The sequence below is a fragment of the Nocardioides sp. NPDC023903 genome (assembly GCF_040639295.1).
In the GTDB taxonomy this organism is placed as follows: domain Bacteria; phylum Actinomycetota; class Actinomycetes; order Propionibacteriales; family Nocardioidaceae; genus Nocardioides.
The window spans coordinates 1-56737 of record NZ_JBEZZS010000010.1; the positions used below are offsets into that span (position 1 = coordinate 1).

Annotated in this window: 56 protein-coding genes and 1 tRNA gene (1 of these 57 cut by a window edge); 14 read left to right on the plus strand and 43 right to left on the minus strand. The window is 68.7% G+C overall.

Features of this window, described 5'->3' with window-relative positions; all coding sequences use genetic code 11:
* Positions 1–159: 159 nt before the first annotated feature.
* The gene (gene polA / locus AB0F44_RS12800) at positions 160–2847 is read right to left on the minus strand and encodes a DNA polymerase I (RefSeq protein WP_357355902.1); all 2688 of its coding nucleotides are present in this window, start codon (positions 2845–2847) and stop codon (positions 160–162) included.
* A gap of 102 nt (positions 2848–2949) precedes the next feature.
* Here polA and AB0F44_RS12805 point away from each other — a divergent pair, with 102 nt between their 5' ends.
* Positions 2950–3420, plus strand: a complete 471-nt coding sequence (locus tag AB0F44_RS12805; RefSeq protein WP_350661312.1) for a hotdog fold thioesterase — start codon at positions 2950–2952, stop codon at positions 3418–3420.
* Positions 3421–3583: 163 nt separating this feature from the next.
* On the opposite strand, the gene AB0F44_RS12810 is transcribed toward AB0F44_RS12805, so the two are convergent.
* The gene (locus tag AB0F44_RS12810) at positions 3584–4828 is read right to left on the minus strand and encodes an ABC transporter substrate-binding protein (RefSeq protein ID WP_357355904.1); all 1245 of its coding nucleotides are present in this window, start codon (positions 4826–4828) and stop codon (positions 3584–3586) included.
* 309 nt (positions 4829–5137) lie between these two features.
* Between AB0F44_RS12810 and AB0F44_RS12815 the strand changes: the two genes are divergently transcribed.
* Positions 5138–5728 carry a GNAT family N-acetyltransferase gene (locus tag AB0F44_RS12815; RefSeq protein ID WP_350661316.1) on the plus strand — a complete coding sequence of 197 codons (591 nt, stop codon included), beginning with the start codon at positions 5138–5140 and terminating at the stop codon, positions 5726–5728.
* Between the two features lie 144 nt (positions 5729–5872).
* On the opposite strand, the gene AB0F44_RS12820 is transcribed toward AB0F44_RS12815, so the two are convergent.
* The 5 genes from AB0F44_RS12820 to AB0F44_RS12840 all read right to left on the minus strand — a co-directional run bounded on the left by AB0F44_RS12820 (position 5873) and on the right by AB0F44_RS12840 (position 10739).
* Positions 5873–6652, minus strand: coding sequence for an ABC transporter ATP-binding protein (locus AB0F44_RS12820; protein WP_357355906.1), 780 nt, complete (start codon positions 6650–6652; stop codon positions 5873–5875).
* A complete protein-coding gene (locus tag AB0F44_RS12825; protein WP_357355908.1) occupies positions 6649–7599 on the minus strand; it encodes an ABC transporter ATP-binding protein in 951 nt (316 codons plus the stop codon). The genes AB0F44_RS12820 and AB0F44_RS12825 overlap by 4 nt, the downstream gene beginning before the upstream one ends.
* Position 7600: 1 nt before the next feature.
* Entirely contained in the window at positions 7601–8593 is a 993-nt protein-coding gene (locus AB0F44_RS12830) for a branched-chain amino acid ABC transporter permease (protein WP_357355910.1), read from the minus strand.
* Positions 8594–8601: 8 nt separating this feature from the next.
* Positions 8602–9942 carry a hypothetical protein gene (locus tag AB0F44_RS12835; protein ID WP_357355912.1) on the minus strand — a complete coding sequence of 447 codons (1341 nt, stop codon included), beginning with the start codon at positions 9940–9942 and terminating at the stop codon, positions 8602–8604.
* Positions 9943–10109: 167 nt separating this feature from the next.
* Positions 10110–10739, minus strand: coding sequence for a response regulator (locus tag AB0F44_RS12840; RefSeq protein WP_160024278.1), 630 nt, complete (start codon positions 10737–10739; stop codon positions 10110–10112).
* Between the two features lie 93 nt (positions 10740–10832).
* On the opposite strand from AB0F44_RS12840, the gene AB0F44_RS12845 reads away from it, so the two are divergent.
* Positions 10833–10908, plus strand: a tRNA-Leu gene (locus AB0F44_RS12845).
* Between the two features lie 52 nt (positions 10909–10960).
* Positions 10961–11704 carry a helix-turn-helix domain-containing protein gene (locus AB0F44_RS12850; RefSeq protein WP_357355914.1) on the plus strand — a complete coding sequence of 248 codons (744 nt, stop codon included), beginning with the start codon at positions 10961–10963 and terminating at the stop codon, positions 11702–11704.
* On the opposite strand, the gene pyk is transcribed toward AB0F44_RS12850, so the two are convergent.
* From pyk to trpC, 8 genes are all read right to left on the minus strand, one after another.
* Positions 11701–13170, minus strand: coding sequence for a pyruvate kinase (pyk, locus tag AB0F44_RS12855; protein WP_357355916.1), 1470 nt, complete (start codon positions 13168–13170; stop codon positions 11701–11703). The genes AB0F44_RS12850 and pyk overlap by 4 nt on opposite strands.
* A gap of 271 nt (positions 13171–13441) precedes the next feature.
* Positions 13442–14908: a glutamate synthase subunit beta gene (locus AB0F44_RS12860; protein WP_357355918.1), complete on the minus strand. Its 1467-nt coding sequence runs from the start codon at positions 14906–14908 to the stop codon at positions 13442–13444.
* Positions 14901–19457: a glutamate synthase large subunit gene (gltB, locus tag AB0F44_RS12865; protein WP_357355920.1), complete on the minus strand. Its 4557-nt coding sequence runs from the start codon at positions 19455–19457 to the stop codon at positions 14901–14903. Before gltB ends, AB0F44_RS12860 begins: the two co-directional genes overlap by 8 nt.
* A gap of 277 nt (positions 19458–19734) precedes the next feature.
* Entirely contained in the window at positions 19735–20685 is a 951-nt protein-coding gene (gene lgt, locus AB0F44_RS12870; RefSeq protein ID WP_357355922.1) for a prolipoprotein diacylglyceryl transferase, read from the minus strand.
* Between the two features lie 28 nt (positions 20686–20713).
* Positions 20714–21322 (minus strand): SCO family protein, encoded by a 609-nt coding sequence (locus AB0F44_RS12875; RefSeq protein WP_357355924.1) that lies wholly within the window; start codon positions 21320–21322, stop codon positions 20714–20716.
* The gene (gene trpA / locus AB0F44_RS12880; protein WP_357355926.1) at positions 21319–22116 is read right to left on the minus strand and encodes a tryptophan synthase subunit alpha; all 798 of its coding nucleotides are present in this window, start codon (positions 22114–22116) and stop codon (positions 21319–21321) included. The genes AB0F44_RS12875 and trpA overlap by 4 nt, the downstream gene beginning before the upstream one ends.
* On the minus strand, positions 22113–23357 hold the full coding sequence (trpB, locus tag AB0F44_RS12885) for a tryptophan synthase subunit beta (RefSeq protein ID WP_357355927.1): 1245 nt from the start codon (positions 23355–23357) through the stop codon (positions 22113–22115). The genes trpA and trpB overlap by 4 nt, the downstream gene beginning before the upstream one ends.
* Positions 23358–23365: 8 nt before the next feature.
* Complete coding sequence (gene trpC, locus AB0F44_RS12890; RefSeq protein ID WP_357355929.1) at positions 23366–24148, minus strand: indole-3-glycerol phosphate synthase TrpC; 783 nt, start codon at positions 24146–24148, stop codon at positions 23366–23368.
* A 149-nt stretch (positions 24149–24297) separates the two neighbouring features.
* Between trpC and AB0F44_RS12895 the strand changes: the two genes are divergently transcribed.
* Positions 24298–24633, plus strand: a complete 336-nt coding sequence (locus AB0F44_RS12895) for a DUF4190 domain-containing protein (RefSeq protein WP_350661340.1) — start codon at positions 24298–24300, stop codon at positions 24631–24633.
* A 79-nt stretch (positions 24634–24712) separates the two neighbouring features.
* Here the strand turns inward: AB0F44_RS12895 and AB0F44_RS12900 are convergent, their stop codons facing one another.
* From AB0F44_RS12900 to hisI, 3 genes are read right to left on the minus strand one after another with little or no spacing between them, the layout of a single operon-like run.
* The gene (locus AB0F44_RS12900) at positions 24713–24913 is read right to left on the minus strand and encodes an HGxxPAAW family protein (RefSeq protein ID WP_350661342.1); all 201 of its coding nucleotides are present in this window, start codon (positions 24911–24913) and stop codon (positions 24713–24715) included.
* 43 nt (positions 24914–24956) lie between these two features.
* Positions 24957–25508 (minus strand): Trp biosynthesis-associated membrane protein, encoded by a 552-nt coding sequence (locus tag AB0F44_RS12905; RefSeq protein WP_357355932.1) that lies wholly within the window; start codon positions 25506–25508, stop codon positions 24957–24959.
* Positions 25505–25861, minus strand: coding sequence for a phosphoribosyl-AMP cyclohydrolase (hisI, locus tag AB0F44_RS12910; RefSeq protein WP_357355934.1), 357 nt, complete (start codon positions 25859–25861; stop codon positions 25505–25507). The genes AB0F44_RS12905 and hisI overlap by 4 nt, the downstream gene beginning before the upstream one ends.
* A 173-nt stretch (positions 25862–26034) precedes the next feature.
* On the opposite strand from hisI, the gene AB0F44_RS12915 reads away from it, so the two are divergent.
* On the plus strand, positions 26035–26292 hold the full coding sequence (locus tag AB0F44_RS12915; protein WP_350661348.1) for a CD225/dispanin family protein: 258 nt from the start codon (positions 26035–26037) through the stop codon (positions 26290–26292).
* Positions 26289–26705: a DUF2752 domain-containing protein gene (locus AB0F44_RS12920; protein ID WP_357355936.1), complete on the plus strand. Its 417-nt coding sequence runs from the start codon at positions 26289–26291 to the stop codon at positions 26703–26705. The genes AB0F44_RS12915 and AB0F44_RS12920 overlap by 4 nt, the downstream gene beginning before the upstream one ends.
* On the opposite strand, the gene AB0F44_RS12925 is transcribed toward AB0F44_RS12920, so the two are convergent.
* Positions 26706–28523, minus strand: coding sequence for an ABC transporter ATP-binding protein (locus AB0F44_RS12925; protein ID WP_357355938.1), 1818 nt, complete (start codon positions 28521–28523; stop codon positions 26706–26708).
* The gene (locus tag AB0F44_RS12930) at positions 28520–30304 is read right to left on the minus strand and encodes an ABC transporter ATP-binding protein (RefSeq protein ID WP_357355940.1); all 1785 of its coding nucleotides are present in this window, start codon (positions 30302–30304) and stop codon (positions 28520–28522) included. The genes AB0F44_RS12925 and AB0F44_RS12930 overlap by 4 nt, the downstream gene beginning before the upstream one ends.
* An 88-nt stretch (positions 30305–30392) precedes the next feature.
* On the opposite strand from AB0F44_RS12930, the gene AB0F44_RS12935 reads away from it, so the two are divergent.
* Together AB0F44_RS12935 and AB0F44_RS12940 are read left to right on the plus strand one after the other, a co-directional pair.
* Positions 30393–31016 (plus strand): TIGR03085 family metal-binding protein, encoded by a 624-nt coding sequence (locus AB0F44_RS12935; RefSeq protein ID WP_357355942.1) that lies wholly within the window; start codon positions 30393–30395, stop codon positions 31014–31016.
* A 559-nt stretch (positions 31017–31575) separates the two neighbouring features.
* Positions 31576–33003: a serine/threonine protein kinase gene (locus AB0F44_RS12940; protein ID WP_357355944.1), complete on the plus strand. Its 1428-nt coding sequence runs from the start codon at positions 31576–31578 to the stop codon at positions 33001–33003.
* Positions 33004–33232: 229 nt separating this feature from the next.
* Here AB0F44_RS12940 and hisF read toward each other — a convergent pair whose 3' ends face one another.
* The 12 genes from hisF to hisD form a co-directional block, all read right to left on the minus strand.
* On the minus strand, positions 33233–33994 hold the full coding sequence (gene hisF / locus AB0F44_RS12945) for an imidazole glycerol phosphate synthase subunit HisF (protein ID WP_357355946.1): 762 nt from the start codon (positions 33992–33994) through the stop codon (positions 33233–33235).
* Positions 33991–34770, minus strand: coding sequence for a bifunctional 1-(5-phosphoribosyl)-5-((5-phosphoribosylamino)methylideneamino)imidazole-4-carboxamide isomerase/phosphoribosylanthranilate isomerase PriA (gene priA, locus AB0F44_RS12950; protein ID WP_357355948.1), 780 nt, complete (start codon positions 34768–34770; stop codon positions 33991–33993). Before priA ends, hisF begins: the two co-directional genes overlap by 4 nt.
* A 68-nt stretch (positions 34771–34838) precedes the next feature.
* Positions 34839–35558, minus strand: coding sequence for a VOC family protein (locus AB0F44_RS12955; RefSeq protein WP_357355950.1), 720 nt, complete (start codon positions 35556–35558; stop codon positions 34839–34841).
* A gap of 63 nt (positions 35559–35621) precedes the next feature.
* Positions 35622–36092, minus strand: coding sequence for an SRPBCC family protein (locus AB0F44_RS12960; protein WP_357355952.1), 471 nt, complete (start codon positions 36090–36092; stop codon positions 35622–35624).
* The gene (locus AB0F44_RS12965; protein ID WP_357355954.1) at positions 36089–36772 is read right to left on the minus strand and encodes an isochorismatase family cysteine hydrolase; all 684 of its coding nucleotides are present in this window, start codon (positions 36770–36772) and stop codon (positions 36089–36091) included. Before AB0F44_RS12965 ends, AB0F44_RS12960 begins: the two co-directional genes overlap by 4 nt.
* Positions 36773–37273: a DinB family protein gene (locus AB0F44_RS12970; RefSeq protein ID WP_357355956.1), complete on the minus strand. Its 501-nt coding sequence runs from the start codon at positions 37271–37273 to the stop codon at positions 36773–36775.
* A gap of 5 nt (positions 37274–37278) precedes the next feature.
* Complete coding sequence (locus AB0F44_RS12975; RefSeq protein WP_357355958.1) at positions 37279–37710, minus strand: DUF1801 domain-containing protein; 432 nt, start codon at positions 37708–37710, stop codon at positions 37279–37281.
* 9 nt (positions 37711–37719) lie between these two features.
* Positions 37720–38052 carry a hypothetical protein gene (locus AB0F44_RS12980; RefSeq protein WP_357355960.1) on the minus strand — a complete coding sequence of 111 codons (333 nt, stop codon included), beginning with the start codon at positions 38050–38052 and terminating at the stop codon, positions 37720–37722.
* Positions 38053–38697, minus strand: coding sequence for an imidazole glycerol phosphate synthase subunit HisH (gene hisH / locus AB0F44_RS12985; protein ID WP_350661379.1), 645 nt, complete (start codon positions 38695–38697; stop codon positions 38053–38055).
* Between the two features lie 79 nt (positions 38698–38776).
* The gene (gene hisB, locus AB0F44_RS12990) at positions 38777–39385 is read right to left on the minus strand and encodes an imidazoleglycerol-phosphate dehydratase HisB (RefSeq protein ID WP_350661381.1); all 609 of its coding nucleotides are present in this window, start codon (positions 39383–39385) and stop codon (positions 38777–38779) included.
* A complete protein-coding gene (locus AB0F44_RS12995; RefSeq protein ID WP_357355963.1) occupies positions 39382–40476 on the minus strand; it encodes a histidinol-phosphate transaminase in 1095 nt (364 codons plus the stop codon). The genes hisB and AB0F44_RS12995 overlap by 4 nt, the downstream gene beginning before the upstream one ends.
* Positions 40473–41783, minus strand: coding sequence for a histidinol dehydrogenase (gene hisD, locus AB0F44_RS13000; RefSeq protein WP_357355965.1), 1311 nt, complete (start codon positions 41781–41783; stop codon positions 40473–40475). The genes AB0F44_RS12995 and hisD overlap by 4 nt, the downstream gene beginning before the upstream one ends.
* A 138-nt stretch (positions 41784–41921) precedes the next feature.
* On the opposite strand from hisD, the gene AB0F44_RS13005 reads away from it, so the two are divergent.
* The 3 genes from AB0F44_RS13005 (at position 41922) to ybaK (ending at position 43921) form a co-directional block, all read left to right on the plus strand.
* The gene (locus AB0F44_RS13005; protein ID WP_357355967.1) at positions 41922–42677 is read left to right on the plus strand and encodes a hypothetical protein; all 756 of its coding nucleotides are present in this window, start codon (positions 41922–41924) and stop codon (positions 42675–42677) included.
* Between the two features lie 75 nt (positions 42678–42752).
* Entirely contained in the window at positions 42753–43421 is a 669-nt protein-coding gene (locus tag AB0F44_RS13010; protein WP_357355969.1) for an LON peptidase substrate-binding domain-containing protein, read from the plus strand.
* Entirely contained in the window at positions 43421–43921 is a 501-nt protein-coding gene (gene ybaK / locus AB0F44_RS13015) for a Cys-tRNA(Pro) deacylase (protein ID WP_357355971.1), read from the plus strand. The genes AB0F44_RS13010 and ybaK overlap by 1 nt, the downstream gene beginning before the upstream one ends.
* A gap of 107 nt (positions 43922–44028) precedes the next feature.
* Here the strand turns inward: ybaK and AB0F44_RS13020 are convergent, their stop codons facing one another.
* The 3 genes from AB0F44_RS13020 to dnaE all read right to left on the minus strand — a co-directional run bounded on the left by AB0F44_RS13020 (position 44029) and on the right by dnaE (position 49840).
* Complete coding sequence (locus AB0F44_RS13020) at positions 44029–45549, minus strand: hypothetical protein (protein ID WP_357355973.1); 1521 nt, start codon at positions 45547–45549, stop codon at positions 44029–44031.
* 89 nt (positions 45550–45638) lie between these two features.
* The gene (locus AB0F44_RS13025) at positions 45639–46271 is read right to left on the minus strand and encodes a hypothetical protein (protein ID WP_357355975.1); all 633 of its coding nucleotides are present in this window, start codon (positions 46269–46271) and stop codon (positions 45639–45641) included.
* Positions 46256–49840, minus strand: coding sequence for a DNA polymerase III subunit alpha (dnaE, locus tag AB0F44_RS13030; RefSeq protein ID WP_357355977.1), 3585 nt, complete (start codon positions 49838–49840; stop codon positions 46256–46258). Before dnaE ends, AB0F44_RS13025 begins: the two co-directional genes overlap by 16 nt.
* 162 nt (positions 49841–50002) lie before the next feature.
* Here dnaE and mmuM point away from each other — a divergent pair, with 162 nt between their 5' ends.
* Positions 50003–50887 carry a homocysteine S-methyltransferase gene (gene mmuM / locus AB0F44_RS13035; RefSeq protein WP_357355978.1) on the plus strand — a complete coding sequence of 295 codons (885 nt, stop codon included), beginning with the start codon at positions 50003–50005 and terminating at the stop codon, positions 50885–50887.
* An 85-nt stretch (positions 50888–50972) separates the two neighbouring features.
* Positions 50973–51386 (plus strand): hypothetical protein, encoded by a 414-nt coding sequence (locus AB0F44_RS13040; RefSeq protein WP_357355980.1) that lies wholly within the window; start codon positions 50973–50975, stop codon positions 51384–51386.
* A gap of 55 nt (positions 51387–51441) precedes the next feature.
* Here AB0F44_RS13040 and AB0F44_RS13045 read toward each other — a convergent pair whose 3' ends face one another.
* The 8 genes from AB0F44_RS13045 to pgeF all read right to left on the minus strand — a co-directional run.
* Positions 51442–51909 (minus strand): GNAT family N-acetyltransferase, encoded by a 468-nt coding sequence (locus AB0F44_RS13045; RefSeq protein ID WP_357355982.1) that lies wholly within the window; start codon positions 51907–51909, stop codon positions 51442–51444.
* Positions 51887–52828, minus strand: a complete 942-nt coding sequence (locus AB0F44_RS13050) for an RluA family pseudouridine synthase (protein WP_350661396.1) — start codon at positions 52826–52828, stop codon at positions 51887–51889. Before AB0F44_RS13050 ends, AB0F44_RS13045 begins: the two co-directional genes overlap by 23 nt.
* Positions 52825–53367, minus strand: a complete 543-nt coding sequence (gene lspA, locus AB0F44_RS13055; RefSeq protein WP_357355984.1) for a signal peptidase II — start codon at positions 53365–53367, stop codon at positions 52825–52827. Before lspA ends, AB0F44_RS13050 begins: the two co-directional genes overlap by 4 nt.
* 29 nt (positions 53368–53396) lie before the next feature.
* The gene (locus AB0F44_RS13060) at positions 53397–53825 is read right to left on the minus strand and encodes a TraR/DksA family transcriptional regulator (RefSeq protein ID WP_160024321.1); all 429 of its coding nucleotides are present in this window, start codon (positions 53823–53825) and stop codon (positions 53397–53399) included.
* A gap of 468 nt (positions 53826–54293) precedes the next feature.
* Positions 54294–55061, minus strand: a complete 768-nt coding sequence (locus tag AB0F44_RS13065) for a DivIVA domain-containing protein (RefSeq protein ID WP_229788310.1) — start codon at positions 55059–55061, stop codon at positions 54294–54296.
* A 152-nt stretch (positions 55062–55213) separates the two neighbouring features.
* Positions 55214–55699, minus strand: coding sequence for a cell division protein SepF (gene sepF, locus AB0F44_RS13070; protein WP_141803932.1), 486 nt, complete (start codon positions 55697–55699; stop codon positions 55214–55216).
* A gap of 36 nt (positions 55700–55735) precedes the next feature.
* Positions 55736–56440, minus strand: coding sequence for a YggS family pyridoxal phosphate-dependent enzyme (locus tag AB0F44_RS13075; RefSeq protein WP_350661400.1), 705 nt, complete (start codon positions 56438–56440; stop codon positions 55736–55738).
* A protein-coding gene (gene pgeF / locus AB0F44_RS13080; protein WP_357355987.1) for a peptidoglycan editing factor PgeF crosses the window boundary here: on the minus strand, positions 56440–56737 show its 3' end. Its footprint extends 413 nt past the window's final position; the window shows 298 of its 711 coding nt (coding positions 414–711); the start codon falls outside the window, past its right edge; its stop codon occupies positions 56440–56442. The genes AB0F44_RS13075 and pgeF overlap by 1 nt, the downstream gene beginning before the upstream one ends.

Sequence of the window (56737 nt, forward strand, 5' to 3'; positions counted from 1 at the left end):
GCCTGGATCGCGCGGTGCAGTCCCTGGGTGAGGTACATGGTCATCTCCTGCTGAAGTGGTGGGTCTCGAGGTGGTGCAGCCCGGCCGAGATCCGGCCCACAACTGCCGACTCGACCTACCTAACTGACGTCTCGGCCGACGTACGTGACGCCTCGGCGATCAGTGGGCGGCTTCGTGCCAGGAAAGGCCGGTGCCGACGGAGACGTCGAGGGGGACGTTGAGGTCGGCGGCGGAGCCCATCTGCTCGCGTACGAGCGCCTCCAACGCCTCCCGCTCCCCCGAGGCGACCTCGAAGACGAGCTCGTCGTGGACCTGGAGGAGCATCCTGGAGGTGAGGCCGGCCTCGTCGATGGCGGCCTGGACCCGCAGCATGGCGACCTTGATCAGGTCGGCGGCCGAGCCCTGGATGGGGGCGTTGAGCGCCATCCGCTCGGCGGTCTCGCGCCGCTGACGGTTGTCCGAGAGCAGGTCGGGCAGGTAGCGGCGGCGGCCCATGATGGTCTCGGTGTAGCCCGTGCGCCGCGCCTCCTCGACCAGGCTGCGCAGGTAGTCGCGGATGCCACCGAAGGTCTCGAAGTATTCCTCCATCAGCCCACGCGCCTCGCTCGGCTCGATCCCGAGCTGCTGGGAGAGGCCGAAGGCGGACAGGCCGTAGGCGAGGCCGTAGTTCATCGCCTTGATCTTGGCCCGCTGTTCGCTGGAGACCGCGTCGGGGTCGACGCCGAAGACCCGCGCGGCGGTGATCGAGTGGAAGTCGCGTCCGGAGCGGAACGCCTCGATGAGCAGCGCGTCCTCGGACAGATGCGCCATGATCCGCATCTCGATCTGGCTGTAGTCGGCGGTCATCAACGACTCGAAGCCGCCGCCCACGATGAAGCCCTTGCGGATCCCGCGACCCTCCTCGGTGCGCACCGGGATGTTCTGCAGGTTGGGCTCGGTCGACGAGAGCCGCCCGGTGGCGGCGATGGTCTGGTTGAAGGTGGTGTGGATCCGGCCGTCGTCCTGCACCGTCTTCAACAGGCCCTCGATGGTGACCCGTAGCCGGGTGACGTCGCGGTGGCGCAGCAGGGCGAGGAGGAACGGGTGCTCGGTCTTCACGTAGAGCTGCTGCAGCGCGTCGGCGTCGGTGGTCCAGCCGGTCTTGGTGCGCTTCGTCTTCGGCATGTCGAGCTCGTCGAAGAGCACCACCTGCAGCTGCTTGGGCGAGCCGAGGTTGATCTCCTTGCCGATCACGCCGTAGGCATCGTCGGCCGCCTGCTTCATCTGGCCGGCGAAGTGTCGCTCCAAGGCGTCGAGGTGCTCGGTGTCGACCGCGATGCCGGTCTTCTCCATCCGCGCCAGCAGGTGCAGCAACGGCAGCTCCACTTCGGAGAGGAGCCGGTGTCCGCCGGCGGCCTCGACCGCGGAGTCGAGCTCGACGGCGAGGTCGATCACGGCCCGGGCGTAGAGCATCGAGGTCCGCGCCACCCCGTCGCCACCGACCTCGTCGTCGCCGAAGAGCGACTCCTGGCCGCCGTCGTCCTCCTGCTTGAGCTCACGCTTGAGGTAGCGCAGCGTCAGGTCGGCGAGGTCGTAGGAGCGCTGGTCGGGCGCCACGATGTAGGCCGACAGCGCCGTGTCGGTCACCAGCCCGGCCAGCGACCAGCCGTGGGCGTCGATCGCCAGCTCGGGTCCCTTGGCGTCGTGCATGATCTTGGGCTTCGAGGCGTCCGCGAGCCAGCCTGCCAGCGCGGCCTCGTCCTCGGGGGTGAGCTCCTCCACCCCGACGTACGCAGCCCGCTCCAGCGTCGCGAAGCCGAACCCGTCCACTCGGCCGGTGCCGGAACCCCAGGTCCCGCGCACATGCACCCCGACCGGAGTCGCCCCGAGCTCCTCGAGGAAGGTCGCGACGGCACCAGGAGCCAGCGCCTCGCCCTCCAGCGCGAACCCGCTCTCGTCGACCGGTACGTCGTCCTCGGGAGCGAGCACGTCGGTGATCCGGGTGCGGATCTCGCCGCGGAACTCGAGCTCGTCGAGGAGCTCCAGCGCGGCTGCCCGGTCCCACTCGACCCGCCCGAAGTCAGCCGGGCCGACGTCCAGGGTCAGGTCTCGCACCAGGGCGTTGAGCCGCCGGTTGCGCATCACGTCGCCGAGGTGGGCGCGCAGGTTGTCGCCGGCCTTGCCCTTGATCTGGTCGGCGTGGGTGATGACGTTGTCGAGGCCGTCGTAGGTGTTGATCCACTTCGCGGCGGTCTTCGGGCCGACGCCGGGGATGCCGGGCAGGTTGTCGGAGTCCTCCCCCACCAGCGCGGCGATCTCGGGATAGCGGTGCGGCGGGACCCCGTACTTCGCCTCGACGGCCTCCGGCGTCATCCGCGCCAGGTCGGAGACTCCACGCATCGGGTAGAGCACGGTGGAGGACTCGGTGACCAGCTGCAGCGAGTCGCGGTCGCCGGTCAGGATCAGCACCTCCATCCCGGCCTCGAGCCCCTGGGTCACCAGGGTCGCGATGATGTCGTCGGCCTCATAGCCCGCGAGGGACAGGTGGCGGATGTGCAGCGCATCGAGCAGTCGCTGGATCAACGGCAGCTGGGACTTGAACTCGTCGGGGGTCTTGTTGCGCTTGGCCTTGTATTCGGAGTATTCCTCCAGCCGGAACGTCTGGCGCGACAGGTCGAAGGCGACCGCGACGTGGGTCGGGGTCTCGTCGCGCAACACGTTGACCAGCATCGAGGTGAAGCCGTAGACGGCATTGGTGTTCTGCCCCGTGACGGTCGAGAAGTTCTCCACCGGCAGGGCGAAGAAGGCCCGGTAGGCCAGCGAGTGCCCATCGAGAAGGAGCAGTCGGTCACGCGTCACGTCAGCCACGGTCCGACTCTATCCACGACCACCGACAACGGCGCGACCGCGGGTCGAGACCCGCGCGTCCCTCGTGCCCCGACCCCTCACAGCACATGCGACGATGCATCCATGACCGATGCATCGACCACCGACCAGTCCGTCTCGCCGACCGACAAGACCGTCGGCGAGACCTTCTTCGCCTCGCTCCCCCACGGCATGGGCGGCCTCAACGACAAGATGGGCGTCAAGATCCTGGAGATCTCCGCCGAGAAGGTCGTCGGCACCATGCCGGTCGAGGGCAACACCCAGCCGTACGGGCTGCTGCACGGCGGCGCCTCGGTCGCGCTCGCCGAGACCCTCGGGTCCACCGGCTCCGGCATGCACGCCGCGTCCCTGGGCAAGATCGCCGTCGGCGTCGACATCAACGCCACCCACCACCGGTCGGCGACCTCCGGCATCGTCACCGGCACCGCGACGGCCATCCACCTCGGCCGCAGCTCGGCAGCCTACGAGGTCGTGATCACCGACGAGCGCGGCAAGCGGGTCTGCACCTCGCGGATCACCTGCTCGCTCATCGACGCCGACCGGATCTCGATGTAGGGACCCACGAAGGGCCCCGGAGCGTGTTGCTCCGGGGCCCTTCGTTATCGGTTTCGCTCAGCGACTGGATCTCGACCCGCTTCGCGGGTTCGCAAGCTCACCCGCTGCGCTCGCTCGATCTCTTCGCGTTGTGACCCTGCGACTTCGTCGCAGGGTCACAGGCTCAGACCTCGCCAGCGATGTACTTGACGGGGGCGTAGGTCGCCTTGTCGTTGTACTGGTAGATACCGATGGACGCGGCCGTCGGGCTACCGGTCTCGCCGAGCTCGATCGGACCGGACTTGCCGTCGTAGTCGACGTCCTTGCCGTCCTCGATGAGCTTGACGCAGTCGGCGTACGTCTCGCACTTCTCACCACCGGTGGTGATGTCGACGATCTCCTCGGCGATGGCCTCACCGGCGTCGCTGTCGGCCTTGATCGCAGCCAGCGCGGAGACGATGGTGGCGTCGTAGGACTCGGCGGCGTAGGAGTAGTCGGCCAGCTTCGGGTCGACCTTCAGCAGCTGCTCCTTGAAGTCACCAGTGGTCTCGGCGCCCGGGAGGGTGCCCTTGACACCCTTGAGCTCACCCTTGGTGAAGTCCTTGGAGTAGTCCGACAGGTTGCCGTCGACGAAGTACGTCGGCAGCTTGGCCGGACCGGCACCCGCGGCGATGAGCTGCGGGATGAGCTTCTTGGTCTCCTCGAAGGCGACCACGACGACCGCGTCGGCACCCGAGCCGGCGACCTCGTTGATCTGGGCGTCGAACGAGGTGGCGTCCTCGGAGTAGAACGCCGTGGTGGAGACCTTGGAGCCGGCACCCTCGAGGTTGGCCTTGATCTCCTCGGCAAGCGTCTCGCCGTAGGCGTCCTGGCGGGCCAGGATCGCCACGTTGGTGCGCTTGTCCTCGAGCAGCAGGTTGGCCATGACGGCGCCCTGCAGGATGTCGGACGGAGCCGTGCGGAAGTAGAGGTCCGGCTTCGAGAAGTCGCCCTCGTCGAACTCGGTCGAGGTGTTCGCCGGGGAGAACATCACGGTGCCCGACGACATGATCTTGTCGATCACGGTCATCGACACGCCCGAGGACGCGGTGCCGACGATGACGTCGGACTTGGCGTCGATGAGCTTGTCAGCCTCGGTGGGGGCGATCGCGGAGGTGGTGTCACCGGAGTCTGCTACGACGGACACGACGTCCTTGCCGAGCACACCACCGGCGGCGTTGATGTCCTGGATCGCCAGGTCGGAACCGGCGAACTCGGGCGGGCCGAGGAACGCGAGGCTGCCGGTCTGCGGGAGAAGCTGCCCGATGGTGAGAGTGCCGTCGCCCTTGGCGGCGGCCTTCTTCTCCGGCTCCTCGGAAGCGGTCTCGCCGCCGCAGGCGGCGAGGGTGAAGCTGAGCGCCAAGGCGCCGGCGCCTGCGGTCAGCTTCATCCAGGTAGAGGATGATGAGTTCACTGCTTAGTCCCTCTTTCGTATGGGCTGGCCCGGCTCACGCCGGACCTTGCGGAGACACATTAGAGACGCACGGAGGGCGAATCACCCGAGGGACCTTTCTTTTCACCAATCCGTTACATCTCCCCCATGGCATGATTGCCCGGGTTGCCGCCATGATCGGCTCCGTATTATCGGCGCCGTGGTGACCCATAATCACTCGGGAAACCCGATTCCGCCCAGGAACAGCCACGATCGTGGAGGAATTGTGATCATCTGTACGCACGGCACTCTCGGAGGACGGACTCGATGAGGGTGCCGGTGACGATGCGAGAGGCACGAGCCGATGACGCGCTCTTCCTTCTCGGCATCTGGCAGGACTCGTTGCGGATGGCGGACGCCCAGGAGCAGCTGGGCGACCTTGAGACGATCATCCGTGCCGCCGACGCCTCCCCCGACCAGCGCCTCCTGGTCGCCGAGTGCGGCAGTGAGCCCGTGGGAGCGGTCTACGTACGCGCGACCACCTTCGGTCCGCTCAACCTGGAGCCGACGGTGCAGATCTTCGCGCCGCACGTCGTGCCGAGCTTCCGCCGCCGCGGCGTGGGCCGGATGCTGATGGAGTCGGCCGTCGCCTTCGCCGAGGAGCGCGGGGTCAGGACGATCGCGGCCGCCGCCGCGGCCGGTGGCCGTGACGGCAACCGGTTCCTCGCCCGGATCGGCCTCGGTGCCCAGGCCGTCATGCGCGTGGCCCCGACCGCGGTCGTACGCTCCCGGCTCAACGTCCTGGGCCGGGCCCTGCCCCACCACGCCCGCCTGCAGCGCAGCCCGAAGCAGTCCAGCGCCGTCGGCGAGCTCCTCGCCGCTCGGCGCTCCCAGCGACGCTCACACACCGTCGCCTGAGCACGAACGGCCAGGGCCCCGGAGCATGTTGCTCCGGGGCCCTGGCCGTTTCGGGACGTACGCTCTCAGTCCGGCCGCCTTCGGCGGCGGATCTTCCTCGCTCGGCGCGAACGGACGAGCAAGCTCGCCGTTCGGCCTCGCTCGTCAGTCCTCCTTGGCACCCAGGGTGCCGAGGTAGAGCTCGATCACCTTCGGGTCATCGGCGAGCTCGCGTCCGGCACCCGTGTAGGCGTTGCGGCCCTGGTCGAGCACGTAGCCACGGTCGCAGATCTGCAGGCAGCGGCGGGCATTCTGCTCGACCATCACGACCGAGACACCCGCCTGGTTGATCTTGCGGGTCTGCACGAAGACCTCGTCCTGCATGACCGGCGAGAGCCCCGCGGAGGGCTCGTCGAGCAGCAGGACCGACGGCTCCATCATCAGCGCCCGGCCCATCGCGACCATCTGGCGCTCACCTCCGGAGAGGCCGCCGGCACGCTGCTTGCGGCGCTCACCGAGGGCCGGGAAGATCCCGGTGACGAACTCGAACCGCTCCGCGAACTTCTTCGGAGCCTGGTAGCAACCCATCTCGAGGTTCTCCTCGATGGTCAGGCTCGGGAAGACGTTGTTGTTCTGCGGGACGAACCCGATCCCACGCGAGACCAGCTCGTCGGCACGCTTGCCGGTGATGTCCTCGCCCTCCAGCTTGACCGTGCCCTCGTGGATCTTCACCAGGCCGAACAGCGCCTTGAGCAGGGTCGACTTGCCGGCACCGTTGGGGCCGATGATGCCGACCAGCTCGCCGGGCTGGCAGTAGAGGTCGGTGTCGTTGAGGATGTTGACCCCGGGAAGGTAGCCGGCGATGAGCCCGTCGGCGCGGAGCACCGCACCCTCGGCCTCGCTCAGGTGGTTCTCGCGGAACTTCTCCGCATCGGTGGAAGTCACTTCGAGTCCTCCTCTTGGACGATCTCGGCCCCGAGCTCTGCCTCGACCTCGGCCTCGAGGACCTCTTCGTCGAGCTCGCTCAGGTCGGTGTCGTGGTGGGCCCCGAGATAGGCGTCGATGACACGCTGGTCGGCCATGACCGAGTCAGGAGTTCCCTCGGCGACGATCTTGCCCTGGGCCATCACGATGACCCAGTCGGAGATGTCGCGGACCATGTCCATGTCGTGCTCGACGAAGAGGACCGTACGTCCCTCGTCGCGCAGCGACTTCACATGACCGAGCAGCGACTGCTTCAGGGCCGGGTTCACACCCGCCATCGGCTCGTCGAGCATGACCACCTCAGGGTCGACCATGAGCGCACGGGCCATCTCGAGCAGCTTGCGCTGACCGCCGGAGAGCGACCCGGCGAAGTCCTCGCGCTTCTTGTCCAGCAGGAACCGGGCCAGCAGGTCGTCGGCCTTCTTGGTGACCTCGTCCTCCTGCTGACCCCACAGGAACTTGAACGGCGCGGCCCAGATCCGCTCACCCTTCTGTCCCGTGGCGCCCAGGCGCATGTTCTCGATCACGGACAGCTTGGCCAGCACCTTGGTGAGCTGGAAGGTGCGCACCATCCCGAGGCGGGCGACCTTGTAGGGGGCGACGCCCTTGAGCGACTTGCCCTCCAGGCTCCACGAGCCGGTGTTGGGCTGGTCGAAGCCGGTCAGCAGGTTGAAGAACGTCGTCTTCCCGGCTCCGTTGGGGCCGATCAGCGCGGTGATCGCACCACGCTGGATCTCGACGTGGTCGACGTCGACGGCGGTGAGTCCTCCGAACGTACGCGTGATGTTGTCGGCGACGATGATCGGGTCGGACTTCTTGCTGCCCGGCTCCGTGCTCACCCCGACCAGGCCCGCAGGCCCGGTCTTGCTCGCAACGTCGTTCGTCTCGGTGCTCGTCTGGTCAGTCATGTCAGCGTCCATCGATCGCGATCTCCCTACGGTCGCCGATGATCCCCTGGGGACGGAAGATCATCAGCAGCATGATGGCCAGCCCCAGCATGATGTAGCGGATCACACTGGCCTGGGTGTCGGTCATGATCACCGTCGGGATCCATCCGCCCTTACCGGCAGACTGGCTGAAGAACGAGCCTAGCCCCGCGATCAGGAACCAGAACAGGACCGAGCCGATGACCGGGCCCATCACTCGGCCCGCGCCACCGAGGAGCAGCGCGGCGAAGGCGTAGAAGGTCAGCAGCGTGGAGTAGTCGCTCGGGACGACCGAGGCCTGCTTGAGCGCGAGGAACATGCCGCCCAGACCACCGATGACACCACCGAGGGCGAGGGCCTGCATCTTGTACGCGAACACGTTCTTGCCCAGCGAGCGAACCGCGTCCTCGTCCTCACGGATGGAGCGGAGCACACGGCCCCACGGGCTGCGCATCAGCGCCCACACCAGCAGGCAGCACAGCGCGACCAGGATCCAGCCGACGGTCAGCGACCACAGGTCGCCGCGGCCGAAGGAGATGAACCCCAGGTCGAGGCCGCTGTTGTAGGGGTTGGCCTCCTGGAACGGCCTGGCGTAGCCGTTGAGCCCGTTGGAGCCACCGAAGGTGTCCTTCATCTCCACCGAGCCGAAGACGAACCGCAGCACCTCGGCCGCGGCGATGGTGACGATCGCCAGATAGTCGGCGCGCAGACGCAGAGTCGGCACACCCAGGACCACGGCGAGCAGCAGCGGGGCCACGATCGCCATGACGATACCGAGCCAGAACGGCGCCCCGTAGGTGACCACGGAGACGGCCAGACCATAGGCGCCCACCGCGACGAACCCGGCCTGGCCGAAGTTGAGCAGCCCGGTGTAGCCGAAGTGGATGTTGAGGCCGATGGCGGCCAGGGCGAAGACGATTGCCTGCGGGCCGAGTGCCTGCTGCAACGCTGCCCGGAGAATGTCGAGAATATCCATTGTCTCTCCTACCCGAGCCGCTCTTTACGGCCCAGGATGCCCTGGGGCCGCACCAGCAGGATCACGATCATGATCAGCAGCGGGCCGATCTCCTTGATCGAGGCGGGCACGCCGAACAGCGGTCCGAGCTCGTAGACGAGCCCGATCACCAGCGAGCCGACGAGAGCGCCCCAGATCGTGCCGAGACCACCGAGGGTGACCGCGGCGAGGATGACCAGCAGGATCCGCATGCCCATGAAGCTGTTGACCTGCAGCTGCATCGCGTAGAGCACACCGGACAGCGCGGTCAGCGCGCCACCGATGACCCACGCGTTGGTGATGACCCCGTCGACGCGCAGGCCGGAGGACGCGGCCAGTGCCGGGTTGTCCGAGACCGCACGCATCGCCTTGCCCATCCGGCTTCGGGCCAGCCACAGGCAGACCGCGGTGATCGTGATGATCGCGACGAGCACGATGACCACCTCGCGGTCGGCGAGCGAGAGACCGAAGTAGTACCAGTGCTGCTCACGCTGCTGGCCGTTGTACTGCGACAGCGACCGGGTCGAGGAGCCGTAGAAGTACTGGAACAGGTAGCGCAGGAAGATCGCCAGACCGATCGAGACGATCATCATCGCGATCAGGCCGGTGCCGCGCCGGCGCAGCGGGCCCCACAGCACCTTGTCCTGCACGTAGCCACCCAGGCCACCGAGGATGACCGCGATGATGCCGGCGACGAGCACCGAGACCGAGGCCAGGGCGCCGGTCTTGAAGATCTGGTCGAAGCTCCAGGCCATCAGCGCACCGAAGGTGAGCATCTCACCGTGGGCGAAGTTGGACAGGCCGGTCGTGCCGAAGATCAGCGAGAACCCGAGGGCTGCCAGGCACAGGACCAGGGCGAACACGATGCCCGCGCGCAGGTTCTGGGCGAGGTCCTTGCCGAAGTTCGACTCCTCACCGGCGGTGACGCCGATCGGGAAGATCGCCCGGTTGTTGGGCCCCTGGAAACGTACCTGGACGGTGGCTTCACCCTTGGTGTTCTCGTCGAGGACCGTCCCTTCCGGGAGGGTCTTCTCGTCGAGGGTGACGGTGTACTTCCCGAGCTCCTCGACGACGATGATCGCGACGCCCTTGTCGTCGGTGACGCCCTCGCCGGCCTTCTCGCCGTCCTTGCTGACCTCGAGGGTCACTCCCGGGATCGGTTTCGGATTGCCTTGGGCATCCTTGTTGGCCTCGTCCTGAAGCGTCACCTGGATCGCGGTGGCGTCCGGCGGTGGGGTCTCGGTTGCCTGTGCGGCACCCGGGCTCCCAACCAACAGCACCATCAGCGCACCGATGAGCGCGACGAGGACTCTGTAGAGCCGCTTGCGCACGTGGGTACTCCTGCCTGTGTGTCCTAAAGACGGACCCTGACACCAGCTGAATTCGCTGGTCGGCCGGGTCCGCGCGGGCAGTCTAGGCCGAGATCACCCACGAACAAGCCACAGGTTGACCCTCATCTGAGACCGCAACCGATCTGTGACGTGCCGTTTACACGGATTCAGGTACGTGGCCCGCTGACGCCGTGCTCGATGACGCCCTCGGCGACCTGGCGCATCGACAGCCGCAGGTCCATCGCGGTCTTCTGGATCCACCGGAAAGCGTCCGGCTCGCTCAGCGTCAGACCCTCCTGCAGGATCCCCTTGGCCCGGTCGACCGCCTTGCGGGTCTCCAGCCGGTCGGTCAGACCGGCGACCTCCCGCTCGAGCTGGGCGAGCTCCTGGAAACGGCTCACCGCCAGCTCGATCGCAGGCACCAGGTCAGTGATGTTGAACGGCTTGACGAGGTACGCCATCGCACCCGCGTCGCGGGCTCGCTCCACCAGGTCACGCTGGGAGAACGCGGTCAGCATGACCACCGGGGCGATCCGGTCGCGCGCGATCGCCTCCGCCGCCGCGATCCCGTCGAGCACCGGCATCTTCACATCGAGGATGACCAGGTCGGGTCTGTGCTCGGTGGCGAGCTCGATGGCGGCCTTGCCGTCGCCCGCCTCACCGACGACGTCGTACCCCTCCTCGGTGAGCATCTCCTTGAGGTCCATCCTGATCAGGACCTCGTCCTCCGCGATGACGACCGTACGCCGCGCCTGGCTCTCCGGGGTGCTGCTGGGGTTGCTCTGCGTCACGAGCACAGACTAGGCCATCGGAGGCACCTCCCGGTGCAGTGATTCCGCCCACGGTCCGGTAAGTTGTGCTCTCGCGGTGGCACGTCGCGCCCCGCAAGAGCCCCGGTAGCCCAACGGCAGAGGCCATGTGCTCAAACCACATCCAGTGTCGGTTCGAATCCGACCCGGGGCACCAAATCGCTCGTATGTTCCGCCGAACTGTCGGTGCTTGAGCGCAGACTTTGAGCATGTACGCAGCCAAGGTCCGCGCCGATGCGCTCGCCCTCCTCCGGCGGGGTGACTCGCTGTCGGCCGCAGCGCGTGCGACAGGAGTGGCAAGGTCGACCATCCGCGAGTGGCGGGACCGCGAGCCGCTCGATAGGCCGGGCTCCTGTCCGCGATGCGACGAACTGCCGATCGACCAGGCGGCGTACGCTGCGCTTCTCGGCTTCTACCTGGGTGATGGCCATATCGCGAAGGCCGCCCGCTACTACTTCCTCCGAATCACCTGCGACGTGGCCCACCCACGGATCATCAATGACGTGGTCGATCTGCTCGGTCGGATCCGGCGCGGAGGCAAGGTGTTCATCGTCAAGAAGATCGGCTGCCTCGACATTCAGCTGAACTGGCAGCACTGGCCGTGTCTCTTCCCGCAGCACGGCCCTGGTCGCAAGCACGATCGCGAGATCGTCCTCGCGCCGTGGCAGCAGGAGATCGTGTCAGCCCACCCCGGCCCGTTCCTCCGCGGGCTGTTCCACTCGGACGGATGTCGGGTGAACAACTGGGCGACCCGAGTCGTCGCGGGAGAGAAGAAGCGCTACGAGTACGGCCGATGGCAGTTCGTGAATCATTCCGACGACATCCGCGACCTCTGCACCTGGGCGCTCGATCTGGTCGACATCCCGTGGCGCCAGTCCTCCTGGAAGACCATCAGCGTCTCGCGCCGCGAAGCGGTCGCGGCGCTCGACGCATTGATCGGCCCGAAGAACTAGCCCTTGCGCTCGTAGGCCGGCGCGACCTCGTTGATCGCGTCGCCGATGCGGTGGATGCGCAGGGCGTTGGTGGAGCCGGGGATGCCGGGGGGCGAGCCGGCGATGATGACGACGAGCTCGCCCTCCTCGACACGGCCGAGCTTGAGCAGGTTCTCGTCGACCTGGCGGACCATCTCGTCGGTGTGCTCGACCTCGTCGGTGCGGAAGGTCTCGGTGCCCCAGCTGAGCGCGAGCTGGCTGCGTACGGCATCGGAGGGGGTGAAGGCGAGCAGCGGGATCACACCGCGCAGCCTCGAGAGGCGGCGGGCCGAGTCACCGGAGGTGGTGAAGGCGACCAGGTATTTCGCACCGACCCGGTCGGCGACCTCGGCGGCGGCTTTGGCGATGACACCGGAGCGGGTGTGCGGGTCCCAGTCGATGGGGCTCAGCTCGGCGGCGCGGCTGCCTTCGGAGGAGAACGCGTGGCGCTCGGTGGCGGCGATGATGCGCGCCATGGTCTCGACGGTGTGGATCGGATAGTCCCCCACGCTCGTCTCGGCGGAGAGCATGACCGCGTCGGCACCGTCGAGGACGGCGTTGGCGACGTCGTTGGCCTCGGCGCGGGTGGGCGCCGGGTTGGAGATCATCGAGTCGAGCATCTGGGTGGCGACGATGACCGGCTTGGCGTTGAGGCGGGCGAGCTCGATGATCCGCTTCTGCAGGAACGGGACCTCCTCGAGCGGGCACTCCACGCCAAGGTCACCGCGGGCCACCATGAACATGTCGAACGCGGCGATGACCTCGTCGAGGTTGTCGATCGCCTGCGGCTTCTCGATCTTGGCGATGACCGGGACGACGCGTCCCTCCTCGTCCATGATCTTGCGGACGTCCTCGTAGTCCCGCGCGTTGCGTACGAAGCTGAGCGCGACCATGTCGACGCCGAGCTTGAGCGCGAACCGGAGGTCCTCCTCGTCCTTCTCGGACAGGGCCGGCACGGAGACGGCGACGCCGGGCAGGTTGATGCCCTTGTTGTTCGAGACCGGCCCGCCGACCAGCACCTCGGTGTGGACGTCGGTGTCGTCGACCGCGGTGACCCGCAGGCGCAGCTTGCCGTCGTCGATCAGGATCGGGTCGCCGACCTTCACGTCACCGGGAAGGCCCTTGTACGTCGTCCCGCAGATCTCGTCGTCACCCTGCACGTCGCGGGTGGTGATCGTCCAGGCCTGGCCGCGACGCAACGTCGCGGAGCCTTCCTTGAACCGCTCCAGCCGGATCTTGGGCCCCTGCAGGTCGGCGAAGATGCCAACACTGTGCCCGCTCACGGCGGCCGCCTCCCGCACCAGCGCGTAGTTGCTGGAGTGGTCGTCGTGGGACCCGTGGCTCATGTTCATCCGGGCGACGTCCATGCCTGCGTAGACGAGCTCGCGGATGCGACGCTCCGTCCCGACGGCGGGCCCCAGGGTGCAGACGATCTTCGCTCTTCTCACGGGAGCCCAGACTACCCCTCTGGATCGTTCAAACCAGCACTCGGACCACGTCCTGATCAGGCCGTTCGTTCAATGTTTACGCCTGCGCCGGCGGCTAGCCCCTCCTTGCGGGCCCGGGCAATGGATGGGTGCCACAAACTCCTCGCCACAAGTGTGTACGAACTCCGTCGGATCCTCCGATCCGATGGTTGAGACCCGACTGGCCCGACACCCCCGAAGTGGGGATGCCGGGCCAGTGGTCGGCACGCCGTTGTGCCTCGGGGTCTCAGCCTCAGACCATCAGCTGCCGGTCCGTCGGGCGGATCGGCGCGGGCAGGTTGGTCGAGCCGGTGAGGTAGGTGTCGACGGCGGCCGCGGCGGCGCGGCCCTCGGCGATCGCCCACACGATCAGCGACTGTCCGCGACCCGCGTCGCCGGCGACGTACACGCCGGGGACGGAGGTGGCGAAGGAGTCGTCACGGGCGACGTTGCCCCGAGCGTCGTACTCCACACCCAGCTGGCTGAGGAGGCCGTCCTTCTCCGGGCCGGTGAAGCCCATCGCCAGCAGCACCAGGTCGGCGGGGATCTCCTTCTCGGTCCCCTCCTTCTCGGTCAGCTTGCCGTCGATGAACTCGACCTCGACCAGCTTCAGAGCGCGTACGCGACCGTCCTCGGTGCCGAGGAACTCCTTGGTGGAGACCGCGTAGACCCGCTCGCCACCCTCCTCGTGCGCGGAGGCGACCCGGTAGGTCATCGGGTACGTCGGCCACGGCTGAGCGTCGGGGCGCTCCTCCGGCGGACGCGGCATGATCTCCAGCTGGGTGATCGACTCCGCGCCCTGGCGGATCGCGGTGCCGAGGCAGTCGGCGCCGGTGTCACCGCCACCGATGATGACCACGTGCTTGCCCTCGGCCAGGATCTGGTCGGGGACCGCCTCGCCGAGCGAGGCCCGGTTGGACTGCGGCAGGTAGTCCATCGCCTGGTGGATCCCGTCGAGCTCACGCCCGGGGACCGGCAGGTCGCGGCCGACAGTCGAGCCGTTGGCCAGCACGATGGCGTCGTAGCGGTCCCGGAGCTGCGCACCGGTGATGTCGGTGCCGACGTCGACGCCGGGACGGAAGACCGTGCCCTCGCGGCGCATCTGCGCCAGGCGCTGGTCGACCTGCGACTTCTCCATCTTGAACTCAGGGATGCCGTAGCGCAGCAGCCCGCCGATCTTGTCGGCCCGCTCGTAGACGGCCACGGTGTGGCCCGACCGGGTGAGCTGCTGGGCGGCGGCCAGGCCCGCGGGGCCGGAGCCGATGACGGCGACCGCCTTGCCGGAGAGCCACTCGGGCGGCTGCGGCTTGACGTGGCCCGCGTCCCAGGCCTTGTCGATGATCGCGACCTCGATGTTCTTGATGGTCACCGCGGGCTGGTTGATGCCCAGCACGCAGGCGGCCTCGCACGGAGCCGGGCAGAGGCGACCGGTGAACTCGGGGAAGTTGTTGGTCGCGTGCAGACGCTCCGAGGCGCCCTCCCAGTCGTTGCGCCAGACCAGGTCGTTCCACTCGGGGATGATGTTGCCGAGCGGGCAGCCCTGGTGGCAGAACGGGATGCCGCAGTCCATGCAGCGCGAGGCCTGGGTGTTGATGATCGGCAGCAGGGTCTTGCCGATCTTGCCCGGGTAGACCTCGTGCCAGTCCTTGACCCGCTCGTCGACGGGACGACGGGTCGCGACCTCGCGACCGTTCTTCAGAAAACCCTTCGGGTCAGCCATGGAGGACCTCCATAATCCGCTGCGCTGCCTCGTCCTCGTCGAGACCCTCCTCGAGGGCCTCCTCCTGGGCTTCGAGCACGCGCTTGTAGTCACTGGGCATGACCTGCGTGAAGCGGGTCAGAGAATTGGGCCAGTCGGCCAGGAGCGCCTCGGCGACGGCCGAGCCGGTCTCCTCGAGGTGGTCGCGGACCAGCTGCTCGAGCTCGGCTGCGTACTTCTCGTCCACCGGGGTGGCATCGTCCAGCTCGCTGTTGAGGCGCTGCTCCTCGAAGTCGAGGACCCAGGCGACGCCACCGGACATACCGGCGGCGAAGTTGCGGCCGGTCGGACCGAGCACGACGACACGACCACCGGTCATGTATTCGCAGCCGTGGTCGCCGACACCCTCGGTGACGATGCTGGCACCCGAGTTGCGGACCGCGGCCCGCTCCCCCACGCCACCGCGGATGTGGATCCGCCCGCTGGTGGCGCCGTAGGCCAGCGTGTTGCCGGCGATGATGTGCTCCTCGGCCCGGAACCCAGCCGTACGCTCCGGGCGGATGACCACCCGGCCACCGGAGAGGCCCTTGCCGACGTAGTCGTTGGCGTCGCCCTCCAGGCGCAGCGTCAGGCCGCTCGGGATGAACGCCCCGAAGGACTGGCCGGCCGACCCGGTGAAGGTGATGTCGATCGTGCCTTCGGGCAGGCCCGCGCCGCGGTAGCGCTTGGTGATCTCGTGACCGAGGATCGTGCCGACGGTGCGGTTGACGTTGCGGATCGGCAGCTGGGCGCGTACGGGCTCGCCGCGCTCGAGCGCCGGCGCCGCGAGCGGCAGCAGCTCGTTGACGTCGAGCGACTTCTCCAGACCGTGGTCCTGGCCCTTGGTGTTGTAGAGGGCCTGGTCGGAGAACTGCTGCGGCGACTCCACGCGGGTGAAGATCGGCGACAGGTCGAGCCCGGAGGCCTTCCAGTGGTCGATCGCGTCGCGGGCGTCGAGCGCCTCGGCGTGGCCGACGGCCTCGTCGATGCTCCGGAAGCCGAGCTCGGCGAGGAGCTCGCGGACCTCCTCGGCGATGTAGCGCATGAAGTTGACGACGTACTCCGCCTTGCCGGTGAACCGCTCCCGAAGGACCGGGTTCTGGGTGGCGACGCCGACGGGGCAGGTGTCGAGGTGGCAGACCCGCATCATCACGCAGCCGGAGACGACCAGCGGCGCGGTGGCGAAGCCGAACTCCTCGGCGCCGAGCAGCGCGGCGATGACCACGTCGCGACCGGTCTTGAGCTGACCGTCGGTCTGCACCACGATTCGGTCGCGCAGCCCGTTGAGGAGCAGCGTCTGCTGCGCCTCGGCGAGGCCGAGCTCCCAGGGACCGCCGGCGTGCTTGAGCGAGGTCAGCGGGGAGGCACCGGTGCCGCCGTCGTGACCGGAGATCAGGACCACGTCGGCGTGGGCCTTGGAGACACCCGCGGCGACGGTGCCGACGCCGACCTCGGCCACGAGCTTCACGTGGACGCGAGCGCTCGGGTTGGCGTTCTTGAGGTCGTGGATCAGCTGAGCCAGGTCCTCGATGGAGTAGATGTCGTGGTGCGGAGGCGGCGAGATGAGACCCACGCCCGGCGTCGAGTGACGCGTCTTGGCCACCCACGGGTAGACCTTGTGGCCGGGAAGCTGGCCGCCCTCACCGGGCTTGGCGCCCTGGGCCATCTTGATCTGGATGTCGTCGGCGTTGGTCAGGTATTCGCTGGTGACGCCGAAGCGTCCCGAGGCCACCTGCTTGATCGACGAGCGACGCTTCGGGTCGTAGAGACGATCCGGGTCCTCGCCGCCCTCGCCGGTGTTGGACTTGCCGCCGAGGATGTTCATCGCGACGGCGAGCGTCTCGTGAGCCTCCTTGGAGATCGAGCCGTACGACATCGCGCCGGTCGAGAAGCGCTTGACGATCGCCTCGACGGACTCGACCTCGTCGATCGAGATCTTCTGGCGACCGAGCTCCTCGGCGCTCTTGAGCTTGAAGAGCCCGCGCAGCGTCATCAGTCGCTCGGACTGCTCGTTGACGCGGTCGGTGTACTGCTTGAAGACGTCGTAGCGGCCGCTGCGGGTGGCGTGCTGGAGCCGGAAGACGGTCTCCGGGTCGAACAGGTGCGGCTCACCCTCGCGGCGCCATTGGTACTCGCCGCCGATGGGCAGCGCGCGGTGGGCGTTGGCGACGCCGTCGCGCGGGTAGGCGGTGGCGTGCCGCTTCGCGACCTCCTCGGCGATCACGTCGAGGCCGATGCCGCCGAGCTTGGAGGTGGTGCCGGTGAAGTAGCGGTCCACGACCTCCTTCGACAGGCCGACGGCCTCGAAGATCTGGGCGCCGGTGTAGGAGGCGACCGTGGAGACGCCGATCTTCGACATCACCTTGAGGACACCCTTGCCGAGCGCCTTGATCGTGTTGGCCATCGCCTTCTCGGCGTCCGCCTTCACGTAGTAGCCCTCGTAGGCGAGGTCCTCGACGGACTCGACCGCCAGGTAGGGGTTGACCGCGGCGGCGCCGTAGCCGATCAGCAGGGCGACGTGGTGGACCTCGCGTACGTCTCCGGCCTCGATCAGCAGGCCGACCTGCGAGCGGGTGCGCTCGCGGACCAGGTGATGGTGGACGGCGCCGGTCAGGAGCAGCGACGGGATCGGCGCCATCTCCTGGGTGGAGTGGCGGTCGGAGAGGACGATGATGCGGGCACCGTCCTCGATCGCCTGGGAGACCTCGGCGGCGATCTCGTCCAGGCGCGCCTGCAGGGCCTCGGCCCCGCCGTCGACCTCGTAGAGGCCGCGGACGATGTGGACCTGGAAGCCCGGCATGTCGCCGTCACGGTTGATGTGACGGATCTTGGCCAGGTCGTCGTTGGAGATGACCGGGAACGGCAGCACGATCTGACGACACGAGGCCGGACCCGGGTTGAGCAGGTTGGACTCGGCGCCGATGGTGCCGTTGAGGCTGGTGACGAGCTCCTCGCGGATCGCGTCCAGCGGCGGGTTGGTGACCTGCGCGAAGAGCTGGGCGAAGTAGTCGAACAGCATCCGCGGCTTGTCGCTCAGCGCCGCGATCGGGCTGTCGGTGCCCATCGAGCCGATCGACTCGGCGCCGGTGTTGGCCATCGGCGCGAGCAGGATCCGAAGCTCCTCCTCGGTGTAGCCGAAGACCTGCTGGCGGCGGGTCACGCTCGCGTGGGTGTGGACGATGTGCTCGCGCTCGGGGATGTCGTCGAGGCGTACGAGACCGGCGTGGAGCCACTCGTCGTAGGGGTGCTCGGCGGCGAGCTCGGACTTGATCTCGTCGTCCTCGATGATGCGGTGCTCCGCGGTGTCGACGAGGAACATCTTGCCCGGCTGGACGCGGCCCTTGCGGACCACGGTGGCGGGGTCGATGTCGTCGAGCACACCGGCCTCGGAGCCGAGCACGACCAGGCCGTCCTCGGTGACCCAGTAACGGGAGGGACGCAGGCCGTTGCGGTCGAGGACCGCGCCGATCTGGGTGCCGTCGGTGAAGACGACCGACGCGGGACCGTCCCAGGGCTCCATCAGCGAGGAGTGGAACTCGTAGAACGCCTTGCGGGCGGGGTCCATCTCCTCGTGCTTCTCCCACGCCTCCGGGATCATCATCAGCATGGCGTGCGGCAGGCTGCGGCCGGCCAGGTGGAGGAGCTCGAGGACCTCGTCGAAGGAGGCCGAGTCGGAGGCGCCCTCGGTGCAGATCGGGAAGAGCCGCTCGAGGTCGCCGGGGATGAGCTCGGAGGCGAGCAGCGACTCGCGAGCCTTCATCCAGTTGCGGTTGCCCATGACGGTGTTGATCTCGCCGTTGTGGGCGATGAACCGGAACGGGTGGCTCAGCGGCCAGCTCGGGAAGGTGTTGGTCGAGAACCGGCTGTGGACGACGGCGATCGCGGAGGCGACCCGCTCGTCGACCAGGTCGGGGAAGACCTCGGCCAGCTGGGGCGTGGTGAGCATGCCCTTGTAGACGATGGTGCGGCTCGACAGCGACGGGAAGTAGACGTCGGTCTCCCTCTCCGCGCGCTTGCGCAGGCAGAAGGAGAGCCGCTCCAGGGCCAGGCCAGTGACGCGCTGCTTGGCGCCGGCGACGAAGAGCTGACGGAAGGTCGGCATGACCGCCTTCGCGGTGGCGCCGAGGGAGTCGGGGTTGACCGGTACGTCACGCCATCCGAGGACCTCGAGGCCCTCCTCGGTCGCGATCTCCTCGACCATCTTCACGGTGCGCTCGACCTGGTCGGCCTCGCCGGGGATGAAGGCGGTGCCGACGGCGTAGGCACGCTCGGCCGGAAGGTCGAAGTCGACGACCTCACGCAGGAAGGCGTCGGGGACCTGGAGCAGGATCCCGGCGCCGTCGCCAGAGTTGGTCTCGGCGCCGGCGGCGCCGCGGTGGTCGAGATTCACCAGGGCACGGATGCCCTGCTTCACGATGTCGTGGCTGGCCACGCCGGTCAGCGTCGCAACCATGGCGACGCCGCAGGCGTCCTTCTCGAACCGAGGGTCGTAAAGGCCCTGGGGGGATGGATACGAGTGCTCGTACGGCACCGGGATCTCCCGTCTGTCCGGGCTCAGGCACGCACCGACCGACGCAGCCCAATAGCCCCGGTTCTCTGACTCTGCTTCGAGTCGAGTCCGGAGCGGGGGATGTCTGCGACGAGTGCGCGCGCCCTTGCGGGGATGAAACTGGCAATCTGCAGGGGACAGCGTTGGCCCGCGCGAGTGCGGCTAGGTTACCACTGTGTCACGCGTAGGTTGCGAACGAGGGTCGATCCGCGGACACCCTCCCGCCAGGCGCTACGTTGCGCCTAATATCTGCGCCTGATCAGGCCTTTGTCGAGGATTCCTCGTCGTCGGTCCCGTTGTCGGCAGCGTCGCCGTCAGTGTCTACGGCGGGTTCGTTCTCGGTGTCGTTGTCGATGTCGTTCGCCGGGGCCTTGGCAGGATCGCTGTAGACCTCCTCCTCGAGGGTACCCCGGCCGGTGAAGGTGGCGTACGCCCACCACGCGGCCGCGAGCACGAACAGGATGATCGACATCCACTCGCTCCAGCGCAGGCCGAGCACGTTGACCAGCTGCACGTTGTCGATGCGCAGGGTCTCGATCATGCCGCGACCGAGGCAGTAGGCCATCACGTAGAGAGCGACCACGCGGCCGCCACCGAGGCGCAGCTTCTTCTGCAGGTAGACGATCACGAAGAAGGCGAGGATGTCCCAGCAGAACTCGTAGAGGAACGTCGGGTGGAACGTGGTGCCGACCGGGAACTGGCTGGGACCGTCGGGGTAGAACGACGGGTCGATCTCCAGGCCCCAGGGCAGGTCGGTGGGCCTGCCGAAGAGCTCCTGGTTGAACCAGTTGCCCCATCGGCCGATGCCCATCGCGAGCAGGCAGGTCGGGGCGATCGTGTCCAGCAGCGGGACGATCTTGATCCCCTTCTGCTTCGCGCCGATGATCGCGCCCACGGCGCCGAGCGCGATCGCGCCCCACACGCCGAGCCCGCCGCGCCAGATGTAGAGCGCCTCGATCGGGTTGGCACCGTCGCCGAAGTAGAGCTGCCAGTCGGTCATGACGTGGTAGATCCGGCCGCCAACCAGGCCGAACGGCACCGCCCACAGCGCGATGTCCTGGATGTCGCCGGCGCGGCCGCCGCGCGCCTGCCAGCGCCGCTCGGAGACCCAGACGGCGACGATGATGCCGAGGATGATCGCGAAGGCGTAGCCGCGCAACGGGACCGGCCCGAGCCAGAGCACGCCTTCGGCGGGGCTGGGGATGGACATCGGGAGGATCATGCGGGGCCCTTCTTGGCTACTTCTGAGTGAGAAGGCGGTGGATGTCGTCGGCGAACTGCTTGGGAGAGGTGTTCATCGACCACACCACGCTGGCCTGTCCCTGGGAGACGGCGGAGACGTGGGTGTCGTGGACCCCGAGATCGTAGCCCCCACTGGGTAGCCGGTCGGCCTCCCCTATGTAGAGCCGCATCGACTCGGCCAGGGTGACGATGTCCTTCAGGTCACCGGTGAGGCCGATGAAGTCCTCGTCGTAGCGGTCCAGATACTTCTCGAGCACCTTCGTCGTGTCGCGCGCCGGGTCGGTGGTCACGAAGATCACCTCCACCTTCTTGCGGTCGGCGTCGTCGAGGCGGGTCAGCGCCGCGGTCAGGCTCGACATCACCAGCGGGCACTCGTCGGGGCACTGGGTGTAGCCGTAGAAGACCAGCGTCAGCGGCTTGTCGGCATCGGTGGCCAGCGAGAACGGCTCGCCGTCGGTGTCGGTCAGCGCGGTGTCGGAGAGCTGGTAGGGAGTGTGCTCCTGGCCGGTCATCGCCGAGGCCGGCTTCTGGCCGGTCCCGGCGGCGCCACAGCCGCTGAGCACTCCGATGAGGACGAGCAGGACAGGAAGAGCGAGGAACCTCAACGCGCGCGGACTCCCGCGGCCAGGTCCTCGGTCAGGCTCGCCAGCGCCTTGAGCGCCGCCTGCTCGTCGGAGCGGTTGTCCAGCAGCGTACGCACGAAGGCGGAGCCGACGATGACCCCGTCGGCGTACGCAGCCATCTCGGCCGCCTGGGCACCGTTGCTGACCCCGAGGCCGACGCCGACGGGCAGGTCGGTGGTCTTCTTGGTGCGGGCGACCAGCGGGGCGGCCAGGTCGGAGGTCTTGGCGCGGGCGCCGGTGACCCCCATGACGGCGGTGGCGTAGACGAAGCCGCGGCACTGGGCCGTGGTCATCGCGATCCGCTCGTCGGTGCTGCTCGGCGCGACCAGGAAGACCTTGTCGAGGTTGCGGGCGTCGGCGGCCTCGATCCACTCCGGCGCGAAGTCGGGGGTGATGTCGGGCGTGATCAGGCCCGCGCCGCCAGCATCCTGCAGCTGCTGGGCGAACCGGTCCACGCCACGGCGCTCGATCGGGTTCCAGCTGGTCATCACCAGGGTCGGCACCCCGGTCGCGGCCACGGCCTCGACGGCGCGGAACACGTCGTCGACACGTACGCCGCCGTCGAGCGCCTGCTGTACCGCGTCCTGGATGGTGGGGCCGTCCATGACCGGGTCGGAGTAGGGCAGGCCGATCTCGATGATGTCGCAGCCGGCCTCGACCATCGTCGTCAGCGCCTCGATCGAGCCGTCGACCGTGGGGAAGCCCGCCGGGAGGTAGCCGACCAGGGCGGCGCGGTTCTCCGCCTTCGCCTTCGCGAACGCTTCCGACGTACTCACTTTGCGTCTCCCAGTCCGAAGTATTCGATGGCCGTGCCCATGTCCTTGTCGCCGCGACCGGACAGGTTGATCAGGATCGTGGCGCCCTCGCCGTGACGCTCCTTGATCTCCGGCGCGATCTTGATGGCGCCGGCGATCGCGTGGGCCGACTCGATCGCCGGGATGATGCCCTCCGAGCGCGACAGCAGCGCGAAGGCGTCCATCGCCTCCTTGTCGGTGATCGAGGTGTAAGAGGCGCGGCCGGACTTGGCCAGCCAGGCGTGCTGCGGGCCGACCCCGGGGTAGTCGAGACCTGCGGAGATCGAGTGGGACTCGATGGTCTGGCCGTCCTCGTCCTGGAGCACGTAGGTGCGAGCGCCGTGGAGCACGCCCGGGTCGTTGGCCTGGATGGTGGCGGCGTGGCGGCCGGTCTCGAAGCCGTCTCCCCCGGCCTCGAAGCCGTGGATCTCGACGTCCTTGTCGTCCAGGAACGCGGTGAAGATGCCGATGGCGTTGGAGCCACCGCCGACCGCGGCGAGGACGGCGTTCGGGAGGCCCCCGAACTGCTCGAGGGACTGTGCCCGGGCCTCGTCGCCGATGCCGCGCACGATGTCCCTGACCAGCGTCGGGAACGGGTGCGGCCCGGCGGCGGTGCCGAACAGGTAGGCGGTGTGGTCGACGCTGGCGACCCAGTCGCGCAGCGCCTCGTTGATCGCGTCCTTGAGGGTGCCGCTGCCGGAGGGCACCGGGACGACCTCGGCGCCGAGCAGCCGCATCCGAGCCACGTTGAGCGCCTGGCGGTCGGTGTCGACCTTGCCCATGTAGACGGTGCAGTCGAGACCGAAGTAGGCGGCTGCGGTCGCGGAGGCGACCCCGTGCTGGCCGGCGCCGGTCTCGGCGATGACGCGGGTCTTGCCCATTCGCTTGGTCAGCAGCGCCTGGCCGAGCACGTTGCGGATCTTGTGGGCGCCGGTGTGGTTGAGGTCCTCGCGCTTGAGGAGGACGCGTACGCCGAGCTGCTCGGAGAGCCGGGTCGCGTGGTAGAGCGGGCTCGGCAGGTTGGCGTAGTCACGCAGGATCGCGTCGAACTCGGCCACGAACTCCGGGTCGGCCTTCGCCTTCTGCCAGGCGTCGTCGAGCTCGATGAGCGCCTTCATCAGCGCCTCGGGCATGAAACGGCCGCCGAATCCCTCGGCCTCGCCACCGAACCAGCCGAACTCGTCGGCGTCGTAGCTCGTCGTTTCGTGGATGTGAGTTGTCATGGCTGGTCCTAGCCTTGGATTCCGGTGAACTCGGCGACCGTGCCTTGCGGGTCGCCATGCTTGACCAGCGCCTCGCCGACCAGGACCGCGCGGGCCCCTTCGGAGACGTGGCGCTTGACGTCGGTGGCGGTGAAGATGCCCGACTCGGCGACCTTCACCCGGTCCTCGGGGATGAGCGGCGCGAGTCGTCCGAAGACGTCCTGGTCGATCTCCAGGGTCTTCAGGTTGCGGGCGTTGACGCCGATCAGCTCGGCGCCGAGGTCGACCGCGCGGGCGACCTCAGCCTCGTCGTGGGTCTCGACCAGCACGGTCAGCCCCAGCTCACGGGCCTGGTCGTAGAGGCTGCGCAGCGTGTCGTCGTCCAGCGCGGCCACGATCAGCAGCGCCAGGTCGGCTCCGGCTGCCCTGGCCTCCAGCAGCTGGTAGGGCTCGACGATGAAGTCCTTGCGCAGGATCGGGGTGTCGACGGCCGCGCGGACCGCGCGCAGGTCGGCGAGGGACCCGCCGAAGCGGCGTTCCTCGGTGAGCACCGAGATCGCGGCGGCACCGCCGGCGGCGTACTTCTGGGCCAGCTCGGCCGGGTCCGGGATGTCGGCCAGGGCGCCCTTGGAGGGGCTCTTCCGCTTCACCTCGGCGATCACGCTGCTGCCCGCCGCACGGAAGTGCGGCATCGGGTCGCGAGGCGCGTCGACGTCGGCCAGCCGGGCCCGCAGATCCGCCTCGGACACCGTCGCCTGGCGCTGCGCCAGGTCCAGACGTACGCCGTCGATGATCTTTTCGAGCACCGACATGTTTAAACCTCTCGTTTCCGGGTATGACCCACGTGCAAAGCCTCTCACCCGAACCGTGACACGCCCGATTTGGCGCCACAGTGCGGGCGGGAAACGTTAAGTTTCTTCCATCTCTACCCAACTCGCCTGACTTTGGAGGTCAGACACACATGAGCTACGGAACTCCTCCGCCGCCGCCCCCGTACGGTTCGCCGGCACCCGGGCAGCCCGGTCAGCCTGCGGGCAACAACAAGAAGGCGATCTGGGCACTTGTCCTCGGCATCCTTGGCTGTATCTGCTGCGGAATCTTCACCGGTATCCCGGCGATCATCCTCGGCAAGATGGCCCAGAACGAGATCGACGCCTCCGGCGGCGCGCAGGGCGGGCGTGGCATGGCCACCGCCGGCTTCATCCTCGGCATCGTCGCCATCGTTCTGTTCGTCATCGGCGTCATCCTGAACCTGTCCGGTGCGCTCGACTTCAGCGGCAGCACCACCACGTACTGAGCTCAGTCCGTCTGAGCTCGGCTCTTGAAATCAGCGAGGCCCCCGGCGAATCCGCCGGGGGCCTCGCTGTCTCACAGGCTCAGTGTGACTCGACGTTGAAGCCGAGCTTGGCGAGCACGATGAAGAGCAGGCCACCCGCGACGGTGACGGCCACGCCGACCCAGAAGACGAACCAGCTGATCGGGTCGAGCATCATGGCGACGCTGCCGATGAGGAAGCCGAGGAGGCCGACCGCGACTGCGATCCAGGCTGCCGGGGTGTTGCCGTGGCTGGCGGACATGCGATGCTCCTCTACGAGTTCACTTTGCTTGGCTGCAGTGTATTCATTGATCCCCGGATGTCGGGTCCCGACCCTCGTCCAACGACTTCCAGACGTCGATCGTGGACTGCTCCTCCAGCGGTTTCTGCTCCGGCGACGCTGCGGCCGGGGCGTCGTACCTGCGGCCCATCTCGGGCCATGAAGGAGCCAGACGTACGGCGGCGACGGCCGCTGCGACGGTCACGACCGCGCCGATGAGCGCGAGGTAGGGCCAGGGGGTGGTGGTGTGCTCGGTCTCACCCCAGACGACTTCGGAGTCGATCGCCCGGCCGAGCGCGTCGATCCCGGCATGGCCGAAGAAGGTGACGATCACGCCGATCCCGGCCAGGCCGGCGAGGGCGGCGACCAGGCGGCGTACGAGACCTCGGGTGACCAGGACCACGCCCCAGGCCGCGAGGGCGACCAGGGCCAGGCCGGTGGTGGCCGGGGAGTCGTTGAGGTCGGCCGGCATCTGCGCCGGGGCCGTCACCTTCACCCACTCGTTGGAGCCCGCCCACGCGGCCAGGGCCGCGCCGGCGAGGCCGGCGGTGATGGTGGGACCGAAAGCGGCCTTCACGAGATCAGGCCGGCGTCGAAGCAGGTGTGGTCGCCGGTGTGGCAGGCCGGGCCCTCCTGGTCGACCTTGAGCAGGATCGTGTCGCCGTCGCAGTCCAGGCGCACCTCCTTGACGTACTGCCGGTGGCCGGAGGTCTCCCCCTTGACCCAGTACTCCTGCCGGCTGCGGGACCAGTAGGTCGCCCGGCCCGTCGCGAGCGTGCGCGCGAGGGCCTCGTCGTCCATGTAGCCGAGCATCAGCACCTCGCCGGTGTCATGCTGCTGAGCCACGGCGGGCACCAGCCCGTCGGGGTTGCGCTTGAGGCGGTCGGCGATATCGGAGGGGAGTACGCCGCTCGAAGGTCCAGTAGTCACAGCTCCAGTATCCCGCCGGGCAACAGTACGGACACAACCGGCATGTCGCGGCCCTTATCGGGCGCCCTTGAAGCCCCGTGCTGCCAGACTCTCCCGGTCATCGGGGCCGGTCTCGGTAAGGCCCTGTCAGCCGACTCTTCGAGTCGACTATTCAAACTGGAGAACACCGCACCATGGCTAACCCCACCCCGCAGCCGGCCCCGGCGAAGCAGACCGACACCAGCGCCCTCGTGATCGGCATCCTGGTCACGCTCTTCTGCTGCCTGCCCTTCGGCATCGTCTCGATCGTCAAGGCCGTCCAGGGTGACGCCGAGGGCGCCAAGAAGTGGGGCATCATCGGCGCCATCACCGGCGTCGTCGTGATCGTCCTCTACATCATCGCCTCGGTCGTCCTCGGCGTCGGCATGGCCGCCCAGTCGGGGACCATGTGACCACACCCTCACGGGTGCGCGCGGGGCTCGTCCCACTGGCCGTCGTGGCCGGCGGGGCGGGCCTCGCGGCCGTCTTCGCCACATCTCCCGGGCTCGTCGCCTACGTTCCGCCGTGCCCGATCCACGCTCTGACCGGCATCGACTGCCCCGGCTGCGGGATGACGCGCGGCACGATGTCGCTCCTGTCGGGTGACGTCGCCGGCGCGATCGGCCACAACGCGCTGATGTTCCTGCTCGGCGTGCCGCTGCTCGCGCTGCTCTGGTTCTTCTGGCTCCGCGGCCGCGTCGGCGGCCCTCCCGCTCCCGGATGGGCCCGCTCACGCACCGCGCTCTACGCCTGGCTGGCGCTGACCGTCGCCTTCACGGTCTTCCGCAACCTTCCCTGGGCTCCGTTCACCGTGCTGGCGGCCTGATCAGCTGCCCTGCTGGGCAACCCAGGAGGCGTGCAGGCGGGCGTACGTCGAGCCTGCCTGCGCCACCAGCTCGCTGTGCGGGCCACGCTGGGCGAGGTGTCCGGCGTCGACCACGATCACCTCGTCGGCCGCCTCGGCGGTGGAGAGCCGGTGGGCGATGGTGACCGCCGTGCGGCCGCTCATCAGGCGCTCCAGGGCCCGGTTGATCCGCATCTCCAGACGCGGGTCGACCGCAGAGGTGGCCTCGTCGAGGACGAGCAGGTCGGGATCGGCGAGCTGGGCCCGCAGGAGTGCCACGAGCTGCCGTTCGCCGGCCGAGAGCGACTCGCCGCGCTGCCCGACGTTGGTGCGGACGCCGTCGGGGAGACCGGCCAGCCAGTCCCCCAGGCCGAGCACCCGGGCGGCCTCCTCGATCTCCCCGTCGGTCGCGTCCAGCCGCCCGTAACGGACGTTGTCGGCAAGCGTCGAGTCGAAGAGGAAGCCCTCCTGCGGGACGAGCACGACGCTGGTGCGCAGCGAGGCGTTGCCGATCTCGCGTACGTCGACGCCGTCAAGACGCACCCGGCCGTCGGTCACGTCCATCACCCGGGTGAGCAGCTTCGCGATCGTCGACTTCCCCGAGCCGGTCTCGCCGACCACGGCGACGCGGCGGCCGGGCGCGATGTCGAAGGAGATGTCGTGGAGGACCGGACGACCACCGGGGTATGCGAAGGTGACCGCGTCGAACTCGATAGAGAGCGGTCCGCGGGGCAGGACCGCACCGGCCGCGCCCGGGTCGACCAGGTCGGCGGGCGTGTCCAGGATCCCGATCGTGCGCCGCCAGGAGGCGATCGCGTTCTGCGCGTCGGTGAGGATCTGCGTACCCATCTGGACCGGGCCCACGAACAGCGTCACCAGGAACGCGAAGGCCAGGATCTCGCCGACGCTCAGCTCCCCGCCGCTGCCCCGGTAGCCGAGCGCCAGCAGGACGCCGCCGACGATCACACCGGCGTTGGCGAGACCGCCGGAGAGACCGCCGAGGCTGAAGAAGACCGAGGTGTAGGCCTGCGCCTTGATCTGGGCGGCGCTGGTGGCGTCGATCTCGCGATCGATGCGCTCCTGGGTGCGGTCCTCGACCGCGTACGCCTTCACGACGGCTGCGCCGACGACCGGCTCGGAGACCGCGGAGAGCATCTTGGCGACCTGGCGGCGGGAGAGCGTGTAGGCCGCGGACAGCTTGCGCTGGAAGAACCGCAGGCTCAGGAAGAGCGGGCCGAAGCAGAGCCACACCAGGATCGCGAGCTGCCAGGAGTAGATCACCATCACGACGGTGGCGATCAGCATCTGCCCGATGCTGACGATGAAGAGCAGGCCGCCGAAGACGATGAACTGGCTGACCTGGTCGACGTCGCTGGTCACCCGCGAGACCAGCGCCCCGCGGTGTTCGGTCGACTGGGTGAGCATCGGCAGGTCGTGGACGTGACGGAAGGCTTTCGTACGCAGCGTCGCCAGGCCCCGCTCGGCGGCGGTGAAGAGCCGGCTGGTCATCTTGAACGACGCCCAGCCGGTGACGGCGATGGCGACCACCGCGATGAGGCCGGCGCGCAGGACGTACCCGAGGTCGGGGCCGTCGGGACCGCTCAGGCCGTTGTCGAGGGTCTGCTGGACGACGACAGGCACGACGACCTGGCCGACGCTCGCCAGCACGGCCAGCGCGAAGGTGCCACGGATGCCCTCGACCAGCTCCGGGGAGTGCTTGATGCCCCGGCGGATGGTCTCGATCGCGCCGAGCTCCTCGCCGCTGCCGACCCGGGTCTCGGGCTCGAGGGTGGCGGTCACTGGACGGTCTCCGGGGTCTCGTAGGCGTTCACCAGGCGGGCGTAGGACTCGTCGCGGGCGAGCAGCTCGGTGTGGGTGCCGCGGTCGCGGATGCGACCGTCCTCGAGGTGCACGACCTCGTCGGCGAGCGCGATGGTGGCCTTGCGGTAGGCGACCACGACGAGGCTGGTGTCGCCGGCACCGTCACGCAGTGCGGCGAGGATGCGCTGCTCGACCTCGGGGTCGACCGCCGAGGTCGCGTCGTCGAGGATCAGGAGTCGTGGGCGGCGTACGAGCGCTCGGGCCAGGGCGAGACGCTGGCGCTGCCCACCGGAGAGGCTCGCGCCGCGTTCGCCGAGGGTGGTGTCGAGGCCCTTGGGCAGCGCGGTGACGAAGCCGTCGGCCTGGGCCGCCTTGAGCGCGGACCAGACCTCGTCGTCGGTGAGGTCAGCACCGAGAGTGACGTTGCCGCGTACGGAGTCGTCGAAGACGAAGGCCGTCTGCGGCACCAGCGCCGCCACCCGGGCCCACTCCCCCGCGTCCAGGTCGCGCAGATCGGTGCCGTCGAGGGTGATCCGGCCAGCCTCCGGGTCGACCAACCGCGCGAGCAGCATGGTCAGGGTGCTCTTGCCGGCAGCCGTCTCGCCGACGATCGCGACCGTACGCCCCGGCTCGACCTCGAAGTCGACACCGTCGAGGAGCGTCGGGCCATCGGCGTACGCGTAGGAGATGCCGTCGACCCGGACGCGGGCACCGGTCGGCTCGCGGCTGGTCTTCGCGGTGCCGTAGGCCAGGCGTCCGGTCGCGTTCAGCACCTGCTGGACCCGCCGGTAGCCGACCACGCTGCGCGGGAACTCCCCGAGCAGCCATCCGAAGGAGCGGATCGGGAAGGCGACGATGGTGAGCAGGAAGCCGATCTGGACGACGTCACCGGGCGCGGCGGCACCACTGGAGACGCGGCCGACGCCGACGGCCAGGACGGCGAGGACGCCGATGTTTGGCAGCGCGGCCAGGATCGGGTCGAAGGCAGCGCGGAGCCGGCCGGCGTGGATGTTGACGTCGCGCAGCTCCTGGGCCTTGTCCTGGAAGCGGGTGGTCTCCTCCGCCTCGCGGCCGAGTGTCTTGACGACGAGGGCGCCGTCGAAGGACTCGTGGGCGATCCCGGAGAGCTCCGCGCGCAGCTGCTGGGCGCGGGTCATCAGTGGTGAGGAGAAGCGCTGGAAGACCAGGTTGGCGACGACGACCGCTGGAAACACGAGGATCGCGACCGAGGCCAGCACGACGTCGGTCCAGAACATCTGCCCGATCGCGATCACCATCATCGCGAGCGTCCCGACGGCCATCGGCAGCGGCGCGATCGGCGCCCAGGAAGCCTCGACGTCGGAGTTGGCGTTCGAGAGCAGCTGGCCGGTCGGGTGCCGGTGGTGCCAGGCGAGCGGGAGCGCGAGGTATTGGCGGGTGACCGCGCGGCGCGAATGCGCCTGCATGCGGTACTGCATCACCCCGGCGCCCAGCCGCCGCGCCACCACCCCGACCGCCCGCAGGATCGCCACACCGACGAAGAGGCCGATTACGGCCCACAGCCAGCCGGCGCCGATCTCGCCGTCGCGCAGCGCCGGCACCAGGACGTGGTCGGTGGACCAGCCCAGCACCCAGGCGTCGGCCACGGTCAGCGCGCCGAAGAGCGCGGAGCCGAGGGTCGAGAGGGTGAAGACCGCCCACTCGCGCCGGATGGCGACTCCAAGAACCTTGAACCCGTCGGTCGTCGTGGCCCGCTGGGGTATTTGATCCTCGTCGCTCATCTCGAGGTAAAGCCTAGGTCAGCACCGTTCCTGCGACGAATTTTTTTGAGACCGCCCGGTGCTGGGATGGCTCGATAAGGTGCAGGCCGTGGCCTCCTTCGCGCGCTCCGAGCGCATCGCCCTGTGCGACACCGCCGTCTCCCTCGGGCCGACGGCCCCCACGCTCTGCGAAGGCTGGGAGGTCAAGGACCTGCTGGTGCATCTGCTGGTACGCGAACGCCGCCCGTGGGCCGCGCCGGGCATGTTCCTGCCACCGCTCGCGCCCGTGCTGAGGATGGCGGAGGCTGCGTACGCAGCCCAGCCGCTCGAAGCTCTCGCCGCCCGCCTCCGCGACCCCAAGGGCACCCCGTTCGCGATCGGACCGATCGAGAAGGCGGTCAACACCGTGGAGTTCTTCGTCCACCACGAGGACCTCCGCCGCGCCCAGCCAGGATGGGAGCCGCGTACGCTCCCCGCCCCTGCCGAGCGAGACCTCTGGCGCACCCTGAAGCTGCTCGGCAAGGGCCTGGTCCGCTCCGCCGGCACCCCGCTCGTGATCAGCAACGGCACCGACACCGCCACCCTCCGCGCCGGCGAGGAGCCCGTCACCATCACCGGCCCGGTCGGCGAGCTGATGCTCTTCTGCTTCGGGCGCCATGAGGTGCGGGGCTTGTCCTTCGATGGTCCGGCGGAGCGGATCACCCAGTTGGAGAACGCCAGTCTCGGGTTCTGAGGCTGGCCCTGTTCGTTGGCTGGGGCCGCCGACCCTTTCGGGGTTGGGTGCGGATTCCTTTGGTTGCGTACGGGCTTGGGATCTCTAGCCGGCGACTCCAGGCGGAGGAGGCCCTCTCCCGTGCTTTTACAAGACGATGACACCTTGTGAACGCTTCACAAGCAGGGCCAGACGGGTAATCGAGACCTACGACGTCGACCAGGATGCGGTTTCGTGGTGAGCGAACGACCTCGCATCTGTGGATGGTAAGTGGACCGAAGGGGCCACCCTCATGCCCCAATCAACCCCAACCCGAAGCGCAACAATCTCTCCGCACCACACCCCGCCGCCGCCCCGATAGCCAGCCAGATCGTTTGTCGGTCCGGTCCGGAGTCCAGGACCGCGAAGCGGCCGGCGAAGCCGGAGGCAACGTTTGCGACGGCAGCGAAAGAAGAGACGCGCCGGTACGCCGTCTGGGTGCCGCTCCACGGAACGACCCGGTCCGGACGCCACGCCCGTAACCTCCCCACACCCCGGGACGTTGTGTCTCAGATAACCGAATCCCCCAGGAGGTCCCACGATGCGTCGTGCGGCAACAGTCATCGTCGCCATGCTCTTCGTCTTCTCACTCACCGCGGCCGCTCCAGCAATGAGCGCGAGCGCGACTCAAGAGCTTCGGGACGTGATGGTCGTGGGCAACAACTGGGACGGGACGGCTTCGATCGTCGATGCTCGCAGCTTCGAGGTGCTGCGCAAGGACATCGACCTGGTGCCGGACAAGGACGAGGAGATCGCCGCGATCCACCAGGATCCCGAGCGGCTGGCGATGTACTACCTCGTCCGCTACGGCCCCGGCGAAGGCAACGACCAGCTCGTGGACGACATGTTCACCACCCGGGACGGCAAGCTGCTGGCGGTCTCGCGCCCCAGCCTCGCCGACGTGGTCTGGATCGACATCGAGAAGGCGCTCGCGGGCTCGCCGGACTCCGTCGTGGTCGAGCAGCAGATGGACGGCCACCGCACCGACCACATGGGCCTCTCCCCCGACGGCACCAAGCTGCTGGTCTCGGACTCGACCTCGCGCTCGGTGCACGAGTACTGGATGGGTGGTGCGGGCGACCCGCGGACGGGTGAGCGGCTGCGTACGTTCGAGTCGGGCGAGACGCCCCACGAGAACAACTACTCCGAGGACGGCTCGCGCATCTTCCACGCCTCCATCGGCCGCGTCTACCTGCCCGGCGACCAGAAGGAGATCTCCCTCGACTCGCTGCCGCTGATCAACCTCGACCAGCTCGGCCTCGGCACCATCCCCGGCACCGACCTGGTTCCGCCGATCAAGATCGGCCCGATCCACGACGCGATCAAGGGCGACCGCTGGTTCGAGATCGTCGACGAGTCCAGCTTCGACGTCTCCCGGCGCTGGGAGATGGGGAAGGAGCTGGAGGAGGCCGGCTACCCCTCGATCTCCTCAGCCGTACGTCCCATGGCGGTCGCCCCCGGCGAGCGGTTCATCTACTTCCAGATGTCGTTCCTGCACGGCCTGGTCGAGTTCGACACCCAGGCGGCCGATATCGACGGGAAGGTCGGCTACTCGACCGGCTCCGTCGAGGAGCCCCGCACCGGCGCCGTCACCCGAGTCATCCAGCTCCCCAAGCGCACCCAGCTTCCGCGCGAGCTCTACGTCAACGACTCCGCCCACCACGGTCTCTCGATCGACTCCAAGGGCGAGACGCTGTGTGCGGCGGGCACGATGGACGACTACGTCGCGATGGTCGATCGCTCGAGCGGCGAGCACACCATCCTCGACGAGGAGACCACCGGCCACTACTACGGCAAGCCCTACTGGACCACCGAAGGCCTCGGCAACACCTGCTGGGCGTCGCTGTCCGACGCCGACGCGGTCGCTGTGATCGACTTCCGCACCGGCAAGGAGCTCGCCTACCTGGACGTCGGCAACCACCCCCAGCGCGTACGCCACGGGCAGATCCCGGATGCGCTGCTGAGCTAGTCGTCCGCGCGACGGCGCAGGTTCCCGCCATGGCGGGAATCTGCGCGGCGTGTCCGCGCAGGGCCGCGGCATTTCCCCGCCATGGCGGGAAAGTGCGCCAGGCCAGCCTGTCCCGGCGACGGGCTGTGCGATGGCCGCGCCGACGACCCGGGTGTGCGATAGCGCGCCGGGCTATCCAGGAAACGAAAGCAGAATCCCGCCATGGCGGGATTCTGCCGCAGGCGACCCGTCAGCGAACAGGCGCGCCGGCGCTGGAGAGCGCCTGCTTGACCTCGCCGATGCGCACCTTGCCGAAGTGGAAGATCGTCGCCGCGAGCACCGCGTCCGCGCCGGCATCCACCGCGGGCGGGAAGTGGTCGGCCTTGCCTGCTCCACCGGAGGCGATGACCGGGACGGTCACCTCGCTGCGTACGGCCTTGATCAGGTCGATGTCGAAGCCGTCCTCGGTGCCATCGGCGTCCATCGCGTTGAGCAGGATCTCGCCGGCACCGAGCTCGACGGCCTTCGCGGCCCATTCGATCGCATCCAGACCCGCTGACTTGCGGCCACCGTGCGTGGTGACCTCGAAACCGGAGTCGGTCGCCGGCGCCCGCCGGGCGTCGACGGAGAGTACGAGCACCTGGTTGCCGAACCGGTCGGCGATCTCGGCGATCAGCTCGGGGCGGTCGATGGCCGCGGTGTTGACGGCGATCTTGTCCGCGCCGGCCCGAAGCATCCGGTCCACGTCGTCGACGCTGCGGATCCCGCCGCCGACCGTTAGCGGGATGAAGACCTGCTCAGCGGTGCGGGTGACGATCTCGAGCGTCGTCGCCCGCCCCTCGTGGGAGGCAGAGATGTCGAGGAAGGTGAGCTCGTCGGCGCCTTCCTTGTCGTACGTCGCGGCCAGCTCCACCGGGTCGCCGGCGTCGCGCAGCTCCTTGAAGTTGATCCCCTTGACGACGCGACCGGCGTCGACGTCGAGACAGGGGATGACGCGTACGGCCAGGCTCATGACTGGTCTCCGCCTGGCCGAAGCGAAGCCCGAGGCGATCGGCTCTGCCGGCCGAGCGTGAGGTCGAGCGCCTCGGCGAGGTCCAGGGACCCGGTGTAGAGCGCGGTGCCGGCAATGGCACCCTCCACGCCGATCCCGACCAGGCCCATCAGCGCCTCGATGTCGTCGATGGTGGTCACTCCCCCGCTCGCCACGACCGGGCGATCGGTGGCCTCGCAGACCGCGCGCAGCAGGTCGAGGTTGGGACCCTGGAGCATGCCGTCCTTGTTGACGTCGGTGACGACATAGCGCGCGCAGCCCTCGGAGTCGAGGCGGGCGAGCGTCTCGTAGAGGTCGCCGCCGTCCTTGGTCCAGCCGCGCGCGGCGAGGGTTCGCCCGCGTACGTCCAGCCCCACCGCGACCCGGTCGCCGTAGGTCGCGATCGCCTGGCGGGTCCACTCCGGGTTCTCCAGCGCGGCGGTGCCGATGTTGACACGGCGGCAGCCGGTCGCCATCGCCGCCTCGAGCGACTCGTCGTCGCGGATCCCGCCGCTCATCTCGACCTTGATGTCGAGCTTCCCGACGATCCCGGCGAGGATCTCGCGGTTGTTGCCGTGGCCGAACGCGGCGTCGAGGTCGACCAGATGGATCCACTCGGCCCCGGTCTCCTGCCACCTCAGCGCGGCCTCGTAGGGATCGCCGAACCGCTTCTCCGACCCGTCCACGCCCTGGACCAGCTGCACCGCCTGCCCGCCCTTCACATCGACGGCCGGCAGGAGCTCGAGGTAGTCACCCATGGGGACGATCCTATGTTCTGTACGCCGCCACCCCTGCCCCGCCGTCCCGCTGCGAGACAGGTCCTCGCTCAGCGGGGCGCCAGCAGCTCGAACTCGTACGCATCCGGGTCGGTCATCCGCGCCCACCGCCCGTCACCGTACGTCTCGGCGACGACCGTGGCGCCGAGCCCGACGAGGCGGCGGATCTCGTCGGCAGGACCGGTGTCCTCGGGCGCGATCAGGTCGAAACGGAACCGGTCCCGCGGCCCGCGCGGTACCGGCGGCGGCCCACCCCAGGCGACCTTGGCGCTGCCCGACGGGGTCGCGACCGCGGTCTCCCCGTCCTCGTCCCAGACCAGCGGCCAGCCGAGCGCGGCGCTCCAGAAGATCCCGCTCTCCCGCGACCCGTCGGCGGCGACCTCGCCCAGGAACCCGGTCCCCGCCAGCCAACTGTTGCCGGCCGGGATCACGCACAGTTCGTTGCCCTCCGGGTCGCCGAGCACGATGTGGTCCTCGTCCGGCCGCTGCCCCACGTCGACGTGGCTGGCACCGAGGCCGATCAGCCGGTCGACGGTCCGCTGCTGGTCGTCGGCCAGGCTGCTGGTCAGATGGAGATGGTGCGGGTTCGGCAGCGTCTTCGGCGCGTCAGTGGGCAGGAACCGGATCCGGAGGTCGTCCTCCGCGCGTGGCAGCAGCCTGATCTCCTCGCCGCTGGTCTCGGTCTCCCGGCCGAGCACCGCTGCCCAGAACTCCGCGACCCGCTCCGGGTCGATGGCGTCGATGCAGATCCCGAACCGCCGAGGTGTCATGTCCGGCAACCTAGGTCGCGCGGGGTTTCGTGCGCAATCGGTTTCGGAGCCGCGCCGACGGAATCAGTCCGTGCCTGCTGGGTGCGCGGCCACGGCCGCCAGCTTGGCCAGCCCCTTCTCCATGTCGGGCGCGATCGCCTTCTCCATCGAGTAGAACTTGGTCATCAGTCCCATCACACCGCTCACCAACCCGGCGTGGGTCCACCTCAGCTGCGTGCCGTCGGCGACGGTGGCGAGATCGAAACTCACCGTGCTCCGGCTCTTGAACGGCTTCAGGAACTCCAGCGCGACCTCGATGTGCTCCGGCGTCGACTCGGTGATCTCCATCGCGCCGGCGCCTGCGCGCTTGTTGCCCGACCAGGCGTAGCGCGCGCCGACACCGGATTCGGCTCCCGAGTAGGTGCGCGACATGTCCGGGTCGAGCTCCTCCCACGGCGACCAGGCGGGCCACTCGTGGAAGTCGTCGAGCAGGGCGTGAGCGCGCCCGATGTCGCAAGGAAGGACCGCGGACCTGGAGACCTCGTAGTCGGTCATGTCACGACCGTACATCCGGCGGCGACGAGCGCGAGGACATCGTCGGTGCTGCGTACGTCGCCGAAGGTGCGATAGATGGTCGTCAGCGTCGCGTTGTGGGACTCGTCGTCGCGACCTGCCGTCGCGTCGGCGACCAGGATCGTGCGATACCCCAGCGTTGCCGCATCGCGGGCCGTACCGGCGACGCAGACCTCGGTGAGCGTGCCGGTGACGATGACGGTCTCGATGCCTCGCTCCCGAAGTTGGTCGTCGAGCGTCGAGCTGCCTGGGAAGAGCGCGCTGGTCGCGGTCTTCTCGACGAGGATGTCGCCATCGTGTGCCTCCAGCCCCGGCCCGAGCCGCCCCTCGACTGGCCCGGTCCCGCCGCTGCGCCGGAACATCTCGGCCACCTCCTCCCCGCGGAACTCCCGCGCCCACTGCGTTGAGCCCGAGTCGCCCGGCACTATCCACGCGACGGCGCCACCGGCCTCACGGAGCGCCTCAGCGAGCAGACGTACGTTCGGGGTGATCGCGAAGCACGTCGCGTTCCCCTCGTAGAAGAACGGGACGAGATCGACGACGAGCAGCGCGGTCCTGGCCGGGTCGAGGCTCTGGTACGCATAGCGCCTGCCGCGGCGAGCCTCCTGGCGTACGTACTCACGCTCGGGGATCGCCCAGCTGTGCACCTTCGGCACCGGCACTCAGGCGCTCTCGCGGTTGACGCCGACCGAGCCGTCGATGGTCTCGCGGAGGATGTCGGCGTGGCCGGCATGACGGGTGGCGTCGCAGAGGCGGGCGGCCATGATGTTGAAGAGCATGACGTCCTCGTCCCACCACGGTACGTAGCCGGGAGCGTCGATCGGGAGCGCCTCGATGGTGGTGTCCACGTGGGACCAGACGCGGCGATAGAGGTCGACGATGTCGGCCCGGGTCTCGTGCTCCGTCGCCCGGTGGGTGGCGCCCCACCATCCGGCGGTGTCCCACGGCGGGAGGTCGACCGGTGGCGTACGGCCGAAGACCTCGCCGAAGTAGCGGGCGTCGGAGAGGGCGTTGTGCTTGACGAGTCCGAGCAGGTTGGTGCCTGTCGGTGTGATCGGCCGGCGGACGTCAGGCTCGGAGAGCCCCTCGAGCTTCCACACCAGCGCCTCCCGGGCGCCACGGAGCTTGTCGTGCAGGTGAGCCTTCGCAAAGTCCTCGATCACGACGCTCATCCCTCCGCGGCGCGCTTGCCGTAGGTGCCGCCGGTCAGGGTGGCGTACGAGCGTCGGACGATCTCTTCGAGTACGTCCAGGTCGACCGCGGCGACGTCCTTGAGATAGAGGCAGCCGACGCCGGTGGTGTGGGGGCCGAGGCGGGCGAGGAGGTCTTCGTGGGCCGAGATGCCGTCGTTGAGGTAGACGACCGAGGCGGCCTTGCGGGGCGAGAAGCCCGCGGCCGGAGCATCGCCCTCGGTGCCGCTGGCGTACTTGTAGTGATACTCGCCGAACCCCACGATCGCGGACCCGAACATCCGTGGCTCCGCCCCGGTGGCGCGCCGCATCAGCTCCAGCAGCGTGGCCGCGTCCCGCCGACGCCCCGGAGGCTCGACAGCCTCGATGAAGCTCACCGGGTCCGCGGAGGTCCAGGTCGTCTTGGCCATCTGGCCACTTTAGCGGCGGAACAGCAGCGTGTAGACCACAGGCGCGACCAGCACCGACGCGATGGCTGAGAAGACCACCGTGCCGACGTCCTCGGTGACGAGGTAGACGAGCGCGTTGAGGAGGAGCAGGACGACGATCAGGATCCGTACGTTGCGCCGCCGGCGCTCCGCGAGCGCACTGACCGGCCGGGACCGGCGAGCCGGAACCCATCCGGTCAACCGCTCCTTCCGGGCGCGACGTTCGGCGGACCTGGCCGCGCGGGCGGCCCGCTCCTCGGCAGCCTCGGCGGCCTGCCGCTCGCGCTCGGCGCGGGCCTTCGCCCGGGCTCCGGTCTGAGCCACCTACGCCGCCTTCAAGGAAAGCACCCAGTTGCGCAGGACCGCAGCGCCGGCGTCGCCCGACTTCTCCGGGTGGAACTGGGTGGCGCTCAGCGGGCCGTTCTCGACAGCGGCCACGAACCGGTCGCCACCGTGCTCTGCCCAAGTGACCAGCGGCGCGACGGTGCGGTCGTTGGTGACCAGGGTCCAGTCGCGCACGCCGTAGGAGTGCACGAAGTAGAACCGCTCCTTCTCGACGCCCGCGAACAGGGACGTCCCGGACGGCACGTCGAGCGTGTTCCAGCCCATGTGGGGCACGATCGGCGCCTGGATTCGCTCGACGACGCCGGGCCACTCGCCACAGCCCTCGGTCTCGACACCGTGCTCGATGCCGGTCTCGAAGAGGATCTGCATGCCGACGCAGATCCCCATGACCGGACGCCCGCCGGCGAGCCGCCGGGCGATGATCCGCTCGCCGCGGATCGCGCGCAGGCCCTTCATGCAGGCCTCGAAGGCACCCACACCCGGCACCAGCAGCCCGTCGGCCGCCATCGCGGCGTCCAGGTCACCGGTCAGCTCGACCGAGGCACCGGCGCGCTCGACTGCGCGGACGGCGGAGCGTACGTTTCCGGAGCCGTAGTCGAGCACCACCACCGACGGAGCACTCACAGCACCACGTCCGTGACGCAAGCGCCAGAATACGAACGCGGCGCTGTAGGTACTCGATTGTTCACTCGCTGACGCTCGCTCACAGTGCGCCCTTCGTCGACGGGATCCCGGTCTCGCGCGGGTCGTAGGCGATCGCGTCGCGGAACGCCCGCGCGAACGCTTTGAACTGCGTCTCCACGATGTGGTGCGGCTCGCGCCCGGCGAGCACGTTGACGTGCATCGTCAGGTGGGCGTGGTGGGCGATGGAGTCGAAGATGTGCTGGGTCAGGGAGCCGAGGTAGGGCACCCCGGAGCCGCCGAGCAGCACGTACTGCTGGCCCTCCGGCTCGCCGGTGTGGACCGAGTAGGGCCGCCCGGAGACATCGACGACGCAGCGCACGAGCGCCTCGTCGAGCGGGACGGTCGCGTCGCCGTAGCGACGGATGCCCTTCTTGTCACCGAGCGCCTGGCGCAGCGCCTGGCCGAGGACGATCGCGGTGTCCTCGACGGTGTGGTGGGCGTCAATGTGCACGTCGCCCTCGGAGTGGACGGTCAGGTCGACGAGCGAGTGCCGCCCGAAGGCGGTCAGCATGTGGTCGTAGAACCCGACGCCCGTCGAGACGTCCACCCGTCCGGTGCCGTCGAGGTTCACCTCGACGACGACCTTCGACTCCGAGGTCTCCCGCTCGATCCGGGCGATCCTGCTCATGCTCGTGCTCCGTTCACATCGGTCAAAGCTTGCTTGAAAGCGTCCATCTCCTGTGGGGTGCCCACCGAGACCCGCAGCCATCCTTCGGGCCCGGTCTCGCGGATCAGCACTCCGCGGTCGAGCAGCCCCTGCCAGACCGCGTGCCGGTCGGCGTAGCGCCCGAAGAGGACGAAGTTGGCGTCCGAGTCGGCGACCTCGAGCCCCTGCTCACGCAGCCACTCCACCAGCGTGTCCCGCTCCTCGCGAAGATCGGCCACGTAGCCCAGCAGCTCCGGCGCGTGTCGCAGGGCAGCGCTCGCCGCCGCCTGAGTGACCGCGGAGAGGTGGTAGGGCAGGCGTACGACGCGGATCGCGTCACAGATCGACGGGTCGGCCGCCAGGTAGCCGAGCCGTAGCCCGGCTCCGGCGAACGCCTTCGACATCGTGCGGGTGACCACCAGGTTGCGGTGCTCGGAGAGGAGCTCCAGCGCCGAGGGCACCCCGGTCCGCCGGAACTCGCCGTAGGCCTCGTCGACCACGACGATGCCGCCGTCTCCGACCGCCTCGCACAGCACGGTGACCGCCTCCGGTGGCAGCGCGGTGCCGGTGGGGTTGTTGGGGCTCGGGAGGAGCACCACGTGCGGCCGGGTCTCCTCGACCAGCGCGCGGGCCTTCTCCAGATCGATCGCGAAGTCACTCTCGCGGTGTCCGACGACCCACTCGGTGTTGGTGTCGCGGGCGTACTCCGGATACATCGAGTACGTCGGCGCGAAGCTGATCGCGGTGCGCCCCGGACCACCGAAGGCCTGCAGCAGCTGCAGCATCACCTCGTTGGACCCGTTGGCCGCCCACACCTGCTCCGGCGTGATCTGCGCCTCCACATCCGAGGAGAGGTACGCAGCCAGCCCCTCCCGCAGCGCGACGAACTCGCGGTCCGGGTAGCGGTTGAGCGTGCGCGCCGCCTCGCCGACACTGGCCGCGATGTCGGCGACCGTCTCCGCGGAGGGCTGGTAGGGGTTCTCGTTGACGTTGAGCTGGACCGGGACGTCCAGCTGCGGAGCGCCGTAGGGCTCGATCCCGGCGAGCTCGGCACGGATCGGCGGCCAGGTCATGAGGAGAACCTCACCGACACCGCTGCGCCGTGGCCCGGCAGGTCCTCGGCCTCGGCGAGCGTGACCACGTGGTCCTTGACCGCGGCCAGTCCCTCACGGGAGTAGTCCACGACGTGGATCGACTTGGTGAAGGCTCGCACGGAGAGCCCCGAGGAGTGGCAGGCGCAGCCGCCGGTGGGCAGCACGTGGTTGGACCCGGCGCAGTAGTCACCCAGCGACACCGGAGCGTAGGAGCCGACGAAGATCGCGCCGGCGTTGCGGATCCGGCCGGCGACCCGGGCGGCGTCGGCGGTGTGGATCTCGAGGTGCTCGGCGGCGTACGCGTTCACGACGTCGACGCCCTGGTCGATGTCGTCGACGAGCACGATGCCCGACTGCGCGCCGGTCAGCGACGTACGGATCCTCTCGACGTGCTTGGTCGCGGCGACCTGCTTGTCGAGCTCGGCCTCCACGTCGGCGGCAAGCGTCTCGGAGTCGGTGACCAGCACCGAGGCGGCCAGCGGGTCGTGCTCGGCCTGCGAGATCAGGTCGGCGGCGACGTAGGCGGCCTCGGCGGTCTCGTCGGCGAGGATCGCGATCTCGGTCGGGCCGGCTTCGGAGTCGATCCCGACCTGCCCCTTGAGCAGGCGCTTCGCGGTGACGACGTAGATGTTGCCGGGACCGGTGACCATGTCGACGCGCTCACAAGGATCGACCCCGTAGGCGAACATCGCGATCGCCTGAGCGCCTCCGACGGCGTAGACCTCGTCGACACCCAGCAGCGCGCACGCGGCCAGGATCGTCGGCTGCGGAAGCCCTCCGAACTCCTTCTGCGGCGGCGAGGCCAGCGCGATCGACGGCACCCCGGCGACCTGCGCCGGGACGACGTTCATCAGCACCGAGGAGACCAACGGAGCCAGACCACCAGGCACGTAGAGCCCCACGCGCCCCACCGGCACCTTGCGGTGCGTCACCCGAGCGCCGGGCGCCAGGTCGGTGACCGCGTCCTCCTCGAGCTCGGCCGCACAGGTCGTACGCAGCCGCGCGATCGACTCCTCGAGACCGGCCCGGATCGCCGGGTCCAGCTCGTCGAGGGCCTTGGTCAGCGCCGCGGCCGGAACCCGGATGTCCTCGACGCGCACGCCGTCGAACTTCTCGGAGAACTCGGCGATCGCCTCCTGGCCTCGCTCGCGGACGGCGTCGATGATCGGCTGCACCGCATGAGTGGCCGCCTCGATGTCGAACTCGGCGCGCGGAACGGCGGCGCGGTAGTCGATGGTCGAAGCGGAGCCTCTGTCGGCACCCCTCAGGTCGATGCGGCGGATCATGCCTCAAGTCTACGAGTGGACGGGCTCCGGAGCCGATCTGCCGACGCCACGTGGACGCTGCGCGACACGCCGCAGAGAGACGCATACGGCGCCCTGATCCGGGTACTCGGACGTCTGACCCACCAAAGGAGGATCGTCATGGCACTGACACGACCTTTCCACCGACAACATCAGCGCGCAGACGAAAACCAGCCCGGCGTCGACGAGAACCACGCCTCGACCCGCGACTACCAGCCCGGTGGCCCGGCGGTCGTCGGCCACGATGACCGCGTCGAGCGCCCGCACAACGCCGAGGGCGAGGCCGGACCCCTGCGCGCGGGAGATGCCGTCGAGCACCATCGCCACGCCGAGGAGGGCCGACGTGCCGCTCTCCACGACACCTACGGAGGCATGAACTGGGGCGCCTGCTTCTTCGGCTGGCTGGTCGCCATCGGAGTCACCGTTCTTCTCGGGGCGATCATCAGCGCCGTCGCCTCGGCGATCGGGGCCAACCAGAACTGGACCCAGACGGACCTGCAGGAGATGTCCGGCACGGTCGGCATCGCGGCGGCGATCACGCTCGCCGTGGTGATGTTCGTCGGCTATTACGCCGGCGGGTACGTCGCCGCCCGGATGTCCCGTTTCGACGCCCTCCGACAGGGCCTGGGCGTGTGGATCGTGGCGATCGTCGTGATGATCATCGCCGCCGTCGTCGGCACGGTGTTCGGCACCAACTACGACATCATGCGGCAGGTCGACCTGCCCAGCGTTGGGCTGAGCACCGACCAGCTCAGCTGGGGCGCCATCATCACCGGCATCGCACTCCTGGCCGTGATGCTCGTCGGAGCACTCGCCGGCGCCACCGCCGGTCAGCGCTACCACACCAAGATCGACCGGGCGGTCTACGACGACTGACGGCTCGGGTCGGCAGCTGAAACAACACGGGGGTTCGCGGGCGCACACGCCCGCGGCCCCCATAGGTTGGTGCCCGTGAACGAGCGCCAGCGACTACCCATGTTCCCGCTCAACGCGGTCCTGTTTCCCGGCGTGACGCTGCCGCTGCGCGTCTTCGAGGACCGCTACCGCGCGATGGTGCACCACCTGCTCCGCCAGGAAGAGGAGGACCGCCACTTCGGCTCGGTCGCGATCCGCGAGGGCTACGAGGTCGGTGAGACCGGCGCGCAGTCGCTCTACCGCGTCGGCGTGAAGCTGCTGATCACCGAGGTGGAGCGGCACGACGACGGCTCCTTCGACCTCGAGGTGCTCGCGGTCGACCGGATCCGGATGGACAGCCTGGTCAGCTCGGGCGACTTCCCCGTCGCCGACATCGAAGACCTCCCCGAGGATCACGTCGCGGTCCCGCACGCCATCGTCGACACCGCACGAGCGACCTTCACCGCCTACCGGGCCGCGCTCCTGGAGTTCCGCGACGACCCGTTCTCCGGCTCGCTCCCCAAGGACCCGGAGTTCCTCTCCTGGACCATCTCGGCCACCACTCCCCTGCCCATGCCCGACCGGCAGGCGCTCTTGGAGGCGCCCGACGCCGGCGTACGCCTCGGCATGGCCACCGACCTGCTTCGCTCCGAGCTCAAGGCGATGAACGTCATCCCCTCCCTGCCCGCGACCGAGGTCGCCCGCACGAAGTGGTCCCCCAACTGATGCCGAAGAAACAGTCCGGGAAGCGAGCCGGCGGAGGAACCCCGGCGACCGTCGCCCTCACCCAAGCCGGCATCGACTACACCCTGCACCCCTACGAGCACGATCCGCGCGCCGAGTCCTACGGCCTGGAGGCCGCCGAGGCCCTCGGCGTCGAGCCGAAGCGGGTCTTCAAGACGCTGATGGCCTCGCTGGACGGGAAGCTCGTCGTCGGCATCGTCCCCGTCACCGGCCAGCTCGACCTCAAGGCGCTGGCCCGCGCCCTGGGTGGCTCGAAGGCGCAGATGGCCGAGGTGACCGCGGCCGAGCGTGCGACCGGCTACGTCGCCGGCGGGATCTCACCCGTCGGCCAGAAGCGTCCGCACCCGACCGTCCTGGACGAGACCGCGACCACGTACGACTCGATCTACGTCTCCGGGGGCCGACGCGGCCTGGACATCGAGCTCTCCCCCGCCGACCTGATCAAGATCACGTACGCCACCACAGCCCCCATCGCCAGATGACCCGCCGAGTCGGCGCGAACTGACCAAAACCCACGCCGAGTCGGCTCGTCATGACGAGCCGACTCGGCGATGGATCCTGTCAGTTCGAGCCGACTCGGCTCAGCAGGTCAGTCGACGGTGACGCGAGCCAGGGCTCGCGAGGTGTCACCGTCCAGGTAGGCGCTGAAGCCGAGCTGGCCGAGCGCCTCGATGTCGTCGGCGACCTCGGGAGCCTCGGCCGTCACCAGCGCGTCGAGACCGTCGAAGTCGACGTAGACCACCCCGGAGGCGTCCTTGGCGTTCGGGACCGCGTTCTTGAACTTGTCGGTCTCCGCCAGGCCACCGTCGGCGAGCAGCTCCTTGCCGTAGTCGCCCATCCCGACGGACGTCACGTCGCCCTCGCTGTCGACGCTGACGATGCCCTCGGCACCGAAACCGGCGGTGAGGTCGCCGACGAACTTCTCGACGTCGGCCGAGTCGGCACCATCGAGCTTGATGCCGACGTCCAGGGAGTCCGGAGCGCTCAGGTCGATCTCGCCCGCCGCGATCGCGAAGCTGTCACCGAGGAGCTTCTCGAGGTCACCGGGAGCCATCCCGAGCATCTGCGTGAACTGGTCCTCCGCGCCGCTCCCGGCCAGGCCGGTCGTGAGCCAGCCGTCGGCCGGGTTCGCCGCGATCACCGCGGTGGTGTCCTTCGGCAGGGTGCCGGCGATGGTGCCGGCCTCCATGGACTCGGCCTGCTCGCCCACCGTCGAGGCCGCCTCGAGCTCGAAGGCGTTCTCCTCGGCACGTACGGTGAAGGCCCCGCCACCGAAGTCCTTCATCGCCGACCGAATCGTGTCGGCCAAGGCGGCCGGGTCGGGCATCGGCGCGATCCCACCCATCGGGTTCTCGGCGAGCTCGCCCTCGGCCTCGTCGAACGCGCCGTTCTCAGCCGCCTTGGCGATGGCGTCGGGCAGCTCCTTGGCGGCGTACGCCGTGATGAACCCGGTGCCGCCGACGTCACCGGTCCACTTCTCGAAGCCGGCGTCGTCGGCCAGGGTGCCGGCCTCCACCGCCTTCTCGATCGTGGCCAGATCGGAGTCGGTCTCCGCGATGAGCGCCCAACCGTCGGCGACCGCCCACGCGGACTCCGAGCCGCCGCACTCGGCGAGCTTGGGAAGGCCAGCCTTCGCATCGGACTCGTCGGTGACCTGGAGGGCGAACGCGAGCACCGGCTCGGCGTCCGTGGGGACTGCGCCGACCGCGGCCTTGTAGCCGATCCACGGCTCGACGTCCGCGGCGAAGTCGAGGTCGTCACAGGCGTTCGTGAACAGCGTCTCGCGCGGGTCCTCGCCCTGCTCCAGGCCGAGCTCCTTCTCGAGCGAAGGCAGCTTGCGCAGCGTCGGCAGGGCGTCCTTGGCCTCGGTCAGGTCGATCTCGGCATAGGCGACGGTCGAGGCGGGGAACGCCTCTGCCGGGGAGCCACCGGCGTTGCTCAGTGCGACTGCGGTGACGGTGCCGGCGGTCGCCAGCACAGCGACGCCCGCGACGGCTGCCGCGCCGATGATCAGCGGCTTCTTGCTCTTTCCGGCAGGGTTCCCGCCGAGGTCGAGGATCTCTGTCGCCTCCGGTCCGGATGGGCTCTGACCGGGAGTGTTCTCTGACATCAGTGACTTTCAGGTTCTGTCGGTCGGCATTGTGCCAACCGTCCAACCTGCTGAATCTACGCCGACCGACGGCGAACTGTCCGGCGAATTTACCTTTCGGTCCCGGCCTGCTGCTCGTCGAGCTCATGATCCGCGACAGGGTGCGGCGCCCACATCAGGAAGATCACCATCAGCGCCAGCATCGCCGAGCCCGGGACGAGCAGGATCAGCCACGGCGAGGCAAGCTGGAAGCTGTCCTCGAGCACGGTGCCGTCGGCGGCACCCTTGGCGAGACCGTTGGGGTCCTCGGGTGAGAGCAGCGAGGTGACCAGCAGCATCAGACCGCCGCCGATCGCACCGCCGACCGTGAGCGCAGCGAGGGTGACCAGCTCGGAGCGGTTGAGCCAGACCGCGGCCGCGATGCCGACCAGCAGGCCGAGCACGATCGCGCAGACCGAGAACCAGGCGGTCGCGGCGAAGACGCCCTGGTCGATGTTCTGCCCGATGGCGGGCGGATCGATCGAGATGAGCCCCCGGTACCACTTGTCCTCGAGCACCATCCCGGTCGGCGGGGTCCACAGCGTCGCCGCTGCGAGACCGGCTGCCAGACCGCCGACGACGAAGGCGGCCACGATGATGGCCACCTGGACCAGCACCGGGCGGGACAGGTCGGGGCGGGCGGCGGAGCGGCGACCGGTCGCGTAGAGACTGGGCGGCGGCGGCACGATCAGATTGTCAGGCATCCTGGTCCGAGGAGGTGTTTGAGGTCGGCGAACAGCTCGGGAGTCGGTGCCACCCGCAGCCGGTCATCGAGCTTCATGACCCGGGTCGCGTCCCGTGTCATCAACCGTAGCCTGACCTCGGCTACTCCGGGATAGGTGGTCAGTACGTCACGCAGCGACGCGATCACCTGCGGCGTGCACCGCGTCGAGGGCAGCGAGATCACCACCGGTCCCCCGGCGGCACCCGGGCCGCCGGTCAGGTCCGGGACGGTGACCTCCTGGCCACGCAGCTCGGGCTGGTCCTTGTCGCGGGAGAGCTGGCCCTTGACCCGGATGATCGAGTCCTCGACCAGATGCGGCGCGGCCAGCTGGTAGGACGAGGGGAAGAGCAGCACCTCGACCGAGCCCTCGAGGTCCTCCAGGGTCACCGTCGCCCAGGCGTCGCCCTTCTTGGTGATGCGCCGGTTGACGTTGGTGACCAGCCCGGAGACCGTGACGGTGGTGTTGTGCGGCCGGGACTCGTCGGTCATCAGCTGACCGATGGTGCAGTCGGTGCCGTTGGCGAGGACGTGCTCCAGGCCCATCAGCGGGTGGTCGGAGACGTAGAGGCCGAGCATCTCCCGTTCGTGGCCGAGCAGGGTCATCTTGTCCCACTCGTCCATGTCGGGGATGGCCACCGAGACGCCGAAGCCGTCGCCACCGTCCTCGTCGAGCCCGCCGAAGAGCGAGTCCTGGCCGATCGCCTCGTTGCGCTTGATGTCGATGTACTGGTCCACCGCGGTCTCGTGGATCGCCACCAGGGCGCGGCGGCGGTGCTTCATGTCGTCGAAGGCACCGGCCTTGATCAGCGACTCGATCACGCGCTTGTTGCAGGCCCGCTCGGGCACCTTGGAGAGATAGTCGTTGAAGTCCGCGAAGCGGCCCTTCGTGGTGCGGGCCTCGACGATCCCGTCGACGACCTGGGCGCCGACGTTGCGGACCGCGGTCAGACCGAAGCGGATGTCGCTGCCGACCGCGGTGAAGTCGTGGGCGGACTCGTTGACGTCGGGCGGCAGCACCGCGATCTTCATCCGGCGACACTCGTTGAGGTAGATCGCCATCTTGTCCTTGTCGTTCTTGACCGAGGTCAAGAGCGCGGCCATGTATTCGGTCGGGTAGTTGGCCTTCAGGTAGGCGGTCCAGTAGGTGACCACGCCGTAGGCCGCCGAGTGCGACTTGTTGAAGGCGTAGTCGGAGAACGGGAGCAGGATCTCCCAGATCGTGTCGATCGCCTTCTGGGAGTAGCCGCGCTCGAGCATGCCGGCCTGGAAGCCGGCGTACTGCTTGTCGAGCTCGGCCTTCTTCTTCTTGCCCATCGCGCGGCGCAGGTTGTCGGCCTGTCCGAGCGAGAACCCCGCCAGGACCTGGGCGATCGACATCACCTGCTCCTGATAGACGATCAGGCCGTACGTCTCCCCCAGCACCTCGGCGAGCGGCTTCTCGAGCTCGGGGTGGATCGGCACGATCGGCTCGCGGCCGTTCTTGCGGTGGGCGTACTTGTTGTGGGAGTCGGCACCCATCGGACCGGGCCGGTAGAGCGCGGAGACCGCGGTGATGTCGGCGAACCGGTCGGGGAGCATCGAGCGCAGCAGCGCCCGCATGCCGCCACCATCGAGCTGGAAGACGCCGAGCGTGTCGCCGCGCTGCATCAGCTCGTAGGTCGGCTTGTCGTCGAAGGGGACCTCCTCCAGCACCAGGTCGATGTCTCGGTTGGCGCGGATGTTGACCAGCGCGTCCTCGAGGGTGTGGAGGTTGGAGAGGCCCAGGAAGTCCATCTTGACCAGGCCGAGCGCCTCACAGGTCGGATACTCGAACTGCGTGACGACCTGGCCGTCCTGCTTGGGCTCCATCAGCGGGACGATGTCGATGATCGGCTCGGAGGCCATGATCACGCCCGCCGCGTGGATGCCGGTCTGCCGGATCTGGCCCTCGAGACCGAGCGCGGTCTCGTAGATCTTGCGGACGTCGGGATCGGTGTCGTGCAGCGCGCGGAAGTCGCCGCCCTCGCCGTAGCGCTTGTGGTCGGGGTTGAACAGCTCCTTGAGCGGAACCCCCTTGCCCATCACGTCGGGCGGCAGCGCCTTGGTGATCCGGTCGCCGATCGCGAAGCCGTGGTCGAGGATGCGGGCGGCGTCCTTGATCGCCTGCTTGGCCTTGATCCGCCCGAAGGTGGCGATCTGGGCGACCTTCTCGGCTCCGTACTTCTCCGTGACGTACTTGATCGTCTCGCCGCGGCGATGGTCGTCGAAGTCGATGTCGAAGTCGGGCATCGAGGGACGCTCGGGGTTGAGGAACCGCTCGAAGAAGAGTCCGTGCTCGAGCGGGTCTAGATCGGTGATCCGCAGTGCGTACGCGACGATCGAGCCGGCACCGGAACCACGGCCCGGCCCGATCCGGATGCCGTTGTCCTTCGACCACTGGATGAAGTCGGCGACCACCAGGAAGTAGCCCGGGTAGCCCTTCTGCAGGATGACGTCGATCTCGAACTCGACGCGGTCGCGGACCTCCTGGGTCGTCTTCTCGCCCGGGTAGCGCAGCTCGATGCCGCGCCAGGTCTCCTTGCGCAGCCACGACTCCTCCGTCTCGCCCTCGGGGATGTCGGCGAGCGCCATGTAGCCACCGGTCGACTCGGTGAACTGGACGTCGCAGCGCTCGGCGATCAGCAGGGTGTTGTCGCAGGCCTCGATCAGGTCCTGCTGGCCCCACAGCTCGCGCATCTCGGCGGCGGTCTTGATGTAGTAGCCGCTGCCCTCGAACGCGAATCGCTTGCCGCCCTTGGAGTAGGGCGGCTCGGTCATCCGGCTGCCCGACTGGACGCACAGCAGCGCCTCGTGGGCGGCGGCGTCCTCGGGGTTGTTGTAGTGGGAGTCGTTGGTCGCGACCGGGCGAATGTTCATCGCCTTGCCGAGTTTGAGCAGGTCGTCGCGGACCCGCTTCTCGATGGAGATGCCGTGGTCCATCAGCTCGAGGAAGACGTTGTCCTTCCCGAAGATGTCCTGCAGCTCGCCGGCCTCCTTGAGCGCCTCGTCCCACTGACCCAGCCGCAGGCGGGTCTGGATCGCGCCCGAGGGGCAGCCGGTGGAGACGATGATCCCCTTGGAGTGCTCGGCGAGGATCTCCTTGTCCATCCGCGGCTTGAAGTAGTAGCCCTCGAGGCTGGAGCGCGAGGAGAGCCGGAAGAGGTTGTGCATCCCCTCGGTGGACTCGGCCCACATCGTCATGTGGGTGTAGGCGCCACCGCCCGAGACGTCGTCGCCGCCCTCCTGCGCCTGGTCCCCCTTGCCCCACCGCACCCGCTTGCGCTCGCCGCGCGGGGTGTTCGGCGTGATGTAGGCCTCGATGCCGATGATCGGTTTCACGTCGTGCTTGCGGGCCTTCGACCAGAAGTCGTAGGCGCCGTGCATGTTGCCGTGGTCGGTCATCGCGATCGCCGGCATCTCCAGCTCGGCGGTGCGTGAGAACAACCCGTCGAGGAGCGAGGCTCCGTCCAGCATCGAGTATTCGGTGTGAACGTGCAGGTGGACGAATGAGTCCTTGGAGCCGGCCGCCATTGGCGTGGAGCCCTCCTCGAGGTCGAACGGATGGAGCGGGCGCAGGAGCCCGTGCTACAAACGGACGACCTGGGGGAAGGACTACAGACTATCTGGCGGCACCGACAGTTTCGTTGACACCCCAGGGCGTTTCTCGGGCGGCTGGCCGTACAGTCTTGAGTCATGGTGACGATCCTCGACGGCGGCCTGTCCAACGCGCTGGAAGCACGCGGTCATGACGTCTCCGGCGCCCTGTGGACGGCCCGGTTGCTGGACGAGTCGCCCGCGGAGATCGCCGCGGTACACCGCGCCTACTTCGCCGCCGGGGCCGACGTCGCCACGACCGCCAGCTACCAGGCCAGCGTGCCCGGATTCGTGGAGGCCGGGATGACCCAGACATACGCCACCGAGCTGCTGCGCCGCAGCGTCCGCGTCGCTCGCGGGGTCGCCGAGGAGGCTCCCGGACGCCTGGTCGCCGCCTCGGTCGGACCCTATGGCGCCTACCTGGCCGACGGGTCGGAGTACCGCGGCCGCTACGGCGTCTCGGCGGCCGTGCTGCGTGACTTCCACGCGCCCCGGCTGGCGCTGCTCGAGACCGAGGACCCCGACCTCATCGCGGTCGAGACCATCCCGGACATCGAGGAGGCCGAGGTGCTCGTCGACCTCCTCGACGACATCGGCCTCCCGGTCTGGTTCTCCTACTCCTGCACCGGCACCCGCACCCGCGCCGACCAGCCCCTGGCCGACGCACTGGCGCTGGCCGCGGGCATCCGCTCGGTGGTCGCCGTCGGCGTCAACTGCTGCGACCCGGCCGACGTACCCGCCGCCGTCCAGCTCGCCACCGCCACCGGCGAGCCCGCCGTCGTCTACCCCAACACCGGTGAGACCTACGCCGACGGCGCCTGGACCGGCACCCCTCACTTCCGGCCCGGAGAGGCCCTCTCCTGGGCGAGGTCAGGGGCTGCGTACGTCGGCGGCTGCTGCCGCGTCGGACCCGCCGAGATCGCCCTCATCGCGGCCGAGATGGACCACCTGAAGGGCGAGGCGTCAGGTACGTCGGCCGAGTAGGCATCGACGTGCCATCTCGGCCGACGCAAGTGACGCCTCAGCCGTTCTGCCGGCGCGCCCGTCCTCGACATGCCACACTCTCGCCGTGCCGCCGTCCACTGAATCCACACCGAAGCCGGACACGACTCGGGCCCGCTGGGTCCTGGTTGCGGTCATCCTGGTCACCTTCGGGCTCCATATCGCCGACCCGCGGTGGCTCTCGGAGTCGCAGTCCATTTCGCTCGCGGGGTTGGCCATGATCGCCATCGGAGCCCTATGGCAGATCGTACGAGCCAACGACCCCTCCGATCGGCTCCTCGGCTTCAGCCTTCTCGTTCTCGCGGCGGTTCTTCTCGGACTGCTGCCCGGCGGCGACATCGCCGATGCTCCCGACGCATTCCGCGGCATCTTCATGCTCGTCGGGCCGATGGTCGGGATGATCCTCACTGACCGCTGGCTGCGGCGTACGCCTCGAGCCACGGCGGACTCGGTCGCCGCACGGGACGACTCGGCCGCATGAGCTGACGATTCGCCCGCCAGAAGTGACTTCTCGACCTACCGGACTGACGCCTCGGCTAGGGCCAGGCCATGCGTACGTCGGGGGTCTTCTCCTGGTTGGCGGAGCCGTCGGTGCGCTCGACCTCGCGCAGCCCGTGGCGGGCGTAGAAGGCCCGGGCGGGGGTGTTCATCTCGAAGACCCACAGGCCGAAGCCATCGGGGGTCAGGGACTTCACCAGGTCGAGCAGCATGATGCCGAGGCCGGTGCCCTGGGCACGCGGGTGGACGAAGAGGTCGTCGAGCCAGGTCGGGGTGAAGGCGACGAAGGCCGAGACGACGCCGTCGACCTCCGCGACCCAGACCTGCGACCCCTTCTGGGGCGCCAGGACCTTGACCGCGAGCCACTCCCGGATGTCTGACTCCGGGTAGATCGGCGCCGGCATCGGCGCGGCGGCACGTGCCTCGACATAGGTGCGGACGATCTCGGCGATGTCCTCGGACTCCGCCGGGCGAAGCACCGCCTCAGTCGGAGTCGCGGATGACATCGAGCGCGTGCTGGAGGTCGTCGGGGTAGGTCGACTCGAAGGTGACGTACTCACCGGTCTCCGGGTGCTCGAAGCCGAGCTTCACCGCATGCAGCCACTGCCGCTCGACCCCGACGCGCCGCGCCAGGGCGGGGTCGGCGCCGTAGGTCAGGTCGCCGACACACGGGTGCTTCAGCGCCGACATGTGGACGCGGATCTGGTGGGTGCGCCCGGTCTCGAGGTGGATCTCGAGCAGCGAGGCGAACCGATGCGCCTCGAGCGTCTCGTAGTGGGTCACCGACTGACGCCCGTCCGCGCGGACCGCGAACTTGTAGTCGTACTTCGGGTTGCGCCCGATCGGTGCATCGATCGTCCCCTCGAGCGGGTCGGGGTGGCCCTGGACCAGCGCGTGGTAGGTCTTGTCGACCGTACGCTGCCGGAACGCGTTCTTGAGGACGGAGTAGGCGTGCTCGGACTTGGCGATCACCATCACGCCCGAGGTGCCGACGTCGAGGCGCTGGACGATGCCCTCGCGCTCCTTGGCACCCGAGGTGGAGATCCGGAAGCCGGCTGCGACGAGGTGGCCGACGACGGTCTTCCCCTGCCAGCCCGGCGAGGGGTGGACGGCGACGCCGACGGGCTTGTCGATCACCACGAAGGCGTCGTCGTCGTAGATGATCTTGATGCCCTCGACGATCTCGGGCTTGATCTCGAGCGGGTCGGCCTGCGACGGGATCGTCGCGTCGAGCATCGACCCGGCACTGACCCGGTCGCTCTTGGCCACGACCGAGCCGTCGACGGTCACCAGCCCTTCGGCGATCAGCTCTGCCGCGCGGGTGCGGGAGAGGCCGAACAGCCGCGCCATGGCGGCATCGACGCGCTCCCCCTCCAGACCGTCAGGGACGTGCAGCGTGCGCTGGTCGGCGTGACCGAAGTTCACTTCTTCTCGCCCTCGGACTCATCGTCCGACGCGCTCTCGGACTCGTCCGCGGCGCCGCCGTCGATCGACCCGTCGAGCCCGATCCCCTTGAACGAGAGGATCACGATCATCACCGCGGCCACGTTGATGCACATGTCGGCGACGTTGAAGATCGGCCAGTTGGGCAGCTGCAGGAAGTCGACCACGTGCCCGACGTAGAAGCCCGGCTCACGCAGCAGCCGGTCGACCAGGTTGCCGCTGATGCCGGCGACCAGGATGCCGAGCGCGAAGGCCCAGCCCCGATGACGCACCCGGCGCGAGAACCAGAGCACACCGATGGTGGCCGCGATCGAGAGCGTCGTGAAGACCCAGGTGTAGCCGGTCCCCGTCGAGAAGGCCGCTCCCGGGTTGCGGATGATGTTGAGCTGGAGCACCGAGCCGATCAGCTCCTGCGGCTGCCCGGGAACGAGCGTCGCGACCGCCCAGAGCTTCGTGATCTGGTCGATGACCAGCAGAAACACTGCGACGGTCGCGAACTCTGCCCATCGAACAGGGCGCACGTCGGACTCAGGACCGGTATGTGCGTCGCTCAGCGACGCTCCTCGCGCTGCTTGCATGTCATGCACAGTGTGGCACGCGGGAACGCCATGAGCCGCATCTTGCCGATCGGCTCCCCACACGACTCACAGATGCCGTACGAGCCGTCCTCGAGGTATCCCAGGACACGCTCGATCTGGGCCAGCTTGTCTTTCTCGCTGTTGACCACGGTCAGCTCGTGGTCACGCTCGAAGCTGGTCGCTCCCATGTCTGCCTGGTCCTGGCCGGCGCCGTCGCCGGAGTCCTTCATCAGGCCGGAGAGCTCGGCTTCGAGAGCGGTGAGCACCTCGAGGCTGTGAGCCCTCATCTCGTGAAGCTCGTCGATGACCTCGTTGAGCTCATCCTTGGTCCACGGGTCCTCGCCGTCCTTGACCTTCAGCTGGTCAGGAGAGACGACGGTCTTGGTTGCTTTCTTAGGCACGGCACTCGCTTTCTGGTGTGAGACACGGCCCCCCGGGCCGCAGGCTGGTCAGGTTTGGCTAGGCGCTCGCCGTGGCCACCGACGTGGAAGCCATGACGTAGGAGCTGGTATTCCCAGAAAGCTCGGGCGTCGCCACCTGGACGCGCCCGACTGCCGCGCTGGCGCGACACCTCATCGGTACAGACATGGAGTCCCCTTTCTCCTGCCGTCACTTCGCGCCGCCGAGTCGGTGCGGAGTGCGTGCCCGGAATGTAGCCCGGGATTCGGCTCCGCTCAACTAACACACCGAAACTGCACGCATATTGGTCCGCAGCGTGGAAAAACTCCGAAATCCTCTTACAGGACCCGCCTCACCTGCTACAACGCGTTCCTGCCTGAGCCGACGGACTCAGGCGGACCGCAGTGGACGTACGCATCGGCCGGCCCCGCGAGGCGGGACCGGCCGATGGAAGCCTGACTACGAAGGCGTCAGCCCTCGTCCTCCCCCAGGATGGAGCGCAGGCGCTTGGGCGCCGGGCCCGACTCGTTGACGGCGGCAGCCATCACGGGCGCCTGTGACTCAGCCGAGTTGTTGAGCGCGTCGAGCTGCTGCGTGAAGTAGCTCTTCAGGCGGGAACGGTATTCACGCTCGAAGTTGCGCAGGGTGTCGACCTCGGTGGTCAGGTTGTCCTTCTCGCGCTCGAGCTCGCCGAAGAGCTGCTGGCGACGCTCGGCGGTCTCGCTGTCGAGCATCTGCGCACGGGTGCGCGCGTCGGCCTCCATGCGGTCGGCCTTCGACTTCGACTCGGCCTCGAGGCGCTCGGCCTTGGTCCGGGCCTCGCCGACGATCTTGTCGGCGTCGTTCTTGGCCGTGTCGATGAGCGCGTCGTGGTTGCGCGTGGCCAGCTCGAGCAGGCGCGCGGCGGCGTTGGACGCCTCCGGCACGGTCTCGACCCGGATCGTCTCGATGCCGCCGGTCTGCGGTGCCTCCTGATACATCGGCATCTGGTGCGAGACCGGCTCAGGAGCCGGCATCGGCTCAGGAGCAGGCGGCTCGGGAGCCATCGGGAAGGACGGACCCCCACCCGACTGCGCAGATGCCAACTTCCCGCGAAGGTCGTCGTTCTCCCGGGTGAGACGTGCCAGTTCGGCCTCGACCTCGTCGAGGAACTGGTCCACCTCGCCCATGTCGTAGCCCTCGCGGAGCCGGACGGGAGTAAAGCGCTTGTTGCTCACGTCCTCTGGCGTCAGCGGCATGACCTCACCCATTCATTACTCGGTTGACTCAGACGTACGGACTGCACCGCCGGGGGGCGGCATCAGGTAATGCTGTCGAAACTCTAGCGCCTGTCCGTAGACATGCCAGATGCGGACCGCATCAAGGCACCTACGAGCAGGTGTCGAAGGCCTCAGCTCTGGTTGAAGAAGCCGCCCTCAACGATCCTCTGCTTGGCCTCAGCCGTGACCGAAACGTTCGCAGGTGAGATAAGAAACACCTTGTTGGTGACCCTCTCGATGTTCCCATAGGTAGCAAAGATCAGGCCGGCCGCAAAGTCGACAAGCCGTTTCGCGTCCGGATCGTTCATCTCGGTGAGGTTCATGATCACCGGCGTGCCGTCGCGGTAGTTCTCGCCGATTTGACGCGCTTCGTTGTAGGACGTCGGGGTCAGCGTGATGATCTTGGAAAGCTCTGCCACTGCAGGCACCACCGTTGCTCGTCGCCGCTCGGAAAGGTCAGCCACCGGAGCCGGACGTGACTGCTTCGACCGCACCGGCGCCTTGACGGCCTGGTGGGAGCGGGTCTCGTCGTCGTCACCCTCGTAGACATCGTCGTCGTACCCGGTGTCCTCGAGCAGGCCGAGGTATTCACCGAACCTGCGCATCGCGCCGCTCATGTAGCCACCTTCCCCAAAGTATTGCTGACCGAGACATTACTTGACAGTTGGCCTCTCTCCGAGGACCGCAGACCCGACACGTACGTGTGTCGCGCCATGGGCAATCGCCTGCTCCAGGTCGCCGCTCATCCCCGCCGACAGCACCGTCGCCTCGGGATACTCGACCAGGAAGTCCTCTCGGATCCGCGCCAGCCGGACGAAAGCCTGCTCCGGTTCCTCACCGAGAGGCGCGACCGCCATCAGGCCTCGCAGCCGGAGCCCGTCGGTCGTCTCGACCTCGGCAGCCAGGTCACGTACGTCATCAGGATCCGCCCCGGCACGACCCTCGCGCCCGGGCGGGTCGAGGGAAACCTGCAGGAGCACGTCGAGGATCTGGCCGCGCTCCCCCGCGCCGCGGCTGAGCCGGGGCAGCAGCGAGGACCGGTCGACGGACTCGACCACGTCGGCGTAGCCGGCCACGGCGGCCGCCTTGTTGGACTGGAGCCCGCCGATGTAGTGCCAGCGCAGCCCGAGGTCGGCGCACTCGGCCGCCTTGGCCGCCGCCTCCTGGTGGCGGTTCTCGCCGACGTCGGTGACGCCGAGTCCGGCCAGGATGCGTACGTCGGAGGCGGGGAAGAACTTGGTGACCACGACCAGGTGGACGTCGGCGGCGGGGCGACCGGCGGCCTTGGCGGCGAGCGCGATCCGCTCGCGGGTCTCGGCGAGCCCCGCGGCGATCTCATCCGCGCGATCGGTCGCCATCAGGCACCACGCAGCCGGATCAGGGCGCCCAGCGACATGCCGGCGCCGTCGCGGCGGTAGGAGTAGAGGTCCTCGGACTCGCGGGTGCAGCGGCCGGCGTCGACCGTCTCGACACCCTCACGGGCCAACTGGGCGAGCACTCCGGCACCGACGTCGAGGCTCGGGGTGCCCCAGCTCGTGGTGGCGCGCGCGGCCGGCTCGACCGCGGCGATCTCCTCCTGCATCTCGGCAGGCACCTCGTAGCACTTGCCACACACGTGCGGCCCCACCCAGGCGCTGATCCGCCTCGCGCCGAGG

Excerpts from the sequence above, each read along its gene's own strand:
- AB0F44_RS12805 (WP_350661312.1), top strand. The coding sequence starts at position 2,950 with ATGACCGATGCATCGACCACCGACCAGTCCGTCTCGCCGACCGACAAG.
- AB0F44_RS12810 (WP_357355904.1), bottom strand. The coding sequence starts at position 4,828 with ATGAAGCTGACCGCAGGCGCCGGCGCCTTGGCGCTCAGCTTCACCCTC.
- AB0F44_RS12815 (WP_350661316.1), top strand. The coding sequence starts at position 5,138 with ATGAGGGTGCCGGTGACGATGCGAGAGGCACGAGCCGATGACGCGCTC.
- AB0F44_RS12825 (WP_357355908.1), bottom strand. The coding sequence starts at position 7,599 with ATGACTGACCAGACGAGCACCGAGACGAACGACGTTGCGAGCAAGACC.
- AB0F44_RS12830 (WP_357355910.1), bottom strand. The coding sequence starts at position 8,593 with ATGGATATTCTCGACATTCTCCGGGCAGCGTTGCAGCAGGCACTCGGC.
- AB0F44_RS12850 (WP_357355914.1), top strand. The coding sequence starts at position 10,961 with ATGTACGCAGCCAAGGTCCGCGCCGATGCGCTCGCCCTCCTCCGGCGG.
- AB0F44_RS12860 (WP_357355918.1), bottom strand. The coding sequence starts at position 14,908 with ATGGCTGACCCGAAGGGTTTTCTGAAGAACGGTCGCGAGGTCGCGACC.
- lgt (WP_357355922.1), bottom strand. The coding sequence starts at position 20,685 with ATGTCCATCCCCAGCCCCGCCGAAGGCGTGCTCTGGCTCGGGCCGGTC.
- trpB (WP_357355927.1), bottom strand. The coding sequence starts at position 23,357 with ATGACAACTCACATCCACGAAACGACGAGCTACGACGCCGACGAGTTC.
- trpC (WP_357355929.1), bottom strand. The coding sequence starts at position 24,148 with ATGTCGGTGCTCGAAAAGATCATCGACGGCGTACGTCTGGACCTGGCG.
- AB0F44_RS12895 (WP_350661340.1), top strand. The coding sequence starts at position 24,298 with ATGAGCTACGGAACTCCTCCGCCGCCGCCCCCGTACGGTTCGCCGGCA.
- AB0F44_RS12900 (WP_350661342.1), bottom strand. The coding sequence starts at position 24,913 with ATGTCCGCCAGCCACGGCAACACCCCGGCAGCCTGGATCGCAGTCGCG.
- AB0F44_RS12915 (WP_350661348.1), top strand. The coding sequence starts at position 26,035 with ATGGCTAACCCCACCCCGCAGCCGGCCCCGGCGAAGCAGACCGACACC.
- AB0F44_RS12930 (WP_357355940.1), bottom strand. The coding sequence starts at position 30,304 with ATGAGCGACGAGGATCAAATACCCCAGCGGGCCACGACGACCGACGGG.
- AB0F44_RS12940 (WP_357355944.1), top strand. The coding sequence starts at position 31,576 with ATGCGTCGTGCGGCAACAGTCATCGTCGCCATGCTCTTCGTCTTCTCA.
- hisF (WP_357355946.1), bottom strand. The coding sequence starts at position 33,994 with ATGAGCCTGGCCGTACGCGTCATCCCCTGTCTCGACGTCGACGCCGGT.
- priA (WP_357355948.1), bottom strand. The coding sequence starts at position 34,770 with ATGGGTGACTACCTCGAGCTCCTGCCGGCCGTCGATGTGAAGGGCGGG.
- AB0F44_RS12955 (WP_357355950.1), bottom strand. The coding sequence starts at position 35,558 with ATGACACCTCGGCGGTTCGGGATCTGCATCGACGCCATCGACCCGGAG.
- AB0F44_RS12960 (WP_357355952.1), bottom strand. The coding sequence starts at position 36,092 with ATGACCGACTACGAGGTCTCCAGGTCCGCGGTCCTTCCTTGCGACATC.
- AB0F44_RS12975 (WP_357355958.1), bottom strand. The coding sequence starts at position 37,710 with ATGGCCAAGACGACCTGGACCTCCGCGGACCCGGTGAGCTTCATCGAG.
- hisB (WP_350661381.1), bottom strand. The coding sequence starts at position 39,385 with ATGAGCAGGATCGCCCGGATCGAGCGGGAGACCTCGGAGTCGAAGGTC.
- AB0F44_RS12995 (WP_357355963.1), bottom strand. The coding sequence starts at position 40,476 with ATGACCTGGCCGCCGATCCGTGCCGAGCTCGCCGGGATCGAGCCCTAC.
- hisD (WP_357355965.1), bottom strand. The coding sequence starts at position 41,783 with ATGATCCGCCGCATCGACCTGAGGGGTGCCGACAGAGGCTCCGCTTCG.
- AB0F44_RS13005 (WP_357355967.1), top strand. The coding sequence starts at position 41,922 with ATGGCACTGACACGACCTTTCCACCGACAACATCAGCGCGCAGACGAA.
- ybaK (WP_357355971.1), top strand. The coding sequence starts at position 43,421 with ATGCCGAAGAAACAGTCCGGGAAGCGAGCCGGCGGAGGAACCCCGGCG.
- AB0F44_RS13020 (WP_357355973.1), bottom strand. The coding sequence starts at position 45,549 with ATGTCAGAGAACACTCCCGGTCAGAGCCCATCCGGACCGGAGGCGACA.
- AB0F44_RS13025 (WP_357355975.1), bottom strand. The coding sequence starts at position 46,271 with ATGCCTGACAATCTGATCGTGCCGCCGCCGCCCAGTCTCTACGCGACC.
- dnaE (WP_357355977.1), bottom strand. The coding sequence starts at position 49,840 with ATGGCGGCCGGCTCCAAGGACTCATTCGTCCACCTGCACGTTCACACC.
- mmuM (WP_357355978.1), top strand. The coding sequence starts at position 50,003 with ATGGTGACGATCCTCGACGGCGGCCTGTCCAACGCGCTGGAAGCACGC.
- AB0F44_RS13045 (WP_357355982.1), bottom strand. The coding sequence starts at position 51,909 with ATGTCATCCGCGACTCCGACTGAGGCGGTGCTTCGCCCGGCGGAGTCC.
- AB0F44_RS13065 (WP_229788310.1), bottom strand. The coding sequence starts at position 55,061 with ATGCCGCTGACGCCAGAGGACGTGAGCAACAAGCGCTTTACTCCCGTC.
- sepF (WP_141803932.1), bottom strand. The coding sequence starts at position 55,699 with ATGAGCGGCGCGATGCGCAGGTTCGGTGAATACCTCGGCCTGCTCGAG.
- AB0F44_RS13075 (WP_350661400.1), bottom strand. The coding sequence starts at position 56,440 with ATGGCGACCGATCGCGCGGATGAGATCGCCGCGGGGCTCGCCGAGACC.